The 57,671-nt window shown below is 64.2% G+C and carries 48 protein-coding genes, 1 tRNA gene and 2 pseudogenes (1 of these 51 running past the window's edge); 23 read left to right on the top strand and 28 right to left on the bottom strand.

Annotation, left to right across the window (positions count from 1 at the left end; translation table 11 throughout):
* From AWC27_RS01760 to AWC27_RS01750, 3 genes are all read left to right on the top strand, one after another.
* A protein-coding gene (locus AWC27_RS01760) for a bifunctional nitrate reductase/sulfite reductase flavoprotein subunit alpha (protein ID WP_085668922.1) crosses the window boundary here: on the top strand, window positions 1-1,350 show its final stretch. 2,766 nt of this gene lie to the left of the window's left edge; only the last 1,350 of its 4,116 coding nucleotides appear in the window; its start codon lies off the left edge, out of view; the stop codon is at window positions 1,348-1,350.
* 103 nt (window positions 1,351-1,453) lie between these two features.
* Complete coding sequence (locus AWC27_RS01755; protein WP_372516898.1) at window positions 1,454-1,708, top strand: hypothetical protein; 255 nt, start codon at window positions 1,454-1,456, stop codon at window positions 1,706-1,708.
* Window positions 1,709-1,739: 31 nt separating this feature from the next.
* Window positions 1,740-3,386 (top strand): NAD-dependent malic enzyme, encoded by a 1,647-nt coding sequence (locus AWC27_RS01750; RefSeq protein WP_085668910.1) that lies wholly within the window; start codon window positions 1,740-1,742, stop codon window positions 3,384-3,386.
* A 115-nt stretch (window positions 3,387-3,501) separates the two neighbouring features.
* Here the strand turns inward: AWC27_RS01750 and AWC27_RS01745 are convergent, their stop codons facing one another.
* Both AWC27_RS01745 and AWC27_RS01740 read right to left on the bottom strand, forming a co-directional pair.
* On the bottom strand, window positions 3,502-5,394 hold the full coding sequence (locus AWC27_RS01745; RefSeq protein WP_085668909.1) for a family 2A encapsulin nanocompartment cargo protein cysteine desulfurase: 1,893 nt from the start codon (window positions 5,392-5,394) through the stop codon (window positions 3,502-3,504).
* Window positions 5,381-6,328: a family 2A encapsulin nanocompartment shell protein gene (locus AWC27_RS01740; protein ID WP_085668908.1), complete on the bottom strand. Its 948-nt coding sequence runs from the start codon at window positions 6,326-6,328 to the stop codon at window positions 5,381-5,383. The genes AWC27_RS01745 and AWC27_RS01740 overlap by 14 nt, the downstream gene beginning before the upstream one ends.
* Window positions 6,329-6,692: 364 nt before the next feature.
* On the opposite strand from AWC27_RS01740, the gene AWC27_RS01735 reads away from it, so the two are divergent.
* From AWC27_RS01735 to gntF, 9 genes are all read left to right on the top strand, one after another.
* A complete protein-coding gene (locus tag AWC27_RS01735; protein WP_085668907.1) occupies window positions 6,693-7,961 on the top strand; it encodes a TQXA domain-containing protein in 1,269 nt (422 codons plus the stop codon).
* Entirely contained in the window at window positions 7,958-8,890 is a 933-nt protein-coding gene (gene cysK / locus AWC27_RS01730) for a cysteine synthase A (protein ID WP_085668906.1), read from the top strand. The genes AWC27_RS01735 and cysK overlap by 4 nt, the downstream gene beginning before the upstream one ends.
* A 2-nt stretch (window positions 8,891-8,892) precedes the next feature.
* Entirely contained in the window at window positions 8,893-9,576 is a 684-nt protein-coding gene (gene cysE / locus AWC27_RS01725; protein ID WP_085668905.1) for a serine O-acetyltransferase, read from the top strand.
* An 18-nt stretch (window positions 9,577-9,594) separates the two neighbouring features.
* On the top strand, window positions 9,595-10,023 hold the full coding sequence (locus tag AWC27_RS01720; RefSeq protein ID WP_085668904.1) for a thioredoxin family protein: 429 nt from the start codon (window positions 9,595-9,597) through the stop codon (window positions 10,021-10,023).
* A 20-nt stretch (window positions 10,024-10,043) separates the two neighbouring features.
* On the top strand, window positions 10,044-10,538 hold the full coding sequence (locus AWC27_RS01715; protein ID WP_085668903.1) for a DUF4395 domain-containing protein: 495 nt from the start codon (window positions 10,044-10,046) through the stop codon (window positions 10,536-10,538).
* A gap of 257 nt (window positions 10,539-10,795) precedes the next feature.
* Window positions 10,796-11,077: an ANTAR domain-containing protein gene (locus tag AWC27_RS01710; RefSeq protein WP_085668902.1), complete on the top strand. Its 282-nt coding sequence runs from the start codon at window positions 10,796-10,798 to the stop codon at window positions 11,075-11,077.
* A gap of 216 nt (window positions 11,078-11,293) precedes the next feature.
* Window positions 11,294-12,931, top strand: coding sequence for an aminotransferase class I/II-fold pyridoxal phosphate-dependent enzyme (locus tag AWC27_RS32555; RefSeq protein ID WP_085668901.1), 1,638 nt, complete (start codon window positions 11,294-11,296; stop codon window positions 12,929-12,931).
* 8 nt (window positions 12,932-12,939) lie between these two features.
* On the top strand, window positions 12,940-13,767 hold the full coding sequence (locus tag AWC27_RS01700; protein ID WP_085668900.1) for a hypothetical protein: 828 nt from the start codon (window positions 12,940-12,942) through the stop codon (window positions 13,765-13,767).
* Between the two features lie 55 nt (window positions 13,768-13,822).
* The gene (gene gntF / locus AWC27_RS01695) at window positions 13,823-14,581 is read left to right on the top strand and encodes a guanitoxin biosynthesis pre-guanitoxin forming N-methyltransferase GntF (protein WP_169726689.1); all 759 of its coding nucleotides are present in this window, start codon (window positions 13,823-13,825) and stop codon (window positions 14,579-14,581) included.
* Window positions 14,582-14,614: 33 nt separating this feature from the next.
* On the opposite strand, the gene AWC27_RS01690 is transcribed toward gntF, so the two are convergent.
* Both AWC27_RS01690 and AWC27_RS30765 read right to left on the bottom strand, forming a co-directional pair.
* The gene (locus tag AWC27_RS01690; protein ID WP_085668898.1) at window positions 14,615-14,848 is read right to left on the bottom strand and encodes a hypothetical protein; all 234 of its coding nucleotides are present in this window, start codon (window positions 14,846-14,848) and stop codon (window positions 14,615-14,617) included.
* A 12-nt stretch (window positions 14,849-14,860) separates the two neighbouring features.
* Entirely contained in the window at window positions 14,861-15,022 is a 162-nt protein-coding gene (locus AWC27_RS30765; protein WP_169726688.1) for a hypothetical protein, read from the bottom strand.
* 459 nt (window positions 15,023-15,481) lie between these two features.
* Between AWC27_RS30765 and AWC27_RS01685 the strand changes: the two genes are divergently transcribed.
* Window positions 15,482-15,967, top strand: a complete 486-nt coding sequence (locus AWC27_RS01685) for a DUF5994 family protein (RefSeq protein WP_085668897.1) — start codon at window positions 15,482-15,484, stop codon at window positions 15,965-15,967.
* 20 nt (window positions 15,968-15,987) lie between these two features.
* Here the strand turns inward: AWC27_RS01685 and AWC27_RS01680 are convergent.
* Window positions 15,988-16,060, bottom strand: a tRNA-Asn gene (locus AWC27_RS01680).
* A gap of 171 nt (window positions 16,061-16,231) precedes the next feature.
* Between AWC27_RS01680 and AWC27_RS01675 the strand changes: the two genes are divergently transcribed.
* Window positions 16,232-16,501: a hypothetical protein gene (locus AWC27_RS01675; protein ID WP_085668896.1), complete on the top strand. Its 270-nt coding sequence runs from the start codon at window positions 16,232-16,234 to the stop codon at window positions 16,499-16,501.
* 4 nt (window positions 16,502-16,505) lie between these two features.
* On the opposite strand, the gene dnaG is transcribed toward AWC27_RS01675, so the two are convergent.
* Window positions 16,506-18,443, bottom strand: a complete 1,938-nt coding sequence (gene dnaG, locus AWC27_RS01670) for a DNA primase (protein WP_085668895.1) — start codon at window positions 18,441-18,443, stop codon at window positions 16,506-16,508.
* Window positions 18,444-18,459: 16 nt separating this feature from the next.
* Complete coding sequence (locus AWC27_RS01665; protein ID WP_085668894.1) at window positions 18,460-19,746, bottom strand: deoxyguanosinetriphosphate triphosphohydrolase; 1,287 nt, start codon at window positions 19,744-19,746, stop codon at window positions 18,460-18,462.
* Between the two features lie 62 nt (window positions 19,747-19,808).
* Between AWC27_RS01665 and AWC27_RS01660 the strand changes: the two genes are divergently transcribed.
* Entirely contained in the window at window positions 19,809-21,797 is a 1,989-nt protein-coding gene (locus AWC27_RS01660; RefSeq protein ID WP_085668893.1) for a TPM domain-containing protein, read from the top strand.
* A 161-nt stretch (window positions 21,798-21,958) separates the two neighbouring features.
* On the opposite strand, the gene AWC27_RS01655 is transcribed toward AWC27_RS01660, so the two are convergent.
* The 6 genes from AWC27_RS01655 to AWC27_RS01630 all read right to left on the bottom strand — a co-directional run bounded on the left by AWC27_RS01655 (window position 21,959) and on the right by AWC27_RS01630 (window position 28,310).
* Entirely contained in the window at window positions 21,959-22,243 is a 285-nt protein-coding gene (locus AWC27_RS01655; protein WP_083112432.1) for a WXG100 family type VII secretion target, read from the bottom strand.
* A 38-nt stretch (window positions 22,244-22,281) separates the two neighbouring features.
* On the bottom strand, window positions 22,282-22,578 hold the full coding sequence (locus AWC27_RS01650; RefSeq protein ID WP_083114169.1) for a WXG100 family type VII secretion target: 297 nt from the start codon (window positions 22,576-22,578) through the stop codon (window positions 22,282-22,284).
* A 125-nt stretch (window positions 22,579-22,703) separates the two neighbouring features.
* The gene (locus AWC27_RS01645) at window positions 22,704-23,033 is read right to left on the bottom strand and encodes a hypothetical protein (RefSeq protein ID WP_372511112.1); all 330 of its coding nucleotides are present in this window, start codon (window positions 23,031-23,033) and stop codon (window positions 22,704-22,706) included.
* 330 nt (window positions 23,034-23,363) lie between these two features.
* Window positions 23,364-24,890 carry a phospholipase C gene (locus tag AWC27_RS01640; RefSeq protein ID WP_085668892.1) on the bottom strand — a complete coding sequence of 509 codons (1,527 nt, stop codon included), beginning with the start codon at window positions 24,888-24,890 and terminating at the stop codon, window positions 23,364-23,366.
* 153 nt (window positions 24,891-25,043) lie between these two features.
* On the bottom strand, window positions 25,044-26,582 hold the full coding sequence (locus tag AWC27_RS01635) for a phospholipase C (RefSeq protein ID WP_085668891.1): 1,539 nt from the start codon (window positions 26,580-26,582) through the stop codon (window positions 25,044-25,046).
* Window positions 26,583-26,771: 189 nt separating this feature from the next.
* Window positions 26,772-28,310: a phospholipase C gene (locus AWC27_RS01630; RefSeq protein WP_085668920.1), complete on the bottom strand. Its 1,539-nt coding sequence runs from the start codon at window positions 28,308-28,310 to the stop codon at window positions 26,772-26,774.
* Window positions 28,311-28,777: 467 nt separating this feature from the next.
* Between AWC27_RS01630 and AWC27_RS01625 the strand changes: the two genes are divergently transcribed.
* Window positions 28,778-29,506: a GAP family protein gene (locus AWC27_RS01625; protein ID WP_085668890.1), complete on the top strand. Its 729-nt coding sequence runs from the start codon at window positions 28,778-28,780 to the stop codon at window positions 29,504-29,506.
* An 89-nt stretch (window positions 29,507-29,595) separates the two neighbouring features.
* Here the strand turns inward: AWC27_RS01625 and AWC27_RS01620 are convergent, their stop codons facing one another.
* The 7 genes from AWC27_RS01620 to AWC27_RS01585 form a co-directional block, all read right to left on the bottom strand.
* The gene (locus AWC27_RS01620; RefSeq protein ID WP_085668889.1) at window positions 29,596-30,786 is read right to left on the bottom strand and encodes a PPE family protein; all 1,191 of its coding nucleotides are present in this window, start codon (window positions 30,784-30,786) and stop codon (window positions 29,596-29,598) included.
* A gap of 221 nt (window positions 30,787-31,007) precedes the next feature.
* Complete coding sequence (locus AWC27_RS01615; protein WP_083112432.1) at window positions 31,008-31,292, bottom strand: WXG100 family type VII secretion target; 285 nt, start codon at window positions 31,290-31,292, stop codon at window positions 31,008-31,010.
* Window positions 31,293-31,320: 28 nt separating this feature from the next.
* Window positions 31,321-31,617, bottom strand: coding sequence for a WXG100 family type VII secretion target (locus AWC27_RS01610; protein WP_083114169.1), 297 nt, complete (start codon window positions 31,615-31,617; stop codon window positions 31,321-31,323).
* A gap of 83 nt (window positions 31,618-31,700) precedes the next feature.
* Complete coding sequence (locus AWC27_RS01605) at window positions 31,701-32,885, bottom strand: PPE family protein (RefSeq protein ID WP_085668888.1); 1,185 nt, start codon at window positions 32,883-32,885, stop codon at window positions 31,701-31,703.
* A 389-nt stretch (window positions 32,886-33,274) separates the two neighbouring features.
* Window positions 33,275-35,074 carry a PPE family protein gene (locus AWC27_RS01595; protein ID WP_085668886.1) on the bottom strand — a complete coding sequence of 600 codons (1,800 nt, stop codon included), beginning with the start codon at window positions 35,072-35,074 and terminating at the stop codon, window positions 33,275-33,277.
* A 168-nt stretch (window positions 35,075-35,242) separates the two neighbouring features.
* Window positions 35,243-37,099: a PPE family protein gene (locus AWC27_RS01590; RefSeq protein WP_085668884.1), complete on the bottom strand. Its 1,857-nt coding sequence runs from the start codon at window positions 37,097-37,099 to the stop codon at window positions 35,243-35,245.
* A gap of 85 nt (window positions 37,100-37,184) precedes the next feature.
* Window positions 37,185-38,597, bottom strand: a complete 1,413-nt coding sequence (locus tag AWC27_RS01585) for a glycine--tRNA ligase (protein ID WP_211281532.1) — start codon at window positions 38,595-38,597, stop codon at window positions 37,185-37,187.
* Between the two features lie 151 nt (window positions 38,598-38,748).
* On the opposite strand from AWC27_RS01585, the gene AWC27_RS01580 reads away from it, so the two are divergent.
* A complete protein-coding gene (locus AWC27_RS01580) occupies window positions 38,749-39,141 on the top strand; it encodes an ArsR/SmtB family transcription factor (protein WP_085668879.1) in 393 nt (130 codons plus the stop codon).
* Entirely contained in the window at window positions 39,138-39,530 is a 393-nt protein-coding gene (locus tag AWC27_RS01575) for a Fur family transcriptional regulator (RefSeq protein ID WP_085668877.1), read from the top strand. Before AWC27_RS01580 ends, AWC27_RS01575 begins: the two co-directional genes overlap by 4 nt.
* 53 nt (window positions 39,531-39,583) lie before the next feature.
* On the opposite strand, the gene AWC27_RS01570 is transcribed toward AWC27_RS01575, so the two are convergent.
* The 3 genes from AWC27_RS01570 to recO are packed head-to-tail and all read right to left on the bottom strand — an operon-like array spanning window position 39,584 to window position 41,689.
* The gene (locus AWC27_RS01570) at window positions 39,584-40,009 is read right to left on the bottom strand and encodes a hypothetical protein (RefSeq protein WP_085668875.1); all 426 of its coding nucleotides are present in this window, start codon (window positions 40,007-40,009) and stop codon (window positions 39,584-39,586) included.
* Complete coding sequence (locus AWC27_RS01565; protein ID WP_085668872.1) at window positions 40,009-40,899, bottom strand: decaprenyl diphosphate synthase; 891 nt, start codon at window positions 40,897-40,899, stop codon at window positions 40,009-40,011. The genes AWC27_RS01570 and AWC27_RS01565 overlap by 1 nt, the downstream gene beginning before the upstream one ends.
* Window positions 40,892-41,689: a DNA repair protein RecO gene (gene recO / locus AWC27_RS01560; protein ID WP_083114183.1), complete on the bottom strand. Its 798-nt coding sequence runs from the start codon at window positions 41,687-41,689 to the stop codon at window positions 40,892-40,894. Before recO ends, AWC27_RS01565 begins: the two co-directional genes overlap by 8 nt.
* Window positions 41,690-41,750: 61 nt before the next feature.
* On the opposite strand from recO, the gene AWC27_RS01555 reads away from it, so the two are divergent.
* Window positions 41,751-43,253 (top strand): amidase, encoded by a 1,503-nt coding sequence (locus AWC27_RS01555; RefSeq protein ID WP_083114184.1) that lies wholly within the window; start codon window positions 41,751-41,753, stop codon window positions 43,251-43,253.
* Here the strand turns inward: AWC27_RS01555 and era are convergent.
* Genes era through AWC27_RS01530 form a run of 5 tightly spaced genes read right to left on the bottom strand, consistent with a single transcriptional unit; the run spans window position 43,250 to window position 47,383 of the window.
* A complete protein-coding gene (era, locus tag AWC27_RS01550) occupies window positions 43,250-44,149 on the bottom strand; it encodes a GTPase Era (protein ID WP_083114204.1) in 900 nt (299 codons plus the stop codon). The genes AWC27_RS01555 and era overlap by 4 nt on opposite strands.
* A 28-nt stretch (window positions 44,150-44,177) precedes the next feature.
* Complete coding sequence (locus tag AWC27_RS01545) at window positions 44,178-44,441, bottom strand: cytidine deaminase (protein ID WP_372516821.1); 264 nt, start codon at window positions 44,439-44,441, stop codon at window positions 44,178-44,180.
* Window positions 44,442-44,490: 49 nt separating this feature from the next.
* Window positions 44,491-45,795: a hemolysin family protein gene (locus AWC27_RS01540; protein WP_085668868.1), complete on the bottom strand. Its 1,305-nt coding sequence runs from the start codon at window positions 45,793-45,795 to the stop codon at window positions 44,491-44,493.
* Window positions 45,792-46,328: an rRNA maturation RNase YbeY gene (ybeY, locus tag AWC27_RS01535; RefSeq protein ID WP_085668866.1), complete on the bottom strand. Its 537-nt coding sequence runs from the start codon at window positions 46,326-46,328 to the stop codon at window positions 45,792-45,794. Before ybeY ends, AWC27_RS01540 begins: the two co-directional genes overlap by 4 nt.
* Window positions 46,325-47,383 (bottom strand): PhoH family protein, encoded by a 1,059-nt coding sequence (locus tag AWC27_RS01530; RefSeq protein ID WP_085668864.1) that lies wholly within the window; start codon window positions 47,381-47,383, stop codon window positions 46,325-46,327. Before AWC27_RS01530 ends, ybeY begins: the two co-directional genes overlap by 4 nt.
* Before the next feature lie 215 nt (window positions 47,384-47,598).
* Between AWC27_RS01530 and AWC27_RS01525 the strand changes: the two genes are divergently transcribed.
* From AWC27_RS01525 to AWC27_RS01510, 4 genes and pseudogenes are all read left to right on the top strand, one after another.
* Window positions 47,599-48,777 carry an aromatic ring-hydroxylating oxygenase subunit alpha gene (locus AWC27_RS01525; RefSeq protein ID WP_085668862.1) on the top strand — a complete coding sequence of 393 codons (1,179 nt, stop codon included), beginning with the start codon at window positions 47,599-47,601 and terminating at the stop codon, window positions 48,775-48,777.
* A 554-nt stretch (window positions 48,778-49,331) separates the two neighbouring features.
* Complete coding sequence (locus AWC27_RS01520; RefSeq protein ID WP_085668859.1) at window positions 49,332-49,964, top strand: chorismate pyruvate-lyase family protein; 633 nt, start codon at window positions 49,332-49,334, stop codon at window positions 49,962-49,964.
* Window positions 49,965-50,009: 45 nt separating this feature from the next.
* Window positions 50,010-51,392: pseudogene (locus AWC27_RS33090) on the top strand (AMP-binding protein); the annotation flags it as partial.
* A gap of 279 nt (window positions 51,393-51,671) precedes the next feature.
* Window positions 51,672-57,671 (top strand): annotated as a pseudogene (locus AWC27_RS01510) (SDR family NAD(P)-dependent oxidoreductase); the annotation flags it as partial.

The raw sequence follows: 57,671 nt of genomic DNA, 5'->3' as shown, positions 1-57,671 counted from the left end.
CTTGGCGATTCGAACTACAACGACTTCTGCGGACACGGACGCAAGCTCGACCAGCGCCTGGCCGAGCTGGGCGCCACCCGCATCATCGCCCGCGCCGATTGCGAACCCGATTACGCGGACACCGCCGCGCAATGGCTCGACGATGTCCGGTGCGCGCTGACCCACCCGGTCGCGCCGCAGCCCACCGCGCTCGTCGCCCCGAGCCGGCCCTCGATCGCCACCTACACCAAGAAGCGGCCCCTGGTGACCAACCTGGTCCGCAACACCACGCTGAGCCGCCCCCGGTCGGCAAAAGACGTGCGACAGCTGGTGTTTCACGTTCCCGAGGGCACAGTGAGCTATGAGGCCGGTGACTCGCTGGGGGTGTGGCCGCGCAACAACGACGGGTTCGTCGAGGAATGGCTGGCGGCGACCGGACTGGATGGACACGCCGAGGTGGAGATCGCCGGCTTCGGTTCCATGCCGTTACACGCCGCACTCACTGACCGCTTCGAAATCGCCCACATCAGCCCCGATCTGCTGCGGTTCGTGCGGCAACGCACCCACCACGCGGGTGCCGCCGCTGAGCTTGCCGAGCTGATGAAGCCGGAAAACAAAGCGGCCCTGGCCGATTGGTCGTGGGGCCGCCAATCGGTCGACCTGCTCGGTATGGCACCGGTCGCGGCGTCCGTCGACGAATGGCTGGACGTGCTCAAACCGCTTCAGCCGCGGTTGTATTCGATTTCGTCCAGCCCCAAGGAGAACCCCGGCGAAGTGCACCTGACCGTATCGCCGGTGCGGTACAACTTTCAGGGTGTGCCGCGGCGCGGGGTGTGCTCGACATACTTGGCCGACCGCTCCCCCAGCGATGAGATCGCGGTCTATGTAAGGACGTCCAAGAACTTCCGGGTGCCCAGCGACCCGCACACCCCGATGATCATGATCGGACCGGGAACCGGGATCGCCCCCTTCCGCGGCTTCCTGCAGGAACGGCGCGCGCTCGGCCACACCGCACCCAACTGGCTGTTCTTCGGCGAGCAGCACGCGGCCACCGACTTCTACTACCGCGAAGAGATCGAGGCGATGCACGCTGACGGCTTGCTCACCGAACTGGATCTCGCATTCTCCCGGGATCAGCACCACAAGGTGTACGTACAGCACCTGATGCGCCAACGCGGGGCCCGGCTGTGGCAATGGTTGCAAGAAGGGGCCCAGCTCTACGTCTGCGGCAACGCCGATCCGATGGCCAAGGACGTCGATCGCGCGCTCTGCGAAATCGTGGCCGAACACGGTCACCTCGACGCCGACGACGCCGCGGCGTACGTCCAATCGCTCAGCGCGGACAAGCGCTACCACCGTGACGTCTACTGACGCCTACTAGAGGCACCCGTAATAGACGGGAAACATCGCACGTCCGCACCTGAAACATCCGCGGCGCACTATTCACCCAAGAGATTGCGCACTCGATGGACGGATGTACGCCGTGACCGCTGTATGCCCCATACATTGCCGGGAGCGGGACGACGCGTCGGCACCCGACCTGGTGGATTGGGCGGGATTGCCGGTCAACCTTGATCTGGCGTTCTCGCCCGAGCAGCGCGACAAGGTCTACGCACAGCACATGAAGCGCAAGCGTGGGGCCCAGCTACGACGGTGGTCACGAGACCTGCCGCAGTCATGTGTTTGCGACGTTGCGGCCGCGCGTTCACCGGAATCGGCGCTACCGTGACTTGACATCCAAGTCACGGACGGAGTTTGTGATGAGCGACGCCTGCGTGCCCAGGTTCCCGGCCGCGCTGTCCACGCCAAGTCTCAACCGGGGGGTCGGGTTCACCCACGAGGAGCGGCGACGACTGGGCCTGGTTGGCCGGCTGCCGTCGGCGGTGCTCACCCTGGACCAGCAAGCCGACCGGGTCTGGCACCAATTGCAGAGCCTCGCTACGGATCTGGGCCGCAACCTGCTGCTCGAGCAGCTGCACTACCGGCACGAACTGCTGTATTTCAAGGTGCTGACCGACCACCTCCCGGAACTGATGCCGGTCGTGTACACACCCACCGTCGGCGAGGCGATCCAGCGCTTCTCCGATGAATACCGTGGCCAGCGCGGCCTGTTTCTGAGCATCGACGAACCCGACGACATCGCCGCGGCCTTCGAAACCCTCGGTCAGGGACCCGATGACATCGACCTGATCGTCTGCACCGACGCCGAAGCGATCCTGGGCATCGGAGACTGGGGCGTGGGCGGCATCCAGATCGCGGTCGGCAAACTGGCGCTCTACACCGCCGGCGGGGGCATCGATCCCCGCCGCACCCTGGCGGTGTCCCTGGACGTCGGCACCGATAACGAACAGTTGCTGCAGGACCCGTTCTATCTGGGCAATCGGCACGGGCGGCGCAGCGGCGCCGAATACGAAGACTTCATCAGGCGCTACATCGAGACCGCTCATCAGATGTTTCCGCGGGCGTTGCTGCATTTCGAGGACTTCGGCCCGGCCAATGCGCGGATGATCCTGCAGAAGTACGGCCAGCAGTACTGCGTGTTCAACGATGATGTGCAGGGCACCGGCGCAGTGGTGGTCGCCGCGGTCGACGGCGGGTCGGAGGCCACCGGGGTTCCGTTGCGCGACCAGCGCGTGATTGTGTTCGGAGCCGGGACCGCCGGCATCGGTGTCGCCGATCAGATCCGCGACGCCATGGTGGCCGACGGCGCGACCGCCGAGCAGGCCACCGCGCAGATCTGGGCGATAGACCGGCCGGGACTGCTGTTCGACGACATGCCAGACCTGCGCGACTTCCAGGTTCCCTACGCGAAGAACCGCGCCCGGCTGGGCGTGGCCGCTGAGCAGCGCGTGGGGCTGCTCGATGCCATCAAGCTCGCCTCACCCACCGTTCTGCTGGGCTGCTCAGCGGTGTCCGGCGCGTTCACCCAGGAAGTCGTCGAGGCGATGACGGCATCGTGTGAACGACCGATGATCTTCCCGCTGTCCAATCCGACGTCGCGGATGGAGGCCATGCCCACCGACGTGCTGTCCTGGTCGAAGGGCAAGGCGCTGCTTGCCACCGGCAGCCCCGTCGCTCCAGTCGACTACAACGAGACCACCTATACCATCGGCCAGGCCAACAACGTGCTGGTGTTTCCCGGCATCGGGCTGGGCGTCATCGTCGCGGGCGCCCGGTTGCTCACCCAGGGCATGTTGCAGGCAGCGGCCAAAGCCATTGCACTGCTTGCCAATCCGACGCGGCCCGGCGACTCCCTGTTACCGGATGTGCAGGACCTGCGTGCTGTCTCGAAGGCCGTCGCCGAGGCGGTCTACCGGGCCGCCGTCGCCGACGGGGTGGCGACCAGAACGCACGAAGACGTCGAGCAGGCCATCGTGGACACCATGTGGCTACCGGTGTACGACTAGCCCGTGTGCTCAAGGCTTTCAGTGGGTTACCAGGGCGGATAAATCGCCCAGATCCCGCCGCGAGTACACACTCAAATCCCTACGTGCACACTCGATTCAGTAAGCGCGCAGTCGATTACCCGACGTTGGTGCCACCCTCGGCGATGCGGCGCACCGCCCGCAGGAAGACGTCGATCTCGGCAAAGGTGTTATAGAACGCGAACGAGGGACGGACCGTGGCCTCCAGGCCGTATCGACGCAGAATCGGCTGGGCACAGTGGTGTCCGGCCCGCACCGCGATACCTTCGGCGTTGAGCGCCTTGCCCACCTCTAGCGGCTCGTGTCCGGCCAGCACGAATGACAGCACACTGGCCTTTTCGTCGGCCGTGCCCACCAGACGCACTCCGGGGATGTCGGCCAGTCGTGGCGTTGCGTAATCCAGTAGCGCGTGCTCGTAGGCGGCGATGCGTTCGATGCCCACCCGCTCGACATAGCGCAGCGCCTCGCCGAGTCCGACGGCGTCGGCGATGTTGCCGGTGCCCGCCTCGAACTTGTTGGGCAGCCCTTGATAAAGCGACCGCTCCAGGGTGACGTCGGCGATCATGTTGCCGCCCCCCTGCCAGGGTGGTGTCTCGGCCAAGGCCTCCTCAGACCCGTAGAGCACGCCGATTCCGGTGGGGCCGTATATCTTGTGCCCGGAGAACACAAAGAAATCAACGCCGAGTTCCGCGACGTTTATGGGCAGGTGCGGAATCGATTGGGCTCCGTCGATCAGCACTCGCGCGCCGTAGCGGTGTCCCAGTTCGACGATCTTGCCCACCGGCGTCACGGTACCCAGCGCATTCGAAACCTGTGTCGCGGCAACCAGTTTCGTCTTCGGCCCGAGCAGGTCCTCGAATTCGGAGAGCAGCAGGTTGCCCGCCTCGTCCACCGGCGCCACCTTGAGCACTGCGCCGGTCTGCTGCGAAATCAGCTGCCAGGGAACGATATTGGCGTGGTGTTCGAGATGGGTGATGACGATCTCGTCGCCCGGGCGCAGATGCTTGCCGCCCCATGCGTACGCCACGAGATTGATCGCCTCGGTGGTACCGCGCACGAAGATGTTCTGCTCGGCCTTCGACGCACCGATGAACCGCCGCACCGTTTCGCGGGCCTCTTCGTAGGCATCGGTAGCCCGGGCCGCCAATTCGTGTGCCGCGCGGTGGATGTTGGAGTTCTCGTGGGCATAGAAGTGGGCCAGCCGGTCGATCACCACCTGCGGCTTCTGCGTGGTGGCGGCGTTGTCGAACCAGATCAGTGGTTTGCCGTTGACCGTCTCCTGCAGGATCGGAAAGTCGGCCCGAATCGCGTTGACGTCGAAAACCTCATGATCGTCGCGCAACTGCGGCACCGGCTCAGGCTTGTTCAGGAAGTAGTAGTAGGCCTCGTCACCGTGCGGCGGCATCGCAGGCGCGTCAGACCAGCCGAGATCACCGACGGACGGCGCCCCAGGCAGCCAGCCTGGAGCCGAACCACGCGGCGCCACTGGAACCGTCGGCCCACCTGGCCCGGCCCCGGCCAGGACTCCCGGCGCCGTCGGCACGATGCCCGACGTCGGAACCGCGAAAGCGGTCAGATCACCGACACCCGGCGGCACGAAGGGATCGGCCACCGCGGCGGCTGCCGCGCCTGCCGACGGACCCGCCGTCGTGTCCGGCACGTTGCCCCGCGGCGCCACCGGCACCGTCTGCGGTGGCACAGGCTCGGGGCCCGGCGAGGTCGGCGCTGGCAGGTAGACGTCGGAATAGGCGATAGCCGGAACGCCGGCTGTGAGTGGGTCGGAGGTACCGGCCGCGGTCCGTCCAACCGATGTCGCGGCCGTCGTATCGGGCACGTTGCCCCGCGGCGCGACCGGTGCTGTCTGTGGCGGACTATCCAACCCCGGCCTGATGCTGGCCGCGTACAGCTGGCCGGCCAGCGCGGCCAGCTCCGCCGCGCTGACGGGCAGGTCGCTTTCGGCGTCTACCGACCGGTACTCACTTGTACTCATGGAACTGGTCCACAGCGACGTCGTCGAGCACGGCAAGCGCGTCGTCAGTGAGGACAGCCAAGGACGTGTACAGGGTGACGAGGTAGGTCGCGATCGCCGACTTGTTGATCCCGGTGAACCGCACCGACAACCCCGGTGCCTGTTCGCCGACGAGACCAGGCTGGAACAACCCCACCACGCCCTGTCGCTCCTCGCCGGTGCGCACCAGGATGAACTTCGTCTTGCCGTCCTCGACCGGAACCTTGTCCGACGGGATCAACGGAATGCCGCGCCAGGTGATGAATTGAGCGCCGAAGAGGTTGACCACTGGCGGCGGCACGCCGCGGTAAGTCGCCTCGCGGCCGAAAGCCGCGATGCCCAGCGGGTGCGTCAGGAAGAAACTGGGCGTCTTCCAGACCTTGGTGATCAACGCGTCGAGGTCGTCGGGTGTGGGCGCGCCGCCCAGCGTTTGAATGGTTTGCTCCGGCGTCGCCTGCGCCAGCAGCCCGTATTCGGGGCTGTTTACCAGTTCGGACTCCTGGCGCTCCTTGATCGTCTCGATGGTCAGCCGCAGCTGCTGGGTGATCTGGTCGTGCGGGCTGGAGTAGAGGTCAGAAACCCGGGTGTGCACGTCGAGCAGGGTCGAGATGGAACGCAGCGTGTACTCGCGCGGGCTGGTCTCGTAGTCGACGTAGGTCTCGGGCAGCGGTTCATCAGTGAGGGCACCCGCCTCGGCCTTGACCGCGACCTGTTCCGGATTGACCACGCGGTTCACCCGATAGATACCGGCCTCGACCGGCACCCAGCTGAGCAAATGCAGCAGGAACCGCGGGGTGATCGTCGACAGCTGCGGAACGGTCTTCGTCGCGTTGGCAAGCTGTCTGGCCGCGAGGTCGCCGAGTGCCTGTGACTCGTTTTGAGGCCCATTTTGAGGCCCATTTTGAGGCGAGGTCATCGAGGTCCTTCCATGCGTAATGAAGTCAATACCGAGTGGTAAGCGGGGTGTCGGGCAGAGCCATTGTGCAACAAGACCGGCAACACGGCGTCTGCCGACGCGCGCCGAGCGTATGCGACCCCTTACACCTGGGCAAATGGTTTAAATCAGCTATGAGCAAACCGGCAGATTGCGGTAATGCCCTATAGTTGGGTCCATGCAACAGGCCGTTCAGCCGCGCTACGTCCCCTCGCGCTGCCTCGCCGCGTTCTGTTGTTGTTGCTGTTGTTGATTTCCTGGCCCGTCTGACCTAGAAGTCCCCGCGCGCCTGTCGCTTCGCGACATCGAGCCGCGCGAACTCAATTCTCAGGAAGATCAACCACCCATGACTGTCCTTGCTGTACCCACTCATGCCCCGGCGCCGGTGGCGGCCCGCCACCGCGTCCATGTCCGGCCCGTCACCGAATTGGCTCGCATGACCCGCTACCGGGGCGGCACCTATTCCCACACCGTCGACAAGATCGTGTTCGCCGACGGCACTTGTGCGCGCACCGACCTGATCCGGCTGAACCCCAACCTGCAGGCCTACTCGCTGGATTTCACCGGGATCGCGCCATACCAGCCATCGCGCTACAACCTGGGCAGCTGGTCAGCGCTACCGCACCTGCTCACCCGCGGCAGCGAGGCCGAAGTGGCGTGGATCCTGCGCCACTCCTTCCCGATGCGTTCCCTTTCCGAGCTAAGCCGTCAGCTCCGCGAGGCCGGCTACCCCTTGGGACCGGCGAACATCAGCGAGCACGAGGCCATAGCCGGGACGCAGGCCGCGATCTGGTATCTGACCAACGGCATGGCCCTGGACACCCGGCCGCTCAACGCCCCTAGCGCGGTACGGCGCGGGCCCGCAGCGGTGCTGACCTTCGAGTTCGATGGCCAGCCGCAACTGGGCGGTTACTCGCTGTGGGCGGCCGCCGATACCGCGGTCACCATGAAGCTGCAGAAGTCCACGGATGGCCAGGTCTGGTCCGACGTCTCGGGCTCACAACTGACCACCGACGCCGGCAAAGGTCGCTATCAACGCACGCTCGGTGTCGGCAGCACCCTGTCGACCAGCAGCCATGGCCAGGGCGGACGCGGCTATCGCTACTACCGACTGATCAGCACCACCCCGGGAGCGGCCCCCGCCATCGACCACGTCGACTTCTGGCTCACCAGCACCCGCCACTACCGCAACGCCGACCGCGTCGTGCACCTCTACAACTATTTGCTGGCCGGCGCCCACCGAGCGGTCCGCAATACCGAGGAACCCCAGCTCATCGCGACGGACGCGACCGCCGATTCCGATCTCGTCGGTCCCTTCCAGGTGCGGGTGCCATTGAATCTCACCGTGGGCGAAGATCATGCGCTCGTCGACGCCGACGGCTTCGTCATCAACGACACAGTGCATCCGGGTACCGAGTTTTACCTGCGACGCGCCCCGGGTACAACGGCAATAACATTGACCGCAACCACTCCACACACCATTGTCGGAAGAGTTTTGACCGGGGTGGCGTTGGACGGGGCGCCACAGCGGTTCACACCGGTGGCGCTGGCCGTGCCGACAGACGTGACCATCGAATTCGAGATCAGCTGGACTTTGGCGAAAGAAGGCAGATGACTATCGCGGAGAACATCACCCAACTGATCGGGAACACGCCGCTGGTCCGGCTGCGCCGGGTTACCGACGGCGCGGTGGCCGACGTGGTTGCCAAGCTGGAATCCTTCAATCCCGCCGGCAGTGTGAAAGACCGCATCGGCGTGGCGATGATCGACGCCGGCGAGAAAGCCGGCCTGATCAAGCCGGACACCATCATCCTCGAGCCGACGAGCGGGAACACGGGGATTGCGCTGGCGATGGTGGCCGCCGCGCGCGGCTACAAGTGCGTGTTGACCATGCCGGAAACGATGAGCATCGAGCGACGAATGTTGTTGCGCGCCTACGGCGCCGAGGTCATCCTGACGCCCGGTACTGACGGCATGGCGGGCGCCATCGCCAAGGCCGAAGAACTGGCTAAGACCGACGACCGGTATTTCATCCCCCAGCAATTCGAGAACCTGGCCAACCCGGCCGTGCACGCCCTCACAACGGCGGAAGAGGTGTGGAAAGACACCGACGGCAAGATCGACATCTTCGTGTCCGGCATCGGCACGGGCGGCACCATCACCGGCGTCGCCCAGGTGATCAAGGAGCGCAAGCCGTCGGTGCAGTTCGTCGCCGTTGAGCCCGCCGCGTCGCCGGTGCTGTCCGGCGGTCAGAAGGGACCGCACCCGATCCAGGGCATCGGCGCCGGCTTCATTCCGCCGGTGCTGGACCTGGGTTTGGTCGACGAGGTCATCACCGTCGGAAACGAAGAGGCGCTCGAGCTGGCCCGGCGGCTGGCCCGTGAGGAGGGCCTACTGGTGGGCATCTCCTCGGGTGCGGCTGTGTCGGCAGCGCTGCAGCTCGCGCGCCGGCCGGAGAACGCCGGAAAGCTGATCGTGGTCGTGCTCCCTGACTTCGGCGAGCGATACCTGAGCACGATGTTGTTCGCTGACTTGAGCGATTAGCCATGTTGACCGAGATACGACGCGACATACGGGTGGCACGGGAACGAGATCCCGCGCGGCCCACCGCGCTGGAAGTGATCTTCTGCTATCCCGGCGTGCACGCGGTGTGGGGCCACCGGATCAGCCACTGGCTCTGGCTGCGTGGCGCGAGGCTGGCCGCACGGCTAGTGACCGAGTTCACCCGGATAGTGACGGGAGTGGAGATCCACCCCGGCGCCGAGCTCGGCTCCGGCCTGTTCATCGATCACGCGACCGGCGTGGTAATCGGCGAAACCGCCGAAGTGGGTGACGACGTAACGCTTTTTCACGGCGTCACCCTCGGCGGCACCGGGCGGGAACGCGGCAAGCGCCACCCCACCGTCGGGGACCGGGTCGTTATCGGCGCTGGAGCCAAAGTCTTGGGCCCGATCAAGATCGGCGACGACAGCCGGATCGGCGCCAACGCCGTCGTGGTCAAGGAGGTTCCGTCCAGCGCGGTGGTCGTCGGGGTGCCGGGGCAGGTCGTGAGCCGACCGGCGCCCACCCGCGACGACGACTCGACGCTGCCCGACCTCGTGGGTGCCAGCTTGCAGTCCCTGCTCACCAGGGTGACCAGGCTGGAGTCACATAATGGCGGCCCCCGTGCTGAGCGCGTCATACGCCCGCCGGAATCCGGCGTCTGGCACGGCGAGGACTTTTCCATCTAGCCCTATGTTGGAGCACCTGTGAGCACCCTCGTGGTCGTCCTCATCGCGACCATCGCCGCACTGGCTGGAGCCACCGGGATCGGCGTTGCCGTCAACCGGCGCTCGGGCGTTTTGCGGGAATCCGACCCGGCAGCGCAACCCGATATGTCGGAGCTTGGGTTGTCCGACACCGGGCCGACGGTGCTGCATTTCAGCGCGCAATGGTGCGGTCCGTGCGCCACGGTGCGCCGGGTGGTGGACCAGGTTTGCGCCGACCTGCCCGACGTAGCGCATGTGGAGCTGGACATCGACGCCAATCCGGCCGCAGCCAAGCGACTGCAAGTGCTGTCGCTGCCCACTACGTTCATCTTCGACGCAGACGGGCGCCAGCGATACCGCACGGCCGGGGTGCCCAAGGCCGCTGACTTGCGCACGGCGCTGCTCTCACTCAGTCCCAGCGGCCAGTGACCAAACAAAGGAGCCATGTCATGTCCACGGAACTGCAAACTGATCAGGTAGACGTACGCGGTCCCCGATTCGCCGCGTGGATCACCACCTCGGTTCTGGTGGTGACCTTGATTGTCTCGGTGTTCAGCATTCCCGCGGCGGCGGTGATCCTGGGCGCACAAGCGATCGTCTTCGGGATCAGCGCGCTGCGCGGGCCGCGCAACAGTCCGTACGGCTTGCTGTTCGCCAAGCTGGTGGCCCCGCGCCTGGCGCCGACGAGCGAACGTGAACCGGTGCCGCCGTTGAAGTTCGCCCAATTGGTCGGGTTTGTTTTCGCAGTCATCGGAGTCGTTGGATTTGCGACGGGGGTGCCCCTGCTTGGCGTGATCGCAACGGCGTTCGCACTTTTCGCCGCGTTCCTCAATGCGGCATTCGGGATCTGCCTGGGCTGCCAGATGTATCCGCTAGTCGCCGGATTTCGCCGCACATCGCTAGCCCAGAGGCAGGCTGAGCCTGCGGGCTCTACGCGAAAGTAGGCCTGCGATAAAGATTTGAAGCTCATCAGAGTCGAACACGCGAATCCGATCGCGTTGAATTAGGGTGAGAACATGCAACAGGTTCTGCTCCCGGGTTTTATTGCGCGCCGCATCGCGGCGGGCTGTTGCTGTCGTTGATCCGCTTATGCCGCAATAATTTTCGCTCGTGAGCTACCAACTGCGCAGCGCTGCAGGGTGCCATCGTTGAGCGACAGCTGCCAGCTGGCCCAAGGCAATAGACAGAAGGACTGCGACGGATGATCGATCACGCCGAGAGTGACAACCAACTCAAACTTTTCCGCGAGGAAACCACACGTGCTCTGGACACCGCGGTTGGGATACTTGTCGGATGGCGCCGCTGCAGCACTGATGCCGCGTTCCGCGAGCTGCTCGTTGCCAGCGAACGACACCGAATCCCACTTTTCGCGCTGGCCGGCGCGTTGGTGAACCTGGCCAGCCGAGACGCTGAGAACCACGCGACCGGCACCGCTGCCCAGGTGGCAGCCATGCGGGAATGGGGGACCCGCCACTTGTTGTAGCGACTACTGAGAGGTTTGCTCCTGACCAGCGCTGGTTCGGAGAAATGGCAGTCGCTCGATCTGATCGAGGCCCTGTAGGCGCGCGTTTTTCTCAGCACCGTGCACATGAAATCTTGCGAACTTTGTGCATGGCGCCCATTCACATCGCAAATTTTCAGCGCCTACGTTGACCGCACCTGCCGCACAGGTCGCCGTCTCAATGAGAGAAAACTGTCAATGACGCAAATTGAGGACAAGTTCGTCGATGGCACCCGGTCGGGCAGCTCCCAACAGAGCCTGAACGTAGCTTCGCAGCTGTTCGCGCCAGGGCCGAGTCCCATTGCCCCGCAAGATGATACAGCCACGCAGGGATCTGACCATCCGGTCGGTCATGGGCCGGAGGCTTCCAATGGGGTAGACGCCTCGCAGTGGGCGATGCCGTATTGCGCTGCGATCCAGGCGTATTCGGAGGTCGACTATCTCCGGCTCGTCGTCCCCGGACACGGAGGATCGATTTTGGCGCAGCCAGAGCTTGCCGACTTGCTTGGCGAGCAGGTGCTGGAATTAGATGTGGCACCACTGGTCCACGGCATCGACCAAGGCCCGACACCGACCGCACTGCAGCAGTCTGTCCAGCTGGCGGCCCAGGCATGGGGAGCCAGGCGAACGTGGTTCCTCACCAACGGCGCGTCAAAGGGCAACCTCGTAGCCTGCTTAGCCCTGCGCCATCTCGGCGAACATGTCGTGGTCGAAAGAACCGTACATTCAAGCGTGATAGACGGCATGATGCTGGGCGGTCTGAGCCCCCACTACATCCATCCGGAGGTGGACGCGGAAGTCGGTGCCGCCCACGGACTTCGACCAGAGGCGCTGGCCGCGACGTTGGACACGCACCCGGAGGCGGTGGCGGTCTACGTGGTAACCCCAAGCTACTTCGGGGCTGTTGCCGATGTGGCGGCGTTGGCCGAGGTGGCCTCTGCGCACAATGTGCCGCTAGTCGTGGACCAAGCTTGGGGCCCACACTTCGGATTCCACCCCGCGTTACCGGCCAATGCCCTATCGGCGGGAGCCGACCTGGTCATTTCCAGCACACATAAGCTGGGCGGGAGCCTGACCCAGACGGCGATGCTGCACCTGGGCCACGGCCGCTTTGCCGAGCAGCTGGAACCTGTGGTGAACCGCGCATTTCGGTCGATGCAGTCCACCAGCGCCAGTTCTTTGTTGATGATGAGCCTCGACGCCACCCGTCACGCCTTGGCAGTCCACGGCCGCGAGCGTATCCAGCGATCGCTGGACGCGGTCACCGAACTACGCGCCGGAATCGCCGCACACGGCCGCTTCGTCGACTTGTCCGAGCGATTCCTGCGCAGTCCCGCAGTGGTCGCCATCGATCCACTCAGAGTCACCATCGACACTCGTGCCGGCGGAATCAGCGGACACGCAGCCCGCCAACTCCTCTTCCACCAGCACCGGATCCACCTCGAGATGGCCACCGATTCCGCCGTAGTCGCCGTCGTCGGTGCCGGCGCCGCTCCTGACATCCCGCGCTTGCTCCAAGCCCTACACGACTTGCCCGATCAAGGCGCGGCCCACAGCGCCTCGATTACCCTCCCGGAGCCCGGCCCCATGGCCACCACCTTGCGTCATGCGTATTTCGCGCCCGACGAACTAGTCCCGGCCGAGCGGGCCGTCGGCCGCATTTCAGCCGATGCAGTCGCCGCTTACCCGCCCGGCATCCCCAATGTCCTACCCGGCGAGACCTTGACCCAGGAGGTGTTGGATTTCCTCCGCGACACCGCCGCATCACCATTCGGCCATATCCGCGGCGCCGCCGACCCGGCGATCAACCAATTTCGAGTCTTGGCGAATATGTGAGCCAAAGGATGTCAGCTGGCAAGTTGCAAAGACCCGAACGTCTGGCTGAGCTGCTGTATAGCACCCTGGAAGTACCCAATTGGGCGCCGTGGCAGAGGTGGGGCAGCGCGAAGGAGTTACAGCGACCCCACGAGATATTTCCGGAAGGCCAATTCGTAGCGTGGGATCTTGAGGGGGCACCCGCGGCCGCTCTTTGGACGAACCGGATCAATTGGCATGGCGATATTTCGTCCCTCGAGAGTTGGGACACCGTTGCCGGAAATGATTGGACTTTCGAGGATACTTACGAACCCGACGGCAACACCATCGTCTTGATGGCGATCAGCGTGCGGACCGATCAGCGGGGACAAAAGCTGCCGGCACGCCTGATCGCGTTACTCAGAGACTACGCCAAGCGATCCGGGCGGATACAACACATAATTAGCGATTTTCGGCCGTCAGACTTTTCTGATTATAAACAGACTACCGCTGAATACGATTTCAACAACTACGTTTACCACCGTCGGCGCGACGGTTTACCGTGGGATCGATGGCTGCGCAGCATTACCCGCCTCGGAATGGAACAACTCCGCGTCGACTATCGAGCTATGGTAATTCCGGCAACCACCGGACAGGTGGATGCCTACCGGGCGATCCATAAGCCAAGCCAATGGTATCGGGTTGCCGATACCGATGCCGTTAGAACTTTGATTTCCCAACATCAACCGGAGCAAGATATTCAACGAGTAGACGAAGTCTGGGAATGTGGCGAGACAGGCAGCTGGTACCTAAACACACAGACCGGTAGAGCAGTTTACGTCGAAAGCAATCTTTGGGGCCGGCTGCCGCTGGAGTGAGGCTGCTTCAGTATGCGAAATCCAGTATCACATCTCAAGTTTAGGAGTCCGGACGGTGAGCGTATTTGACGGCTTCTCACCCGAAGCTTATCTGGCTGAATACTATTCAGAAATCTCGAGCGAAAATGACGCATTGCTCAAATTCAGCGCCGAGAACGCCGAACTACTAGAGCCCTGCGGTAGCGCAGTGGAGATTGGCGGCGGACCGACCATTTACCAGCTCATCTCAACCGCCGCGGCATGTGATCGAATCACATTCTGCGACTACCTGCAAAGCAATCTTGACCAGGTGCGCGCCTGGGCCTTGAATAGTCCTGAGGGCTACGACTGGTCAGCGTTTATTGAAACGTCGCTCCGCTACGAACGCAAAAACTGCGGACCCGACGCCGTAACAGCACGCGCGAACGTCATTAAGCAGAAGCTCGCACGCTATCTTCGCTGCGATGCATTCCACTCGAATCCCATCGGGGACCGGTATCGCCACTCGTTCGATCTCGTGGGTTCGCATTTTGTCGCCGAGGGCATCACCAGTGACCGGCGGGATTGGGAACGCGTTATGGCGAATATTCTGACCTTGCTGAAGCCCGGTGGACATATCTTCATGTCATTCGTCTCCGGCGCGGATTATTGGCTGGTCTCAGGTAAAAAATACCCGGCATGCAAATTGTCGCAAGACGACATCTTCGATTATCTCCGCGCTCAAGGATTTTCAGTCTTGAGACATGCCGCCATCCCGGCCGTGGTGCCCGAACCTGATGCGGACGGATTTGAAGGTTATACGGGTCTCGTCTCTGTAATAGCTAAGCGGGCGTGAGCGAGAAACACACGCAGCGTTGACGCAGGCCCGTCAGGACGCCTTCACGTATCGGCGAACCAACTCATCTTCCCCGAACGTGCCGGTGTGCTGCCGCCCGACATCGTCGCGCCCGAAAAATGTCCACTGCCCTGGGCTCTTCTGCGGGCTGCTGATCATCCGGACCGTGTATCGCTCATCGGTCGGTCGCGTGGTGCCGATGATGTCACCAACCCGGATTTCCGACGGGCGAATCTGGGGTGCATCCCACCAGCTCTCTGCGGCCATATGTCCTGTCCTTCAATCGTTTTCGTCATTGCTCCGAACACCGCGGCCATTTTCAGCATGCTGGATGAGATCGGAACCGTGTGGTGACCATGCCCCGTCGACATACCCGCTGCGGAACGCGTTGGGCCTTCCCATCTTGACCGCCAACAGGCCAATCGTGATCAGCGACGACATGGCTTTGAACAGTCACGTGCGAGATACCGCCGATTGCTGCCACCCTACCCGGGTCCGCCGCAGTTGGGGGCCGCTAGGCCCAAAGTCGTGACGCGGGCAAGTTCAGAACCTTTCAGGGCCGCACGCCGACACCGGCTTGCCCTCCAAAGCTACTGTGGTGCTGCCATTTTCGCGCCCAGCGTGGGGCTAGCGCCGGCACCGCCTGAGAACAGGCCGCGTAATCAGACCGCCGAAACACCCCTGGTGGCGTAGCGTGAGGGTCGAGCCGTTTCGTTGTCAGCGGTGGTCCACCGCGATCGAAGCGGCTGACATCCACGGGCAATGTGATTCCTCCGTTGCCCCGCGCCCGCGGTGCAGTAGTTGCCAACCGGGAAGGAACCGCCCCGTGGCCCGTCCAGCCGTGACCATCGCGCGCCCGTCCGAGATCGAATGCCGTCGAAGCCGAAAGCGCTATGTCCCATGACGCGATCCATCGGAATCCGGCGCCGGACCGACCCCATTCGGCTTTCGGTGGCAAGTGAACTCGGCCGAGAAATCGACGGAGCCTGGTGGCCACGCGCCGACCGCATCACCAATGAACTTCCCGAACTCGTTGGGGTGCTGACTCCTTTGCTCGGCGACATCGACTCGATCAACGTCAATTGGCCGCCGCTGCAACGGCCACCCGACTTCAACGCACGAGGCTGGGAACACAAGCGTCAGCACATCATGACGCTCACCGGCCGGCAGGCTCGGGCGAACCTGCTCGTCGTCCCGTATGGGACCTACAGCGCGCTCGCCGTGATGGTGCTGCGGTGCGCCGCCCACCTTCCAGTGGACGCCGCAGACCGCGACAGACCCGCTTTTCTGACGGCCGGCTCGATCGTGCGGGCCGCCGAGCAACAGGCGTTATTGCTCGCCCAGACCGGATGCGATGGGGCCGGATGTAATGGGGAGATTGGGTGATGCCGATGCGCGAATACCTGCTCCCCCGGAAGGACTCGAACCTTCAACCCTTCGGTTAACAGCCGAATGCTCTGCCAGTTGAGCTACAGGGGACTGCTAGTCCATGCGAACGCTGACGCAGATCGCGGGACGACTCTAGCGTACTGGCACGGCCAGACCCAACTAGGCCCGGCCGGAAGCGACTCCAAGGCTGCCTGATCCTGCCCGACGGCGCCGCATGAGGCAGGATGGAGCCAACCGCACTGTTAGTCGGAGGGGACCGTTTTGATCGGGTATGTCGCCGTGCTTGGGCTGGGTTACGTGCTGGGGACAAAGGCCGGGCGTCGCCGCTACGAGCAGATCTCCGGCACGTACCGCGCTCTCACCAGCAGTCCGATAGCCAGATCGATGATCGAAGGCGGGCGTCGCAAGATCGCGAACCGGATTTCACCCGATGCGGGGTTTGTGACGCTAACCGAGATCGACGAACAGACGTCTGTAATCGAACGGCCAGTCGTGCACGCGGCCGAGCCGCAGGCCAACACCGCAAACTGAGGCCTCAGGCAGTCAGATCGTCGCCACTGGCCTGCTCTAACAGGCTGCGCCGATAGGCCTCCATGGCGACCAGATCACCGAACAGCGCGTGGTACTCGTCGCCCTGTTCGATCGGCGACATGCGCTGCAGCTTGGATTTCACCTCGGCGATCTGCCGGCCCATCCAGACCTCCTGCAGCCTGGCCAGCACCCCGGCGATGTAGCGCGGCAGTTTCTCGTCCTCGACCTGGACCGCCTCGACTCCCAACTCATTGATCAGGCCCGCGGTCAAAGCGGATTGGGTCTGCTGGCGCACCGCCTCGATCCACTCGGCGCCGGTGACACCGGTCGAGGTACCGCCCGCCGCTTCGATGGCCGCGCGCACCGCCGCATACCCCGGGTGGGTGAAGCTCTCCACGGTCAGGGTGTCGAACACCGGGCCGGCCAGCGCCGGGTATTGCAACGCCGATTTGAGCGCCTCTCGCTGCGGCCACAGCGTGAGATCTCTCGGATCCGGACGGGCGGGCCCGGGTTCGGCTCCGCGTTCGGCCCGGGCCCCCTGAGCGGCATCCTGCGCCGCACGCCGCGGCGCCTTCGATACCGGCCCGCCTCGGGGTTTCTTGGCCTCCCCGCGCACCCGGTCGATAACCTGGGCGACGTCGTCCCAACCCACCCAGCCGGCCAGCTGGCGCGCGTACTCGTCGCGCAGAGTCGGGTCCTTGATCTGGCCGACCATCGGTACACAGCGGCGCAGCGCGGCCACCCGGCCCTCGGCGCTGTCGAGGTCGATTTCGGCGAGCGCAGACCGAATGGCGAACTCGAACAACGGGGTTCGTCGTGCCACCAGGTCGCGCAGCGCGCCGTCGCCGGACCTCAGCCTGAGGTCGCAGGGATCCATGCCGTCGGGGGCCACCGCGACAAACGACTGGCCGGCCAGGTTCTGCTCGCCGTCAAAGGCCTTCAGCGCGGCGGCACGGCCGGCCGCGTCGCCGTCGAAAACGTAGATCAGTTCGCCGCGGAAGAAACTGTCGTCCATCATGAGCCGCCGCAGCATCGCCAGGTGCTCGTCGCCGAACGCGGTGCCGCATGACGCGACCGCGGTGGTGACCCCGGCCAGATGCATCGCCATCACGTCGGTGTAGCCCTCGACCACCACCGCTTGATGCCCCTTGGCGATGTCACGCTTGGCCAAATCGATGCCGAACATCACCGACGACTTCTTGTAGAGCAGCGTCTCTGGTGTATTGACGTACTTCGCTTCCATCGGATCGTCGTCGAACAGGCGCCGCGCCCCGAACCCGATCACCTCGCCGGCCGAGGTGCGGATCGGCCACAGCAGCCGCCGGTGAAACCTGTCCATCGGGCCGCGACGACCCTGCCGGGACAGGCCGGCGGCTTCCAATTCCTTGAACTCAAACCCTTTGCGCTGCAGGTGTTTTGTCAGTTTGTCCCAGCCGGAGGGAGCAAACCCGCAGCCGAACCGACGGGCGGCCTCGGCGTCGAAATTGCGCTCGGTCAAATACTTGCGGGCCGGTCCCGCCTCGTCGGACTCGAGCTCATCGGCGTAGAACGCCGCCGCGGCCGCGTTGGCGGCGATGAGCCGGCTGCGGCTACCGCGGTCACGCTGCACGCTGGTAGCCGAACCGGTGTAGCTGATGGTGTGGCCGATCCGGTCGGCCAATAATTCGACCGCCTCGACGAAGCTGACGTGCTCGATCTTCTGGATGAACGCATACACGTCGCCGCCTTCGCCGCAGCCGAAGCAGTGGAAGTGGCCGTGGTTGGGCCGCACGTGAAACGACGGCGACTTCTCGTTATGGAACGGGCAAAGGCCCTTGAGTGAGTCCGCCCCGGCGCGCCGCAATTGGACGTAGTCGCCGACGACATCCTCGATGCGGGCCCCTTCGCGGATGGCGGCGATGTCACGGTCGGAGATCCTCGACCTGCCCCCGGGACTCGACATCCGCCTAGTCTAGGGCTCAGTCTGAGCCGTTGACTTTGGTGGTTCCGGCGTCGATACGTTCCAGCCGCCCCTCGGTATACGAGGCGATCTGATCGACGACCACCCGCAACCGGGCGCGGTCGTCCGCGGCGGTGTTGAACGCCGCGGCAAAGACCGGGTCGAGCGTCTGCGGCGCCCCGGCCAGCAGCCACTGCGCCACCCGGTGGATGCATTCGCGCTGCCGGGACTGGGTTTCCAGATGCCGGGGGTCGGACATGATGAATTGCAGCGCCAGGATTTTGAGCACTGCGACCTCGGCCCGAACCAGATGGGGCACCTGCAGATCGGCCTGGTAACGCACCAGCGGCCCGGGGCCGGCCACCGCACGGGTCGTTGCGATCGCTGCCGACGCGAAGCGGCCGACCAGTTCGCTGGTCAGCCTTTTGAGCGCGACCGCGGCCGTCAGTGTGGCGTCGTATTTGCCGACCGCGGCTACCACCGGCAGCCCGGACAACCTTCGGGCGGCCTCCATGAAGTCGTCGGCACGCACCCGCGAGTACTCGCTCTCCCCCAGCTTGGCCAGCGAGACAACCTCGTCCTCGTCGGCCAGCACCCGCAGGTCGATGCGTTCGGATACGACGCCGTCCTCGATGTCGTGAACCGAATACGCGACATCGTCGGCCCAGTCCATCACCTGGGCTTCCAGGCACGCGCGATCAGCGGGCGCGTGCGAGCGGGCCCAGTCAGCCGCGGCCCGGTCCTCCTCGTAGAAGCCGAACTTGCGCCCCGTCCCCGGCCCGTTGCCACGTGTCCACGGGTACTTGGTGACCGCATCCAGGGCCGCCCGGGTCAGGTTGAGTCCCGCGCTACGTCCTTGCGGGTCAAGGACTTTGGGCTCAAGGCTGGTCAGGATGCGGAAGTTCTGCGCATTGCCCTCGAAACCGCCGAAGCCGGCCGCCACTTCATCGAGTGCCCGCTCGCCGTTGTGCCCGTAAGGCGGGTGTCCGATGTCGTGGGCCAAGCCCCCCAGCTCGACGAGGTCTCGGTCGCAGCCCAGTCCGATCGCCATTCCCCGCCCGATCTGGGCCACTTCCAGCGAATGAGTCAGCCGGGTACGCGGAGTGTCGCCCTCCCGCGGCCCGACGACCTGCGTCTTATCAGCCAGCCGGCGAAGCGCTGCGCTGTGCAGCACCCGGGCCCGGTCCCGGGCGAAGTCGGTGCGGTGCTGGCCTTCGGTGCCCGGCAGGCCCGCGGTCTTCGGCGCTTCGGGTACCCGTCGCTCACGGTCGAAGTCGTCGTAGGGGTCCTGCTGATTCGTGGTCACCGATCCACAGTCTGCCAGGGAGAGCACGGATCGGAGGTCTCGCGCACACTAAATTGGCTCCTATGCGCATTGCCCGCCTGCTCGGCGTTATTCTGACCATCCTCGCTACCGGGTTGCTGCTGGCGCCGCCCGCCGGGGCGCAACCACCGTTTCGGCTGTCCGGCTACATCACCGACAACGCGGGCGTGCTCAACGATTCCGGCCGGGCAGCGATCACGTCGGCCATCGACAAGCTCTACACCGACCGCCGGGTCCGGCTCTGGGTGGTCTACGTCGACAACTTCTCCGACCAGAGCGCGGTGAACTGGGCGCAACGGACAATGCGGACCAGCGATCTGGGTAACTACGACGCGCTGCTTGCGGTGGCCACCACCGATCGTGCCTATGCCTTCCTGGTATCCAATGGGGTGCAAGGCCTTAACGAGAGCCAGATCGACAACCTGCGGCACAACCAGATCGAGCCGGCGCTGCGCAACGGAGACTGGAGCGGTGCGGCCATTGCGGCGGCCAACGGCCTGAACAAGTCATCCAGTTCGTCGGCTCCGCTGGTGCTGCTGAGCCTGCTCGGCGTCATCGTTCTGGCCGTAATTGTCTTGCTGATCGTGATGCGCCGGCGCCGGCGGCGGCGGCGCGCCGACGCGTTGACCGCTGCGCGACGAGTCGATCCGACCGACGCGCGGGCACTGGCCGCGCTACCGCTGGATATCCTCGACGATCTGTCGCGATCGATGGTGGTGGACGTCGACAACGCGGTGCGCACCAGCACCAACGAGCTCGCACTGGCGATCGACGAGTTCGGAGACGAGCGGACCGCGCCTTTCACCCAATCGGTGAACAACGCCAAAGCTGCTCTTTCCCAAGCATTTACGGTTCGTCAGCAACTCGACGACAGCGTGCCCGAAACGCCGGAGCAGCGCCGCGACCTACTCACCCGGGTCATCGTGTCCGCGGCGCAGGCCGACCGCGCACTCGAGTCTCAGACCGAAGCGTTCGAGAAGCTGCGCGATCTGGTGATCAACGCCCCGTCCCGACTCGACCTGCTGACCCAGCAGTACGTCGAACTCACCACCCGGGTCGCCCCGACCGAACAGCATCTGGCCGGGTTGCGCACCGAATTCGGGTCCGCGGCACTAGCGTCGGTAGCCGGCAATGTCACGACCGCCAACGAGCGGCTGGCGTTCGCCGACCGCAACATCAGTGCGGCCCGGGAGCTGGCCGGCCAAGCGGTGGCCGGACAACAGGCCCAGCTGGTCGATGCGGTACGGGCCGCCGAATCCGCGCTCGGACAGGCCCGCGCGCTGCTCGATGCGGTCGACAGCGCGGCGGGCGACATCCGCCATGCCGTTGCCGCGCTGCCGTCGCTGGTTGCTGACATTTCGACGGGCATCAAGAACGCAAACGCGCAATTGCATCAGAGCAACGCCGCTGCGCATGCCGGTGAACTGGTCGCTGCGCGCGATGCGGCGGCCAGGGCCCTGGACCACTCGCGCGCTCCGGGCGGCTCCGCCGATCCCCTGAGCGCGTTTGCCGAGCTGACCAAGGCCGACGCGGACCTCAACCGGCTGCTGAGTGTATTGGCTCAAGAGAAGGCCGATGCCGATCGGCTGACCCGTTCATTCGAGCAGGCGTTGTTCACCGCACAGTCGCGGGTGCGCGCAGTGTCTGATTACATCGACACCCGCCGCGGCAGCGTCGGACCCGAAGCCCGCACCCGGCTCGCCGAGGCTAAGCGGCAGCTGCACGCGGCGGAAGAACGGAAATCGACGAACCTGACCGAAGCGATTGGCTATGCCAACGCGGCGTCGACGCTGGCCGCCAATGCGCAGTCACTGGCCAACGCCGACGTGCAAGCGGCTCAACAGACCTACACCAGCCGCGGGGGCGGAAACGACCTGGGCGCGATGCTCGGCGGGATCATCATCGGCGACCTGCTCAGCGGAGGCATGCGAGGCGGATTCGGCGGCTGGAGCCCTACCTCGTTCGGCGGTTCGTCCGGCGGTTCGTCCGGTGGTTCCGGCGGCGGCTTCATGGGTGGCGGCGGCCGCTTCTAAGTGGCTTTGGACATTGGTCTAGAAATTTGGTCCAGAAATGGGGACTGCGCACGCCTGCACACGGGAGCTATTGCTGCCCATGCGCAGGTCGTGCGCAGTCAACCGGTGCGGACGGGCGCACCACCGCTAGCAGAGCGGTGCGCCGCCGCTAACCGAACTTGTCAGGCCCAGCTGGAGCCGACGGCGCTGTCAGTTTGCGCCATGTTGCTGCCGGCGGACTGAACCTTCTGGCCGTGAGCGTTGGCCTGCTCGTAGATCACCTGGAAGTTGCGACCCAGCTGAGTGATGAACTCCTGGCACGCCACCGAACCGGCGCCACCCCAGAAGTCACCGGCAGCCAGCACATCGCGAACAATGGCCTGGTGCTCGGCCTCGAGCGACGCAGCCTGTGCGCGGATGAGAGCACCGTGAGCGTCGACATCGCCGAACTGGTAGTTGATTGTCATCGAACCTGTTCTCCTTAGCTTGTAAAGGTCTAGTGGCGTTAGCTGCTGAGGGTCTGCTGCGCAGCCTGCTCTTGCTGCTCGTAGTTGTTCGCGTCACGAACCAGGCCATCGCGCACACCGTGCAGCATGTTCACGATGTTGCGGAAAGCCGTGTTCATCTGGCCCATCGTGTCCAGCGAGGTGGCCTCGGCCAGACCACTCCAGCCAGCGCCGGAGATGTTCTGCGAGGACGCCCACATCCGGCGGGCCTCGTCTTCAACGGTCTGGGCGTGCATCTCAAAGCGACCCGCCATGTCCCGCATTGCGTGCGGGTCGGTCATAAAACGTGTTGCCATGTTGACTGTTCTCCTTATTTCTTGGACTTAATTACATCGTGCAGATTGGCTGTTGCGGTCAGCGGCCGAGGGACGTCCAGAGTCGTTGACCACCTGCAAAACAACGACGTCTCCCCCCTTCTCTCTTAACCGGCCGCCGGAGAATGCGGAACCACACCGCTGTTAGTACGTGGCATTTCGAACTGAGGTTCTGCGTTCTCGGCTTCCCACTCACGCCACGCAGCCCACTCATCCCACTCGCCCATGTCTTGTTCGACCGGTTCGGGATCAACCGCACCCGGTACAAGCTCGACATTGGTACCCTCTTCGGACTCCTTCGCCCAGTGGTCATAGTCGTCGGGTGGAACGGCAACGCCCCAACTGAGCGGTACCGACAACCCGCCGAGCATGCCCGACTCACCCCGTTTAGCCGCCACAGCGTCAGGCGGCAAGGGCGGACCCAGAGGCAAAAGCACGCTGTCCCCTTCCAGTGCCGATCTCGATAACCAACGCTCAATGGTCAACTACGCACCACCGAGCACTCCGCATCGTAAGGCAACACTTTGGACAATATCTCTAATTCCCGAATTTCTCTGCCCTTAGTACACACGCGATCAAAAAAGATGACCAGATCCTTAACCCATCCGACGCAGTCGCGCCGGTCCCTGCTGATGCAATACTGAGGCACCATCCCAACCAAGCGTTTGCTCGGCAAGGGCTCCGGCACCGGCCGGCGCCGGCGACACGCACCGGCAATCCGCCTGGAAACCGGTTGGGGCGCAATGTGTTCAAGAGCCGACGCGTGGTCAGCAGATGCCGCTCGGAATCCCGCGGACCGGGGCGGACTCCTGGGCGGGCATTATCTGGGGATAAGGCACCCGATACGGCAAGCCTTCATTCAAAAAGCCCAACACCACATTGGGCACACACTTAGCCACCTTGGGCAGTTGGCGCACCGGGTGGTCCAGATTGGGTCGCGACGGATCGGGCGGAACGGCGAAATTAAACGCTGACGTCAAATCCCCGGTCACGCTGGCCCGCCACGGGGTCAGGTTGGGAACCGGAACGCCGAACCGCTTACCGATGAATTGCAGCTGCGACGTGTGATCGAACTGGTCATGGGCCATCAGCCCGCCGCGACTGTAGGGCGAGATGATGAAGCAGGGCACGCGGTAGCCCAGCCCGATGGGCCCACGGATACCACCGGAGCCGTCGACTTTGTTGATGTCCACCGTGTCGGGAATCCATTCCCCCGGTGTCCCGATCGGCCCCGTGGGTGGTGTGACGTGGTCGAAAAAGCCGCCGTGTTCGTCATAGGCGATGATCAGCGCCGTTTTCTCCCACACCGCGGGGTTGCGCAGCAGCGCCTTGATCAGGTTCACGATCGTCCACGCTCCGACGGCTATCGGGAACGACGGATGTTCGGACTCGACCGTCAACGGGACCACCCAGGAGACCTGGGGCAGCCTGTTGTTGATGACGTCGCGGACGAAGTCGGCTGGATAGGTGGGAGCGATCCCGTAGCGAGCCAGCTCTGACCTCGGGTCGCCGGCTTGTTTGAAGCTGCCCACATACCCGTTGCGGCTCAGCGACGTGTCATTGAGGCCGCCGAGCAATTTGCTGTTGTAGACCTTCCAGCTGACGCCGGCGTCGCTGAGGTTCTCCGGCATCAGGCGCCAGGTGAACGTCAACTTCGGCTGGATCGTCGGCTCTACTATCTGCGGCCCGCCCTTATCCCCTTCCGGGTTGACCGTGGCGCTGATCCAGTAGAGCCGGTTGGGCATGGTCCCGCCGAGCAGGGACGCGTGGTAGTTATCGCAGATCGTGAAGGTGTCGGCCAGCAAATAGTGAATCGGTATGTCTGGGCGCGCGTAATAGCCCATCACCGCGGGGGTGTTGGCGACCGACCGAGTCTTGGCTTGCGCGGCGAGCCAGCCGTCGTTGCCGCCGTTGTTCCACGACAAGTGCGCGGCAATCCACTGGTGGTCCGGGTCGTTGATGCACTCGCCGACTCCGTTGGGTCCCCTGGTCGTATCGATGCGGTAAGGCAGGGTGATTCCGCCCGGGTCGAGCGCCTGCGTCTGCGGATTCCAGCCCTTCTGCTGAAACAGCGGCGTAGGGGTGTCGAAGCCGTTGACCTGCGACAGCGTGCCGAAGTAGTGGTCGAAGGATCTATTCTCCTGCAGGCACAGCACGACATGCTCGATATCGGACAGGTGCCCGGAGCAGGAGCCGGCTCCATAGGCTTTTTCGATCACCGGGCCGGCCCAGTCGGTGAGAAACGCGGCGGCACCGGCGCCGGTAGCCTTTGCCAGGAATTCTCGGCGTGACATTCCGGCGAATGGCCATGGGCTTTTCACCACCGTGCCTCCTCGCATATTTCGGCTCACCGTATAGTCACAAACACGATTTACGGCTAACCGCCAATCGGCGTGTCGCGCATGGGGTTCTTACCGGCAAATTGACGGCGAATGATAATTTTGAATTCAGCAGATACCGCTGGGCTTTCCGCGGGCGGGTGCGGTTTCCTGGTTGGGCATGATCTGAGGGTAGGGAACCCGGTACGGAATTGACGTCTTGGTGGTGGTGCCCAAAATCGCGTTGGGCACGCATTGCGGAAGCTTGGGAAGAGCCTTCAGCCTCGGGTGGTCCAAATTGGGTTTGGCCGGATTCGGCGGAGAGGCGAAATTGAACGTAGAGGTCATGTCGCCCACCGTCGCGTCGCGCCAGGCGCTGATGTTGGGCACGGGGACGCCGAACCGCTTGCTGATCAATTTCAGCGTCGAGGTGTGGTCGAAGGTGTCGCTGACCACCAATGGGCCGCGGCTGTAGGGCGAAACGACGATGCAGGGCACCCGGAAACCCAGACCGATCGGACCGCGGATACCGCCCGACCCCGGTACCGCGTTGATGTCAGGCACGGTGAGGTATTCGCCGGGAGTTCCGGGCGGCGGCGTGGGCGGTACGACGTGGTCGAAAAAGCCACCGTTTTCGTCGTAGTTGATGATCACCGCGGTCTTTTCCCACAGCGGGGGATTCGACAGCAGGATGCGCAGCACGTCCACGATCCCGACCGCGCCGATGGACACCGGGAATGCCGGGTGCTCCGAGAGCAGGAACCCCGGCAGCACCCAGGAGACCTTCGGCAGCCGGTTGGTTCGCACGTCGGTCGCGAAGTCCACCGGGTAGGTCGGTGCAATGCCGAACCGGGCCAGGTTCGACCGCGGATCGGCGGCCTGCTTGAAGTCGTTGACCAGTCCGTTGTAGCCGACCACTGTGTTGTTGAGCGGCCCGAGGAGCTTGTTCTGATAGACCTTCCAGCTGACGCCGGCGTCTTCGAGATTCTCCGGCATGATGCGCCAGCTGTATTTCTGCATCGGCTGGATGTTGGGCTCCAAGATCACCGGCCCGCCGTGGGTGCCATCGGGGTCGTTCCACGCGCTCATCCAGTAGCAACGGTTCGGGGTGGTTCCGCCCAGCAGCGAACAGAAATAGTTGTCGCACACCGTGAATGTGTCGGCCAGCATGTAGTGGATCGGGATGTCTTGACGGGTGTAGTAGCCCATCGTCACCGGCGTATTGCCCTGCAATGTACTGCTCGCGGCCTGCGCCGGCAGCCAGCCGTTGTTGGCGCCGTTGTTCCACGAATTGTGCATGGCGATCCAGCTGTGGTCTGGGTCGTTGACGCATTCGCCGGCTACCAGGGGCCCGCGGGTCGTGTCGAAGCGGAAGGGGATCGTGGAGGCGGCGGGGTCGTTGGTCTGTGTTTGCGGGTTCCAACCCGGTTGCGCGAATACCAATGGCGGGGTGGTGTCGTCAAAACCGCGGACCGCAGACATCGTGCCGAAGTAGTGATCGAAAGAACGGTTTTCTTGCATCAACAACACGATGTGTTCGATGTCGCTCAATTGGCCGCCGCAGGGCCCGGCTCCATAAGCTTTTTCAATAATCGGGCCGGCCAAGGACATGAAAGCCCCTGCGGTGGTGGCTGCGGCGGCTTTAGCCAAAAATTGCCGACGGGACATTCCGTCGACTGGGTGTTCGCTCCCCACACGCTCTCCTCGATGGCTTCCTTGCGCCGCTTCCAGATCACGGTATAGTTGTTGGGCCATTCAGCCGGGACACCGTGACCGGCGTGTCGTCTTCGAATCCCAGTTATTTGCCAGCCGGCATTCTCGTGTCGTTGTGGCGGTTTGCTCGCGAAATGCAGGAAATTAGCTGCAGAGCCCGCTGGGAATGCCACGAACCGGTGCGGTCTCCTGGCCGGGCATCACCTGCGGGAAAGGCACCCGGTAAGGAATGGCCGGCAGTACGCCGTCGGTAGTGCCCAGCACGACATTGGGGATGCACTGCGGCAGCCTGGGCACCGCGGCCAGCAACGGATGACTCAGGTTGGGTTTGGAACTGTTGGGCGGCGTTCCGAAGTTGAACGTCGATGTCATATCGCCGACCAAACCGTCGCGCCAGGCGGTCAGGTTGGGAACCGGGACGCCGAATCGGGCCCTGATCAATTTCAGCTGCGAGGTGTGGTCGAACGTGTCGTGGACCATCAGCGGTCCACGACTGTAGGGCGAGATGACCAAGCACGGAACTCGGAAGCCCAGGCCGATCGGACCGCGGATGCCACCGGAGCCCGTCACCGCATTGATGTCGGGCACGGTGACGTATTCACCGGGCGTGCCCGGCGGCGCTGTCGGCGGCACCACGTGGTCGAAGAAGCCCCCGTTTTCGTCGTAGCTGATGATCAGTGCCGTCTTCTCCCACACCGCGGGATTGGTCAGCAGAATCCGCAACGCGTTCACCATCGCCACGGCGCCGAGGGCCACTGGCAGTGCCGGGTGTTCGGATTGCAGGAACGGTGGCACCAACCAGGAAACCGAGGGCAGCGTGTTGTTTCTGACGTCGGCCGCGAAATCGCCCGGGTAGTTAGGTGAGATGCCGAACCGGGCCAGATTCGACCGCGGGTTTGCCGATTGTTTAAACGCCTGCACCAGTCCGTTGTTGCTGATCGGAGTATTGATGAAGCGGCCCGCATCCTTGCTTTGGTAGACCTTCCAGCTGATGCCGGCGTCTTCCAGGTTCTCCGGCATGATGCGCCAGCTGTATTGCTGTTCCGGCAGGAATCCCGGCTCCACCAGCTGCGGTCCGCCGTTGGTGCCGGCGGGGTCGATTTGGGCGCTCATCCAGTACAACCGGTTGGGTAGCGTGCCGCCCAACAACGAGCAGTGATAACCGTCGCACAGGGTGAACGTGTCGGCCAGCAGATGGTGGATCGGCAGATCTTGGCGGGTGTAATACCCCATCACCATGGGGACATACGGGCCCGTGCGGGTAGCCGACTGCGCCGGCAGCCAGTTGTCGTTGCCGCCGTTGTTCCACGAGTTGTGCATCGCGATCCAGGCATGGTCGGGGTCGTTGACGCACTCCCCATCCAGGATGGGACCGCGGGTGGTGTCGAGGCGGAACGGAATGGTTATGCCGGCGGGGTCGAGCGCCTGCGTTTGCGGGTTCCAGCCCGGTTGCTGAAACTTCGTCGACGGGTCGTTGAATCCGTGAGTGCTGGAAAGTGTGCCGAAGTAGTGGTCGAACGACCGGTTCTCCTGCATCAACAACACGATGTGCTCGATGTCGTTCAAGTGACCGGGGCAAGGCCCAGCGCCGTAAGCCTTTTCGATCACGGGGGCGGCGATGTCTGTGAGCAGCGCCGCGGCGCCGGCGCCGGTGAGTTTCGCGAAAAACTCCCGGCGCGACATTCCCCGGAGCGGGTTTTCGATCACCGAATCTGCCTCCCTGCAAACATTCCAGATCACGGTATAGTTACGGCGCTGGTCCATCGCGGCACGCCAACCGGCGTGTCGCAAGCGGATTTTCGCGCAAAAGCAAACGCCATCGCGGTCCGATCGCGACCGGCCAGCCGCCGCACCACCCAGACCAAAAACTCTTGCGGGTAAAGGCGCATCACCGAAAAATTTATCTAATCCCACATTCCTAATTGATCCCTCATAGAGCCATTTCGCGACGAGCTTCGGCACCAGCATCCGCGAGCATTGTCCGTGGTCAGCGACCGAATACCGGTTCTGGTCGAGATGCCTTCTGCCAGCTGCGTTCTTACTCTGGCGCCAGAAATTGGCCGGCGTTCAGGTTATGTGGCCGTGATCGGTAAACCGGTGTCCTGAAAGGGGTTTCGCTACCCTGCGGCGCCGATGTACCGTCCTCTGCCATGTGGGGCACGGTGCTGGTGTTAGCTCTTGTGGCGACGGCAGACCCGGTTCGGATCGGGATGAGTGTTCTGTTGTCGTCGCGGCCTCGTGCCGTGGGTGCGCTAATGGCGTTTTGGCTCGGCGGCATCGCGATGAGCGTTGCCCTGGCGGCAGGCGTACTTTTCGGTCTGCGCGACTTCTCACTTTCTGTCATGCACCGAATCGAGGTCGTCACCGCCAGCTCTACAGCCGGGCGTATTCAAATTGCGATGGGCGTGCTGGCATTGCTGATCGCCGCAGCGGCAGTGGGCGTCTCCCCCGGCCCATCCCCACGCCCGCGGACACGAGTGGGCATTCCCGGACTCACTACCGCGCACCTGGGGTCACCGCCGATAATCACGCGATTGTCGACGCGGGCCCAGGATGCGCTGCACGCTAAGCCGCTGCGGGTGGCCTTCATCCTCGGATTCGGGATGTTGGCGGACTTCAGGTACCTGGCAGCGCTGGCCGCCATCCTGGCCTCGGGAGCCGCTGTGCACACTCAGATCAGCGCTGTCAGCGTGTACACACTGGTGGCACTGGCCTTTATCGAGCTTCCGCTGGTCAGTCAGCTCGCCGCACCGGTATGGACCGGCCAGGCGATGTCAGCCGTACACGGCGTGGTGAAAGCCCATCGACAGCAGGCGTTCGCAGTGGTGATCACGGTCCTCGGCGTTTTTCTCATGACCCGCGGAATGGGCCGGATTTAAGAAAACAGGCCCAAAAAACGCGCCTGAAACCGCAAAAGGCACATCGGCTTCCGTAGCACGGTTAGCCGATGTGCCGAATGCGGTGTTGTTTATCCGACTCCGCTGCGCGGAATCACGCTGGGCCGTTGCTGCACCACGTGCGGGTTGGCACCGCCGCGGCCCATCATCCCGCCGGGCATACCGGCGCCGGCGCCGCCGGCACCCATGGGCATCGGCATCATCGGCATACCACCACCGGCGCCCGCGCCCTGAGCCGCCGCCGCCTCCAATGCCGCGGCATTGGCTCCCAAGCCCGACATCGCCGAGCTGGCCATGCCTTTGGGCATCGACCCTTCCCAGGTGGGTGGCACCGACATCGCCCCAACCAATCGGGCCTTACCCAGACCCGCGTCCATGCCGGCGCCTAAGCCGGCCGCTCCACCTAGGCCTTTCGCCGCAGGAGTGATGTCACCAACCATCTTCGGCATGTCCGCGGCGGTCATACCCGCCGAAGCCAGCCCGGCCGCGTTCGCGCCCGTGTTGCCCATCTGGGCCAGCTGCATCATCGGGCTGATCATCATGCTGGCCGGGTACATCGCGATCTGCGCGAACGACTGCAACTCGCCTATCGGCACCGCCGACGCCGCCGACTGCACCGCCGTCACCGCCCCCGCGGCGCCCGTCGACAGGCTCTGCAACGTCGGCGATAGCGCCCCGGTGGCACTCGTTGCCGCCGACGTCACCTGAGCGCCGATCTGGGCCAAGCCGGCCAAACTCACCGGCGGCACGCTGAACGGCGTCAGGGTCGAAGCCACCGATGTCGCACCGGTGTAGTACGTGACCATCGCGGCGACGTCCTGGGCCCACATCTCCACGTAGTCGAACTCGGTGGCGGCGATCGCCGGGGTGTTCTGGCCCAAGAAGTTCGTCGCGATCAACGACAACAACGACACCCGGTTCGCGTCCACCGCCGCGGGGTGCACCGTGGCCGCCAACGCCGTCTCAAACGCCGTAGCCGCCGCCCGCGCCTGCCCCGCCGACAAGTCGGCTTGCGCCGCCGCAGCGGACAGCCACGACACATATGGGGTCGCGGCGGCCGCCATCGACGCCGAGGCCGGCCCGGTCCACGGCCCGCCGGTCAGGTCGGCAAGTAGCGATTGGATCGAGTTCACCGACGCCTGCAGATCCGCCCCCAGTGCCTCCCAGGCCGCTGCGGCCGTGAACAGCGGCGAGGAACCAGCACCGGAGAAGATCCGCAGCGAGTTGATCTCCGGCGGCAACCACGAAAAGTCCAAAATCATCTACAACCCCAAACCGGCCAGCCGCGTCAGCGGCACTTGAAGGTCACACCCCCGAGAGTTATCCACGCTGATAACCCACGTAATCGTAGGATAATCGACACCAAGGTTCATAGGTTTCACTAATTTTCCGACATTCGGTGTTAATGGCGAACATGGCAAGAGCGCGGGTGACACCGTTCCCCCTGGTGTCGCCCGCGCCCTTGTCAGCTAGGTGTTGACCGCTAGGCCCAGCTAGAGCCCACTGCGGAGTCCGTTTGGGCCATGTTGCTGCCCGCCGACTGAACCTTCTGGCCGTGGGCGTTGGCCTGCTCGTAGATCACCTGAAAATTACGGCCCAGCTGGGTGATGAACTCCTGGCAGGCCACCGAACCGGCGCCACCCCAGAAGTCCCCGGCTGCCAGCACATCGCGCACGATCGCCTGGTGCTCAGCTTCCAACGATGCCGCCTGCGCGCGAATCAGCGCGCCGTGGGCGTCCACATCGCCGAATTGGTAATTAATCGTCATAGCCAATCCTTCCTAATGCTTGAGAGAGCTAGCTGCTCAGGGTCTGTTGTGCGGCCTGCTCTTGCTGCTCGTAGTTGTTCGCGTCCCGAACCAGTCCATCGCGCACACCGTGCAGCATGTTCACAATGTTGCGGAACGCCGTGTTCATCTGACCCATGGTGTCCAACGAGGTCGCTTCGGCCAGACCACTCCACCCCGCACCCGAAATGTTCTGCGACGACGCCCACATCCGGCGGGCCTCGTCCTCAACCGTCTGGGCATGCATTTCAAAACGACCCGCCATGTCCCGCATCGCGTGCGGATCGGTCATAAACCGAGTAGCCATCACACCCGTCCTTTCATAACGAAACAATCAATTACGATCACGTGCCGAATTGCAGCTGACAACCCCGACCGATCACCCCCGCCCTATCCCACGCCAGTTCGCGGCACCACACTGGGCCGCTGCTGAACGACGTGCGGATTAGCGCCTCCCCGGCCCATCATTCCGCCGGGCATACCGGCGCCAGCGCCGCCCATACCCATCGGCATCGGCATCATTCCCGGCATACCGCCCCCGGTTGCGCCCGCCGCCGCCATCTCGGCGGCCGTCGGCAGACCCATGCCCGCCATCGCAGAACTCGCCATCGCCTTGGGCATGGATCCCTGCCAATTCGGCGGCACGGACATCGCTCCCACCAAGTGCGCCTTGCCCAGGTCGGCCGCCATTCCGGCACCGCCCAATCCGCCACCCAAGCCCTTCATCGCCGGAGCGACGTCACCGACGAACTTGGGCATGTCAGCGGCGGCCATTCCCGCCGAGGCCAGGCCTGCCGCGTTCGCGCCCGTGTTGCCCATCTGGGCCAGCTGCATCATCGGGCTGATCAGCATGCTGGCCGGGTACATCGCGATCTGCGCGAACGACTGCAACTCGCCCAACGGCACCGCCGACGCCGCCGACTGCACCGCCGTCACCGCACCCGCCAGGCCCGTCGACGCGCTCTGCAGTGCCGGAGATATCGCCGCCGTGGCAGTCGTAGCCGCCGAAGTCACCTGCGCGCCGATCTGGGAGGCCAGCCCGGCCAGACTCACCGGCGGCATGCTGAACGGCGTCAGGGTCGACGCCACCGACGCCGCCCCGGTGAAGTAAGACACCATCGCCGCGACGTCCTGGGCCCACATCTCCACGTAGTCGAACTCGGTGGCCGCAATCGCCGGAGTGTTCTGCCCCAGGAAGTTCGTCGAGATCAACGACAGCAGCGACACCCGGTTGGCGTCCACCGCCGCCGGATGCACGGTGCCTGCCAACGCCGTCTCAAACGCCGTCGCCGCCGCCCGCGCCTGCCCGGCAGACAAGTCGGCCTGCGCCGCGGCAGCGGACAACCACGACACATACGGCGCCGCCGCGGCCGCCATCGACACCGACGCCGGGCCGGTCCACGGCCCACCGGTCAGGTCGGCAAGCACTTTTTGAATCGACGTCACCGACGCTTGCAGATCCGCACCCAGCCCCTCCCAGGCAGCGGCCGCCGTGAACAACGGGGACGAACCGGCACCGGAGAAGATCCGCAGCGAGTTGATCTCCGGTGGCAACCATGCAAAATCGAGAATCATCGCAACCCCAAACCAGCCAGCCGCAGCGCCGGCTCCGACATGCCAACCGCGATCGTGTACTCGCGACTGTCCACGGCCGGATCGTATGACAAACCGACACCAAAAGTCTGTACTTTCGCCAAATCTTTTTCGAAGAATTCACGATCCTGGGCATGCGGCAGGCCACACCGTGTGGACCCGGCCGGACGGGTGTCCAGACAAATGTCGATGGGTCCGACAAACTGCATCGCTTTTTGCAGGAAATAGCGGCCAAAGCGTACCGAAATTTATTGTCTCTTTAGAATGAGAGCTTACCCTGCTCACGGCACCAAACACGTCGCTGACCACGGGCGTTGCCGCACCTCAGGGGTCACAGCGGCCACGTCAGTAACGCGGCGATGGACCGCGGACTAGAAAAGATTCTGGAAGAAGCCCGAAACTCCATTCCCGGCGTTGAAAACACCAGAGCTACCTGTTCCAGAATTCAAAATGCCCGACGTCGTTACGCCGGCTAAGAAGATGCCTGCATTTTGCACCGCCGCGTTGTAAAAACCCGCGTTTCCATAACCGGTGTCTAAGATGCCGGAGTTGCCGCCGAACGTAGTCGTGGTGCTGGTATTGACGTAACCAGAGTTGCCGAAACCTGAGTTTTGGATGCCGGAGTTGCCGCTACCGGCCGGGTCGTTGTGGCCGAAGCCTGAGTTGCCGGTGCCGACATTGAAGAAGCCTGAATTGGGGCCGACCTGGTTCACCGAGCTGAAGAACCCGGTGTTGAGGTTTCCGCTGTTGAATCCGCCGGTGTTGATGTTGCCGTTGTTGGCGAATCCGGTGTTGGTGTCGCCGCCATTCGCGAAGCCGGAATTGACGTCGCCGGCGTTGAAGAAACCGGTGTTGAGGTTGCCTGCGTTGCCAAAGCTCGTGTTCGAGTTTCCGGCGTTGAAGCTGCCGGCGTTGAAGTTGCCGGAATCGAAGAAACCAAAGTTGCTGGCGCCGGCATTCAACGCGCCGGAGTTGACGCTGCCGCCATTCCAGAACCCGGTGTTGGTGTTGCCGCCGTTGCCAAAGCCGGTGTTCCCGACCCCGGAGTTACCAAAGCCCACGTTGCCGGTGCCGGAGTTGAAGAAGCCGATATTTCCGGTGCCGGAGTTGCCGAAGCCGATATTCCCGGTGCCGGAGTTGAGTGCGCCGATGCCGAACTGACCGTTACCGGTGAGCCCGAAGCCGATATTGCCGTTGCCGGTGTTCCCGAAGCCGAAATTGCCGCTACCGGTGTTGCCGAAGCCGACGTTGTTGCTACCGAAGTTGCCGCTGCCGAAGTTGGAGCCGCCGTTGTTGCCGTTGCCGAAGTTGGTATTGCCGATGTTTCCGCTGCCGACGTTGGTGTTGCCGATGTTGCCGCCGCCCAGGTTGCTGCTGCCGATATTGCCGCTGCCCAGGTTCTGGCTGCCGAAGTTACCGCTGCCCAGGTTCAGGTTGCCGTTGTTGCCGCTGCCCAGGTTCGTGCTGCCGATATTGCCGCTACCGATGTTGGTGTCACCGATGTTGCCGCTACCGAGATTGAGCGAGCCGATGTTGCCGAAGCCGAAATTGAGGCCCTGCAGCGGCGCCGGCACGGCTGCCCCGATCGCCTGCGCGGCCGCCGCCGGTACGCCCGCCAACCCCGACACACCGGGCAGGCCCGATAAGAAACTCTGTCCCCACGACGTCAACGAAGCCGCAGCCGCCGACGCCCCACCGTGATACCCCACCATCGCCGCCACATCCGCGGCCCACATCTCCTCATACACGCCCTCAGCAGCAGCAATAGCCGGCGCATTCTGCCCAAAAATGTTCGACAACACCAACTGCACAAACGCATTCCGATTCGCCGCCACCGCCACCGGATGCACCACCGCCGCCTGCGCCGCCTCAAACGCACTCACCACCGCATCAGCCCCAGCCGACGCCTGCGCAGCCCGCACCGAGGCCGCACTCAACCACCCCACATACGGAGCCGCCGCAGCCGCCATCGCCTCAGCCGCCGCACCCTGCCACGCCGCGCCCGACCCACCCGCCAAACCCGCAGTCACCGACGAAAAGAAATCCGCCGCCGACCCCAACTCCTGCGACAACCCCTGCCAGGCCGCCGCCGCCGCCAACATCGGCCCCGCACCCGCACCAGAGAACATCCGCAACGAATTGATCTCCGGCGGCAACACCGAAAAGTTCATTAACCGCCCCTCCTCTAACGGGATATTCTCAACCGCCGCCCCGCGCGTTACCCGAAACGACACGCGACACTTTGGATCTCGGCACCAACCATCCAGCAGCGACCGTGCTATGCCCGTGTTCGGCGCCGCGGACCGTGGTCCGCGGCGCGTTCAGGGATCCGATCGCGCTTACCTGAAGAAGCCCGAGAGTTGTGAGCCCGAGTTGAACCCACCGGAGTTGTCATTGCCGGAGTTAACCGCGCCAGAGCTGTCGTCGCCCGAGTTCGAGATGCCCGCGAGGTTATTACCCGCATTGGTAAATCCGGCATTGAAGGTGCCGATGTTCCCGAATCCGGAGTTGAAGCCGGTGAACGAAGTCGTGCCCGCGTTGGAGAAGCCCGAGTTGCCGGTGCCGGTGTTGAAGAAACCGGAGTTTCCGTGGCCCGAGGGATCGGCGTTGCCCCAGCCCGAGTTGCCCGTTCCCGCGTTTCCGAAGCCCGAATTGGGGCCGCTCTGTTGGAAGCTGCTGAAGAACCCTGTGTTGAGGTCCGCGCCGTTGAAGCCACCGGTGTTGATGCTGCCGGCATTGAAGAAACCGGTGTTGACGTTGCCGGAGTTGAAGAACCCGGTGTTGGAGTCGCCCGAATTCAGGAAGCCCGTGTTTCCGGCACCGGCATTCCCGAACCCAGTGTTCTGAAAACCGACATTGAAGCTGCCGGAATTTGAATTTCCGCCGTCGAAGATACCGAGATTTCCGTTGCCCGCACTGCCGAAGCCGGTGTTGGAATTGCCCGCGTTCCAGAAGCCGGTGTTGAAATTGCCGCCATTCCCGAAACCGGTGTTCCCGTCGCCGGAGTTGAAGAAACCGATGTTGTTGTTGCCGGAGTTGAAGAAGCCGATGTTGTTGTTGCCGGAGTTCCCGAAGCCGATATTTCCGCTGCCGGTATTCAGACTGCCGAAGCCGAACTGACCGTTGCCGGTGAGCCCGAAGCCGATGTTGCCGTTGCCCTTGTTGCCGAATCCGATATTGCCGGTACCGAGGTTTCCGAACCCGAGGTTGGTACCACCGTTGTTCCCGCTGCCGAAGCTGAAGTCGCCGATATTTCCGCTACCGATGGATAAGTCGGCGCGGTTTCCGCCGCCCAGGAGGTTGAGCGTGCCGAAGCTGCCGTTGGCCAGGTTGAGGCTGCCGATGTTGCCGCTGCCAATGTTTCCACTGCCGAAGTTTCCGCTGCCGAAGTTGAAATCACCGATGTTTCCGCTGCCGGTGTTGGCAGTGCCGATGTTTCCGCTGCCCCAGTTGTCGTCGCCGTAGTTTCCGCTGCCCAGGTTGTTATCGAACGTGTTGCCGAAGCCCAGGTTGAAGTTGCCGAAATTGCCACTGCCGATGTTGAAGTTTCCGACGTTGCCCAAACCAAGATTGAAGGCGATTTGCGTGACGGCTTGCGACGCGGCCGACGGCACGCTGGACGCGCCGCTCAGCAAGCCCGACAAACCGGACACACCGGGCAGGGCCGATAAGAAACTCTGTCCCCACGACGTCAACGAAGCCGCAGCCGCCGACGCCCCACCGTGATACCCCACCATCGCCGCCACATCCGCGGCCCACATCTCCTCATACACGCCCTCAGCAGCAGCAATAGCCGGCGCATTCTGCCCAAAAATGTTCGACAACACCAACTGCACAAACGCATTCCGATTCGCCGCCACCGCCACCGGATGCACCACCGCCGCCTGCGCCGCCTCAAACGCACTCACCACCGCATCAGCCCCAGCCGACGCCTGCGCAGCCCGCACCGAGGCCGCACTCAACCACCCCACATACGGAGCCGCCGCAGCCGCCATCGCCTCAGCCGCCGCACCCTGCCACGCCGCGCCCGACCCACCCGCCAAACCCGCAGTCACCGACGAAAAGAAATCCGCCGCCGACCCCAACTCCTGCGACAACCCCTGCCAGGCCGCCGCCGCCGCCAACATCGGCCCCGCACCCGCACCAGAGAACATCCGCAACGAATTGATCTCCGGCGGCAACACCGAAAAGTTCATTAACCGCCCCTCCTCTAACGGGATATTCTCAACCGCCGCCCCGCGCGTTACCCGAAACGACACGCGACCCGGCGAGATGCGGTTGCTAACTTCCCTTGAGACGGACCGCCAGATAGTCGGCGACTTTGTCGATCGCAACCCGTTCCTGCGTCATGGCATCCCGCTCACGCACTGTGACGGCGCCGTCCTCGAGCGAGTCGAAATCGACCGTCACACAGAAGGGGGTCCCGATCTCGTCCTGGCGCCGGTAGCGCCGGCCGATGGCGCCGGCGTCGTCGAAGTCGATGTTCCAGCATTTGCGCAATTCGGCCGCCAGGTCGCGCGCCTTCGGGCTGAGGTCCGCGTGCCGGGACAGCGGCAGCACCGCGGCCTTGACCGGCGCCAGCCGGGGATCGAGCCGCAGGACCGAACGCTTGTCCATGCCGCCCTTGGCGTTGGGGGCTTCGTCCTCGGTGTACGCGTCGATGAGGAAGGCCATGAAAGAGCGGGTAAGGCCGGCCGCCGGTTCGATGACGTACGGCGTGTACCGAGTGTCGCTCACCTGATCGTAGAAAGTCAGATCGGTTCCGGAATGCTTTGTGTGCGTGGATAAGTCGTAGTCGGTCCGGTTGGCGACGCCTTCCAGCTCGCCCCATGGGTTGCCTTGGAATCCGAATTTGTACTCGATATCGACGGTGCGGTCGGAGTAGTGCGAGAGCTTTTCTTTGGGGTGTTCGTAGAGCCGCAGGTTCTCCGGGTCGATACCGAGCTCGGTGTACCACCCCAGGCGGGTATCGATCCAGTATTGGTGCCATTCCCTGGCCGTCGACGGCTCGACGAAGAACTCCATCTCCATCTGTTCGAACTCGCGGGTGCGGAAGATGAAGTTGCCCGGGGTTATCTCGTTGCGGAAGCTCTTTCCGATCTGGCCGATGCCGAATGGCGGCTTTTTGCGGGAGGTAGTCACGACGTTGGCGAAGTTGACGAAGATGCCCTGTGCGGTTTCCGGCCGCAGGTAGTGCAGGCCCTCCTCGGTCTCGATGGGGCCGAGGTAGGTCTTGAGCATCATGTTGAATTCGCGCGGTTCCGTCCATTGACCGGGCTCTCCGGTTTCCGGGTCACGAATGTCGGCCAGTCCGTTAGGTGGCGGCTGACCGTGTTTGGCCTCGTAGGCCTCGATGAGGTGGTCGGCTCGGTAGCGCTTGTGCGTGATCAGTGACTCGACCAGCGGGTCATGGAAGACCTCGACGTGGCCGGATGCCACCCACACCTCGCGCGGCAGGATGATCGACGAATCGAGGCCGACGACGTCGTCGCGGCCGGTGACCACCGCTCGCCACCACTGCCGTTTGATGTTCTCTTTGAGCTCAACACCCAGCGGACCGTAGTCCCACGCCGACTTCGTGCCCCCGTAAATCTCGCCCGAGGGGAAAACGAAGCCGCGCCGTTTGGCCAGGTTGACTACGGTGTCGATGACGGACGCCACGGGGTGGTGCGCTCCCTTCGGGGACTTGGGCAAGCACGCGCAGGCGCATGCAAAACATCAGTCATGGTAGCGATCGGCCCGACGAGGCCGTATCCGTCTTTGACATGCATCATCACGCATGTGACAGTGGAGGTCGGCCGCAGGCCTTCCCAATACCGGCACTTCTCGAGGTGGTGACTCCGATATGGTGACGTCCCCCTCGACGCCGAGTGCCGCCGAGGAAGCGGCCGGTGACGGGGTTGCCGGCCACGAGCACGGCGCGAATCGATCCCCGGACTTCCCGATTCCGCCGCCACGCGAAATTCTCGACGCAGCGGGCGAATTGCTGCGCGCGCTGGCCGCACCGGTACGCATCGCGCTGGTGTTGCAATTGCAGGAATCGCAGCGCTGCGTGCACGAGTTGGTCGACGCGCTGGGCGTGCCGCAGCCGCTGGTCAGCCAGCATCTGAAGATTCTGAAGGCGGCGGGCGTCGTTACCGGAGAGCGGTCGGGCCGCGAGGTGCTGTACCGGCTGGCCGACCATCACTTGGCGCACATCGTCGTGGATGCGGTTGCGCACGCCGGCGAGGCTGTATGACCGGCGCCAGCGTCCGTTCCACCCGTCAGCGCGCGGCGATCTCGACTCTGCTGGAAACGCTTGACGAGTTCCGCTCGGCCCAGGAACTACACGACGAACTGCGCCGCCGCGGCGAGAACATCGGCCTGACGACCGTCTACCGCACCCTGCAGTCGATGGCCGCGGCCGGCCTGGTCGACACCTTGCGCACCGACACCGGCGAATCGGTCTACCGCAGGTGCTCGGAACACCATCACCATCATCTGGTGTGCCGCAGCTGCGGCTCCACCGTTGAGGTGGGCGACCACGAGGTAGAAGTATGGGCTGCGGAAATCGCCACCAAGCATGGCTTTTCCGACGTCAGCCACACCATCGAAATCTTCGGCACCTGCTCGGACTGCCGGTCCTAGGGCCCGCGCGCCACGCTCCGAGCGTGACGCTGTTGGCACGCTCGCGGCCGAACTTAGGCCGTCAGCACCCGACGTATCTCGGCACCGGTGTCCAGCACCAGCAGGACGAGGGTGCGCAAGGCGTCGTCGGTCAGGCCGGCGCCGGGAAAGTTGTAGCGCAGCATTACGTCCGCGGTCTTCGGCGTACCTTTGGCTGGCTTCTCGGTGCCCTTTTCAGTGCCCTTTTCAGTGAAAGTGACCGAGCCGAAGTTCAGATCGTGGGCCTGCCTGGCCAGTTGATCGCTGACCTTCTTGGTCAGCGGCAAGTCCCACGCCAGAATCTGCGTCAGCGACACCAGGTCGAGATCCGCGGCAATATTCACTACCCGCAACGATGCGAACGTATCGCCGTGGCGGACCGTCAGCCCGCCGTCGGGTTCCTCGTCGACGGGCAGCACGTCGCCGAGAATCGAGGCCAGCCGCTCCGGCAGAGATGGCACTAGGCGCTCCCAAACCGTCGGTTGCGGGCGGCGTACTCCTCGCATGCCGCCCACAAGTCGCGGCGGTCATAGTCGGGCCACAACTTGTCCTGGAAGACGTATTCGGCGTAGGCCGCCTGCCACAACATGAAATTGCTGGACCGGTGTTCGCCTGAGGTCCGCAGGAACAGGTCCACATCGGGGATGTCGGGGCGCTGCATGTGACGGGCGACGGTAGCCTCGCTGATCCGCTCCGGGTTCAGCCTGCCCGCGGCCACCTCACGAGCGATTTGCCTTGTCGCGTCGGTGATTTCGGTGCGGCCACCGTAGTTGACGCAGTAGTTGATGGTGATGACGTCGTTGTTCCTGGTCACCTGCTCAGCGATCGCCAATTCATTGATGACGCTGCGCCACAGACGCGGCCGCGACCCCACCCACCTGATCCGCACACCCATCAGGTTCAGGATCTCGCGACGCCGGCGCACCACGTCTCGATTGAAGCCCATCAGGAAGCGCACCTCCTCGGCCGAACGCTTCCAGTTCTCAGTGGAGAAGGCGTAGAGACTGAGCCACTTGATCCCGAGTTCGACTGCACCACAGGCGATATCGATGACCACCGCTTCGCCCATCTTGTGGCCCTCGGTGCGGGGCAGCCCACGTTGAGTAGCCCACCGTCCGTTGCCGTCCATCACGATGGCGACGTGGTTGGGCAACCGGTCGGCGGGAATTCGGGGGGCACTCGCCTTCGAGATGTGCTGCGGCGGCCGGCGTGGTCCACCGTCGGGCGACGGCGGGAGCTCGGGGAAAACGACCGGCCACGTCGACGTATCGGGAAAGGTCGGATAGTCGTCGGGCGCCGGAGGCAACTGGGGAAATTCAGCGGATTTCAGCTTGCGGGCGCTTTTAGCCACACTCGGTATCCTGCCCGATCAGCGCGGCGCGACGCTGGCCAATCGTGCGATCGGCCTGGTAGACCCGTTCCACCAGAGGCAACGTCTTGAGCTGCCGCTCCAAATGCCATTGCAGATGGGCGGCTACCAATCCACTGACGTACCCGCGGTGGGATTGCGGTGACTGCTCGGCAGCCTCCCAATCGCCGTCGTGCAGTGCGGACATCAGATCCAGCACGCCCTGCGGCGGTGTGGTCGAACCGGCCGGGCGGCAGTGCGCGCAGACGCTGCCGCCGGCGGCAATATGAAACGCGCGATGCGGACCGGGGGTGGCGCAGCGGGCGCACTCGGTCAGCGCCGGCGCCCACCCGGCAATGCCCATGGCACGCAGCAGATAGGCATCCAGCAACAGATCGCGGGGCCGACGCCCGTCAGCCACCGCGCGCAACGCGCCCACGGTAAGCCGGTGTAGCGCCGGGGCCGGCGCTCGCTCCTCACCGGCCAAACGTTCGGCGGTCTCCAGCATCGCGCACCCGCAGGTGTACCGGCCGTAGTCGCTGACGATGTCGGTGGCGAACGCGTCGATGGAGACGACCTGGGTGACGACGTCGAGATTGCGTCCGGGATGCAGTTGCGCGTCGATGTGCGCGAACGGCTCCAATCGGGCGCCGAATTTGCTGCGGGTGCGGCGGACTCCCTTGGCCACCGCACGGACCAGTCCGTGGTCGCGAGTCAACAGGGTCACGATCCGGTCGGCTTCGCCGAGCTTGTGCTGGCGCAGCACAACAGCTCGGTCTCGATACAGCCGCATCACAACAGTTTTGCACCCCGCCGCGACATCGCGGGTATCCGCGCCGATAGTCTCGTACCCCGTGGTTGGCGCTTCTGGGTCCGATTTCGGGTCCATTTCCGGATCCGGCAGCCAGCGCCTGCCCACCCTGACCGAACTGCTATATCAGCTGGCAACCGGCAAGGTCACCTCCGCTGAGCTGGTCCGACGGTCCCTGCACGCGATCGACGTGAGCCAGTCCACCTTGAACGCGTTCCGCGTGGTACTCACCGAGTCTGCGTTGGCCGATGCGGCCGCCGCCGATCGGCGCCGAGCAGCAGGTGACACCGCGCCGCTGCTGGGCATCCCGATCGCGATCAAAGATGACGTCGACGTTGCCGGAGTGCCGACGGCCTACGGGACCGAGGGGTACATCCGGCCCGCCGACCGTGACGCCGAGGTTGTTCGGCGCCTCAAGGCCGCCGGCGCGGTGATCGTCGGCAAGACCAACACCTGCGAACTTGGCCAGTGGCCGTTCACCAGCGGACCGGCCTTCGGGCACACCCGAAACCCCTGGTCACGCCGGCACACTCCGGGCGGGTCGTCGGGTGGCAGCGCGGCCGCGGTGGCCGCCGGCCTGGTTACCGCCGCGATCGGTTCCGACGGCGCCGGCAGCGTGCGAGTCCCGGCGGCCTGGACGCACCTGGTGGGCATCAAACCGCAACGCGGCCGCATCTCCACCTGGCCGTTGCCGGAGGCCTTCAACGGCATCACCGTCAACGGCGTGCTGGCGCGCACGGTCGAGGATGCGGCGCTGGTACTGGACGCCGCGTCGGGCAATGTCGAGGGAGACCTGCACAAGCCGCCGCCGCTGACGGCGTCGGACTACGTCGGCATCGCACCGGGCCCGCTGAAGATCGCACTGTCCACGCGGTTCCCGTACACGTTTTTCCGGGCGAAGCTGCACCCAGAGATTCTGGCCGCGACCCAGACCGTGGGCGAACAGTTGGAGCTGCTCGGCCATACCGTGGTGAAGGGCAATCCGGATTACGGCGTGCGTCTGTCGTGGGACTTTCTCGCCCGGTCCACCGCCGGTCTGCGGGAGTGGGAAGAACGGCTGGGCGACGAGGTCGCCTGGGACCCCCGCACGCTGACCAATTTCCGGACCGGCCACGTGCTGGGCCAGGCGATCCTGCGCAGCGCTCGCCGGCATGAAGCCGCCGACCAGCGTCGGGTGGGCTCGATCTTCGACATCGTCGACGTGGTGCTGGCGCCGACGACCGCGCAACCGCCGCCGCAGGCACGCGCATTCGACAAGTTGAGCGGCATCCAAACCGACCGCGCCATGATCGCGGCGTGCCCGGGCGCATGGCCGTGGAACGTGCTGGGCTGGCCGGCCATCAGCGTGCCGGCCGGCTTCACCTCCGACGGTCTGCCCATCGGCGTGCAGCTGATGGGACCGGCCAACAGTGAGGGAATGCTGATATCGCTGGCCGCCGAACTGGAAGCCCTCAGCGGCTGGGCGACCAAACAGCCGAAGGTGTGGTGGAACACCGGCAACAACACGCCCCCGATCCACACGGTGCCCTCTCCACCGCGACGTTAAAAGCCAAGCCGGCCAAGCTGTTTGGGGTCGCGTTGCCAGTTCTTGGCGACCTTGACGCGCAGGTCGAGGTAGACCTTGGTGCCGAGCAGTTTTTCGATTTGAGAACGCGCGGCAGTACCCACCTCCCGCAACCGGGCGCCACCTTTGCCGATCACGATGCCCTTCTGGCTGTCCCGCTCGACATACAGCACGGCGTGCACGTCGATCAGGTCGTCGCGGCCCTCCCGGGAATTGACCTCGTCGATGACGACGGCCAGCGAATGGGGCAGTTCGTCGTGCACGCCCTCCAGCGCGGCCTCACGGATGAGCTCGGCCATCAGCACTTCCTCGGGTTCATCGGTGAGCTCACCATCGGGGTAGTAAGCCGGGCCTGGCGGCAAGGCCTGGACTAGCACGTCGATCAAGACGTCTATCTGCTCACCGGACACGGCGGACACCGGGACGATATCGGCCGCGTCGCTGACCAGCTCGCTGACCGCGTGCAGCTGAGCCACCAGCTTGTCTTTCGGCACCTTGTCGACCTTGGTGACGATCGCAACGAGCTTGGTCTTGGGCGCTATGGCCCGGATCTGCTCGACGATCCAGCGGTCGCCGGGACCGATCGCCTCGTCCGCCGGGATGCACAGGCCGATGATGTCGACCTCGGCGTAGGTATCGCGGACAAGGTCGTTGAGCCGCTTGCCCAGTAGCGTGCGCGGCCGGTGCAGGCCGGGAGTGTCGACGAGAATGATCTGAAAATCGTCGCGGTGCACGATGCCGCGGATGGTGTGCCGGGTGGTCTGCGGCCGCATCGAGGTGATGGCGACTTTCGCGCCTACCAGCGCGTTGGTCAGAGTGGACTTGCCGGTGTTCGGCCGGCCGACCAAACACACGAAGCCGGAACGGAATTCGGTCATACCGTCGACTCTGAGTACACGATCGGCGTCATAGCGGGTTGCCCGCGCGGTCGGTGACGATGATGGCGGCCAAGGGTGCCAACTCCCTTACCGCGGCAAGGCCGGGGTCATCCTGTGAGCCTGCCACGAGTACCGCCGCTTCCAGGCCGGTCGCCCCACTGGACGCGGCCGCGGCCACCGCGGCTTGCAGGCCGGTGAGCTCGAGGGCCGAAAGGCTCACCGGGGCAGCCGCATACGTGCGTCCGTCGACATCGCGCACCGCGGCGGCACTGGCGGCCTCGGCGCGCGCCATCGCTGCCCGCGCCAGGACCACCAGCTTCGCGTCCTCGTCGGCCAACCGTTCAGTCACGATGAGCTGCCTCGCTCCCATTCGGGGAGTCGGCGACCGGACTCAACAGCACGGTGCCGATCCGTACCCGGCCCCGGTGGTCGGGGCCGCCCTCGGCGTGCATTCGCAGACCATGGGTCACTACCTCGGCGCCCGGCAGTGGCACGCGGCCCAGTTCCAGAGCCAGCAGTCCACCTACCGTGTCGACGTCGAGATCGTCATCGAATTCCATGCCGTACAGTTCGCCCACATCCTCAATCGGCAGTCGCGCGGATACCCGGAAACGGTTGTCGCCCAGATCTTCTACCGGCGCGGTCTCGGCTTGGTCGTATTCGTCGGCGATCTCGCCGACGATTTCTTCGAGCACGTCCTCGATACTTACCAGGCCGGCTATCGCGCCGTATTCGTCGACCAGCATGGCCATGTGGTTGCGGTCGCGCTGCATCTCACGCAGCAGCGCGTCCAGCGGCTTGGAGTCCGGCACGAACACCGCCGGGCGCATGACCTGCGCGACCGTGGTTTCCCGGCCGTTGCCACTGGAGCAGACCGTTTGTTGCACAAGATCTTTCAGATAGACCACGCCCAGGATGTCGTCGACGTTCTCGCCGATCACCGGGACGCGCGAATGTCCGCTGCGCACCGCAAGGTTCATGGCCTGGCTGGTTGATTTGTCACTTTCGATCCAGACCATCTCGGTACGCGGCACCATCACCTCGCGAGCGGGGGTGTCGCCGAGTTCGAAGACCGACTCGATCATCCGGCGCTCGTCGGCGGCGACGACGCCGCGCTGCTGGGCCAGGTCGACGACCTCGCGCAATTCGATCTCAGATGCGAACGGTCCGTTGCGGAAGCCGCGGCCCGGGGTGAGTGCGTTACCCAGCAGCACCAGCAATCGGCTGATCGGCATCAGCAGCCACGAGATCACCTGCAGCGGAAGGGCTGTCGCGAGCGCGATGGAGTAAGCGTTCTGGCGGCCGAGAGTCCGTGGCCCGACGCCGATGACCACGAAGCTGGTCACCACCATGACGGCCGCAGCAACGAACAAGCCCCAATTCAGCCCGAGGTTGTGCCGGAAAAAGACGACCAGCAGCGCGGTGGCGGTGATCTCACAAACGATGCGCAGCAGCACGACCAGATTGATGTAGCGGGGCCGATCGGTCATCACTTTGAGCAGCGGCTTGGCGCCGGGGCGCCCGTCGCGCACCAGTTCTTGCACCCGGGCCAGCGATACCGTGCTGAAGGCGGCGTCGACCGCTGCGAATATTCCGCCCAGACCGATCAACATGATCGTGCCGAGCAGCTGAGGCAGGCCGGTCACGGCTGGTCGAAATACCTTGACTTATCCAGCAGTCGACGGTCCCGCTCGTTCTGACGGTCGTGCTGGTAGGCCTCGACCTGGTCGGCTACCCACTCCTCCAGCAACCGGTCCTGCAGGGCGAACATCTCCTTCTCCTCGTCCTGCTCGCCGTGGTCGTAACCGAGCAGATGCAGCACGCCGTGGATGGTCAACAGCGCCAGCTCATGCCCGAGACTGTGCCCCGCCGCGGCCGCCTGTTCGGCCGCGAATTCCGGGCACAGCACGATATCGCCCAGCATGGCCGGTCCGGGTTCGGGTGCATCAGGACGACCGCCCGGCTCGAGCTCATCCATGGGAAAGCTCATCACGTCGGTCGGTCCGGGCAGATCCATCCAGCGCATGTGCAGATCGGCCATGGCCGCGGTGTCCAGCAACACCATCGACAGTTCGGCGCCCGGGTTGACGTCCATCTTGTTGATGACGAACCGTGCCACGCTGACGAGTTCGGCTTCTGAGACGTCGACGCCCGACTCGTTGGATACTTCGATGCTCATCGGCGACTCCGGGCGTTCGACGCCCGCCGCGCCGCCCGGTTCATCCCCGACCCCGGCTCCTCGTACCGTGCATAGGCGTCGACGATCTCCGAGACCAGGCGGTGACGGACCACGTCCGCACTGGTCAGCTCGGCGATGTGGATGTCGTCGATGTCCTCGAGGATGTCGACGGCCGCCCGCAGGCCCGACCGGGCGCCGCCGGGCAGGTCGACCTGGGTGACGTCGCCGGTGACGACGACTTTGGATCCGAAGCCAAGCCGGGTAAGGAACATCTTCATCTGTTCGGCCGTGGTGTTCTGCGCCTCGTCGAGGACGATAAACGCGTCATTGAGCGTCCGGCCGCGCATGTAGGCCAACGGGGCCACCTCAATTACCCCGGCCGACATCAGCTTTGGGATCAGCTCGGGGTCCATCATGTCGTACAGCGCGTCATACAGCGGCCGGAGGTACGGGTCGATCTTCTCGCTCAGCGTGCCGGGCAGAAAGCCAAGGCGCTCACCGGCTTCCACCGCGGGCCGGGTCAGGATGATCCGAGTGACCTGCTTGGTTTGCAAGGCGTTGACGGCCTTGGCCATTGCGAGGTAGGTCTTCCCGGTGCCGGCTGGACCGATCCCGAAAACGATGGTGTTGGCGTCGATCGCGTCGACGTAGCGCTTTTGGTTGAGCGTCTTGGGCCGAATCGTTTTGCCGCGGCGCGACAGGATGTCCAGGGTGAGCACTTCGGCCGGCGATTCGTTGCCGGTACCGACCAACATGGCCACGCTGTGGCGGACCACCTCAGGTGTGAGCGGCTGGCCGTTGGCCACGATCGCGACGAGTTCTGAGATAGCGCGTTCGGCGAGTGCGACATCGGCCGGCTCACCCGAGAGGGTGACGGCGTTGCCGCGCACGTGCAGAGTGGCGTTGAGGCTACGTTCCAGTGCCCGGAGATTTTCGTCGGCCGAGCCGAGCAACCCCACGACGAGGTCGGGCGGAACATCGATACTGCTGCGAACCTGAGGGTCGGCTTGCCGGACTACAGCGGTGTCAGCAGCGCGGGTCTCGCGGGGCGTCACGTGGGTTCTAATGCCTGCTTTCTGGCCTGTCGGAGGTTGGAAGTTTCAGTTTAGCGCCGGTCAGTAACGGCGTCCCAAAGATTCGATGCCGGTGAGCAGGATCTCGGGGCCGCCGACTGGGCCGGACGTCTCGCCTGTGTTCAACGGCGCTTTCGTCAGCTTTCGGGGATTTGCTGGCACGGCGAATGGCCAGGAAAAGTCGCTATGCTGCACCAATGACCTCGACGACGGACCCGCGGCTTGCCGATGACGTGGAGATCGTTCGTCGAGTTCTCGCCCATGTCGACGGCGGGACCACCGATGAAGGCGCTCCGTGGCGCGAGCCCGTTGAAAACTACTTGAACCCACACCGATTCACCCGGGAAATCGACCTACTGCGCGCGATGCCAAGCGTGTTCGTTCCGTCCGCCACTATTCCTAACCAGGGCGACCACGTCGAACGAGTGACCTTCGGGGTGCCGCTGTTCGCTGTGCGTGGGCACGATCAACGCGCTCGGGTATTTCGCAATGCATGCCGGCATCGTGGTTTCGCCCTGGTCGAGGACGCGGGGTGTTCCCATGCCCTGGTTTGTCGCTACCACGGCTGGACATATCGCCTCGACGGCTCGCTGGCACATGTCCCCCACGCTGACGCGTTCCCCGATTTGGATATGGCGGCGCGCGGGCTCGTCGAAGTCCCGAGCTATGAAGCCGACGGGCTCATCGTCATCGGTGCAATCTCTTCTGACGGCACGCGCATCCCGAAACCCGAAGCTGACGACGCGATGGCCTGGCTGACAAACGGGACAGCATGGCGAGACAAGCTGCTACCGATCGATCGGGTCCTGTCCGTCGAGTCCTATCACCTGGCGATCAACTGGAAGGTTCTTGTCGAGCAGTTCTTGGAGGGCTACCACATCCGCTGGACTCATAAGGAAACCCTTCCCCACCTGTACGACAACCTCACCGTGGTCGAGACGTTCGGCCCGAATTCCCGTGTTACGTTCCCGTACTGCGCAATTGAGCAGCTTCGGGACCGTCCAGAATCGACCTGGGTGGGACGTCTGCCCGCGACATTTGTCTATCATCTGTTCCCCAACGTCATAGTCGGGGCGTTTCCGCAACTAGCGCAGGTAGTCGTGATCGACCCGGTTGATGTAGGTCACAGCGAAGTTGTTTACTACACGATGACCAGAGCGGATCTGGCCAGCAGAATTCCGCTGGACGAGGAGTCGCCCGACCCTGCGGAGTTAGCCGATTACATAACCCGCGTTGTCGCGGAGGACAACGCGGTGTCGGCGGGCGTACAACGCGGATTTCGCGCGGATGCGAACAAATTCGTCGAGTTCGGCCGGCACGAGAGCGCTATCGGACACTTTCACACCAACCTTGGCGACCGGCTGGGTCAGTTTTAAACCCGCATTGCCCAAAAGAGATCTTTTCCGCACCCCTTATGGTCGAAATCTGATCCCGTTGTTCGCATTTCGACACCGCTTGCCGCCGTCCCGCGTCCCGGCCAGCCCCGGGCGATACAACAGCGCTGCACCTCGCCAGGGCCGGTCCGGTCATCCCCGCCCAAAATCGCAGGCCGAGCCACACTTCTCGCGACTGGACACAGAGCTTCGGAGGCGGACGCCGTGTCGATCGGCGTCGCCGCTCACACGTCTAACTCGGCCCTATTTTGAGTGACCGATCCGACATGTCACCAGCCGAAAGTCCGTATTCGCGACCCGCAAGTCCTGCTAGTATTAACGCCACGGTCGGGCGGCCGACCGGTTCTTGCGCCAGTTCCTACACCTCAACTTAGGACCGCACCGCATGGACATGCCGATCCGCAAAATCAATACTCTCGATGGTGCCAACTGGCTTTCGCCGCGGGGCTGCCACCGAAGAATCTCCCCAATTGTGGGCGTGTCGCTGACGACACAATGACATACACACTGGAGTAACGCCCAGGAAGGAATAAGAACTGTCTTCACGCTTCCTCACTGACGAAGAAATCCGAAAGTTCAGCCGTGACCTTCGGATACTCCTCGCAACCAATGGCACCCTCACTCGGACCCTCGGCATTGTCGTGAATGATGAAATCTTTACGGAGATTGTCGACCAGGATATTCATGCCTCTGCTACGGAAATAGGCAGTCCGCAGCATTTCGAAGGCCGAACGCTTCGCCGCAAAGTGTTACTCAGGGGCCGGTCCTCGGGAAAAGTATTTGTGGTCGCGGAGTCGATCATTGCCATTGATATCGTGCCACCAAAATTGGTCGACAACTTGATCGAGATGGACGGGCCGATTGGAGAGTCCATATTGGCCAACGGTATCGAGATATTCAAAGAGACTCCAAAATTCTGGATGGATACGTTGCCCGGCTGGTCAAACCTCGATGAGGACGTAAGCCAGGAAGTAATCACGCGTCAATATCGCATGACCATCCGCAGTCAGCCAGCCATCGTTATCACCGAATACTTCCCACAAAGCGCATTCATTGACACTGATGAGACGGCGACCATCACTGGCGAAAGCAATGGCGCTGAAGTTGACATGGATATTTGTGATTGTTCTTGCAAAGAGGCGGTACGACAGCAAATGGCGGGCCGCTAATCAGTATGATCCATCCGCTTTTATGTCACGAGCGGTAGCTGACTAATGCAAAGCGGAAACATAGCAAAACTCCTGGCCGAGCGGTCATTGGAAGCTGGATGGCACGACTCGCCTGCCTACTATGCTCCGACCCCTGTGAGTCATGGACAAATCCATGATGGTGCACTACGTCTCGCGGCAGTGCTCAGTCGCCGCGGGCTCTCCCGTGGCGATCGCATTCTGTTATGCCTCCCGGACTCGCTGGATCTAGTCCAACTATTGTTGGCAAGTTTGGCTCGCGGGATTTTAGTGTTTATCGCCAATCCCGAACTCCGTTCCGAAGACCACACATTTGTTGAGCGCGATACCGAGCCCGCGCTTGTCGTCACCTCTTCCGCCCTGCGCGGCCGATTCCAGCGGTCGACCGTTGTGGAGGCGGCAGAGCTGTTGTCGGATGCGACTCGAGTCGAGCCTGCGGACTACGAAGACCTCAGCGGCGACGCCGTTGCCTACGCTACTTATACCTCTGGTACGACGGGTTCACCCAAGGCCGCGATTCATCGACACGCCGACGTCTTGACGTATGTCGAGGCGATGTGTCGCACCGCATTGCGGCTCTCTCCCGACGACGTCGGACTGAGCAGCGCTCGCATGTATTTCGCGTATGGCTTGGGTAATTCGGTTTGGTTTCCGCTTGCGACAGGCAGTGCAGCGGTCATCAACTCCTCGCCGATCAGCCCGGAGGCAGCGGCCGAGCTCGGTGCGAGATTCAAACCGACGGTGCTCTATGGCGTACCCACTTTTTTTGCAAGAGTCATTGACGCATGCTCGCCCGGTTCATTCCGGTCGATCCGCTGCTTAGTATCCGCTGGCGAGGCACTTGAGCTGAGTCTGGCGGAGCGCCTTATGGAATTCTTCGGCGGCATTCCGATCCTTGACGGAATAGGCTCGACCGAGGTCGGACAAACATTTGTGTCGAATACGGTCGATGACTGGCGTCTTGGAACCTTAGGAAAGGTTCTTCCTCCCTATGAGATCCGCGTGGTGACGCCTGACGGCACCACTGCCGGACCCGGGGTCGAGGGGAATCTATGGGTTCAAGGGCCATCAATCGCAGCGGGCTATTGGAATCGACCGGACGACCCCCTCGCCTTAAATGGGAGTTGGCTCGACACAGGGGACCAGGTATTTATCGATCCCGACGGATGGGTTAGGTACAGTTGCCGCGCCGACGACATAGAAATTGTGGGCGGTATCAACATTAATCCAAACGAGGTCGAGCGGCTCATTCTTGATGATGAGAATGTGGCTGAGGCTGCGGTTGCCGGAGTAAGGGAATCCACGGGCGCGTCGGCGCTACAGGCGTTTCTCGTTCCTAAGGAGGGAGTATCCCTCGATGATGCGGCTATCGCCGAGATATACCGCCGATTGCGCAGCCAACTGTCTTCGTTCAAAGTCCCGCATAGATTCGCCGTTACACAGCAGCTCCCTCGAACCCCGACCGGGAAATTGATACGAAGCGATCTTCGCTCCGAAATCCCAGCAAAACCAATTTGGCAGGTTTCCTCTGTAACCCCTTCGCCAGACATAGCGGCGGACCTGGACACAACATCAGCTGGGAACATCGAGACTTCGGATATAGGCCGCCGAGGAATGAAGCTGCACGAGCAATTCAAAGCCTGGCAGCGACAGCGCTATCAACTTTTGGCGGACACCGTTGGCCTCGAAGTCGCATCGATGCTGGGCCAGCCCGATGCTCGGTCAGTAGATACCGAACTCGCCTTCTCAGAACTAGGTTTCAGTTCACAAATGACAGTCGAGCTTCGCAATCGGCTGGCAGCAGTGACTGGCCTGCAACTGGCTGACACGGTGGGGTGGGACTACGGCTCGGTGTCAGAGCTAGCTACCTATTTGGAAGCTGAGCTTTCTGGTCGTGCCACTCCGAGCGCGGCGCTGCCGGCTCCGGCCCGGGTGGACGAACCCATCGCGGTGGTGGGGATGGCGTGTCGGTTGCCGGGTGGGGTGGATTCGCCGGAGGCGTTGTGGGAGTTGGTCAGTGGTGGTGTGGATGCGGTGGGGGGTTTCCCGACGGATCGGGGTTGGGATTTGGCGGGGTTGTTTGATCCCGACCCGGATGCGGTGGGTAAGACCTATACCCGCTCGGGGGCGTTTTTGACCGACGCGGCCGGCTTTGACGCCGAGTTCTTCGGGATCTCCGCGCGTGAGGCCACCGCGATGGACCCGCAGCAGCGGCTGTTGTTAGAGGTGTGTTGGGAAGCCTTGGAAACCGTTGGGATCGACCCGGCGACTCTGGAAGGCACTAACACCGGCGTCTTCGCGGGAGCCTGGGCACAGGGTTACGGGGACAGCGGTGCTGGCATGGCTGAGGGTGCCGAGGGTTTTGGGTTGACGGGGTCGGCGACGAGTGTGGCCTCGGGTCGGGTGGCGTATGTGTTGGGGTTGCAGGGGCCGGCGATCACGGTGGATACGGCGTGTTCGTCGTCGCTGGTGGCCACGCATTTGGCGTGTCAGTCGTTGCGTAGCGGGGAGTCCAGTCTGGCTTTGGCTGGTGGGGTCGCGGTGATGTCGAGTCCGGGGCCGTTTGTGGAGTTCGCTCGTCAGCGGGGGCTGGCCCCTGATGGCCGGTGTAAGGCGTTCGCGGCGGCTGCTGATGGCACCGGGTGGGGTGAGGGCGCGGCGATCGTGGTGTTGGAACGCCTCGGTGAGGCCCACCGTCAGGGGCATCCGGTGCTGGCGGTGATCGCGGGATCGGCGGTCAACCAGGACGGTGCTTCTAATGGGTTGACCGCCCCGAATGGGCCGGCTCAGCAGCGGGTGATCATCCAGGCGGCGGCCAATGCCGGTATCGGCCTGGATGAGGTGGATGTGGTCGAGGCCCACGGCACGGGCACCACCCTGGGCGATCCGATCGAAGCCGGGGCGTTGTTGGCTACTTACGGCGCCGGGCGCGACCCCGAGCATCCGTTGTGGTTGGGGTCGGTCAAATCCAACATCGGCCATACCCAGGCCGCCGCCGGGGCGGCGGGGCTGATCAAAATGATCACCGCCCTCAACCAGGGCGTGTTGCCGCCGACCTTGCACGTGGATCAACCCAGCCCGCACATCGACTGGTCGGCCGGAACAGTGCAGCTGCTGACCGAGGCGCTGCCCTGGCCGGCGACCGAGCATCCCCGTACTGCGGGGGTGTCGTCGTTCGGGATCAGCGGCACCAACGCGCATCTGATCGTGCAGCAGGCTCCCAGCTCACCACCGGCCGATCCTGCCCCGACACCCAAAGGCCCGTCGCCGCTGCGGTTTTGGCCGCTCTCTGCGCGGACCCCGGCAGCGCTGCAGGCTGCAGGCGCCCGGCTGCATCAGCATCTGCTCGATCACCCCGATGTTGATTTGACCGATCTGGCCTACAGCCTGGCCACCACCCGCACCCACCACGCCCACCGCGCGGCAATCACCGTTGCGGCCGCCGCTGCTCGCGACGAGCTCTTGGATTGCCTGCATGCCTTGGCCCTCGACCAACCTCATCCCGGGGTGCGCGGCCACCACTATCAGGCCCACCAGCCCAACAAAACGGTGTTCGTGTTTCCCGGCCAGGGCGCCCAATACCCACAGATGGCCGCCGCACTGTATGCCGGTCATCGCGGTTTCGCTGAGGCCCTCGACGAGGTGTGCGCAGCCTTTGACCCCCACCTCGACGTTGCGCTGGCCCAGGTGATGTTCGCCGCACCCGACACCGCCGAAGCCGAGCTGCTCAATCAAACCGCCTACGCCCAGCCGGCGTTGTTCGCCGTCGGGGTGGCCCTATCCGCGGTGTTGACCCAGGCCGGGATCCACCCGGACTACCTGGTGGGTCATTCGGTAGGCGAACTGGCCGCAGCCCACGTGGCCGGAATGCTGTCACTGGCCGATGCCGCGGTACTGGTCAGCGCCCGGGGCCGGCTGATGCAGGCCTGCGCACCAGGGGCCATGCTGGCCATCGCCGCCCGCCCCGCCGACCTGGCCGCAGTCTTGGCCGACGACCCCCAGGTGGAGCTGGCCGCCGTCAACGGCCCCACCGCCCTAGTCGTCTCCGGACCCGCCGATCATGTGCACCGCCTGGACCAGCAGTGCGCCGCCGCGGGCTACAAAACCACCCCGCTACGCGTCAGCCACGCCTTCCACTCCGCCTCGATGGACCCCGCGCTGCCCGAATTCCACACCATCGCCGCCGCCCTGACCTGGGCCGCACCCAGCACTGCCATCATCTCCACCCTCACCGGCCAACCCGCCACCCCCGACCAACTCACCTCCCCCGACTACTGGACCCGCCAACTCCGCGAACCCGTGCGCTTCCACGACGCCATCACCACCCTGCTCACCCAAGGCCCCCACACCTTCATCGAACTCTCCCCCCACCCGGTACTTGCCCCCGCGCTGACCGACACGGTGGAGACCACCGACGCATCGACAGTGATCCCTACCTTGGTCCGTGACCAGCCCGATCTGGATACCCTGGCCGGCGCCTTGGCTCAGCTGCACACCCACGGCCACAGCCCGTCATGGACCAGCCTGTATCCCGGCGCCCACACCATCGCGCTACCCACCTACCCCTTCCAACACCGCTCTTACTGGCTGACCCCGGTCGCTGCTGGCGATGTCGGCGCTGCCGGGCTGGACAAGCCCGATCATCCGTTGTTGGGGGCGTTGACCGAGCTGGCCGATCAAGACCAGATCGTGTTGACCGGACGGCTCTCCACGGTCACCCACCCGTGGCTGGCTGGTCACCGTGTCGATGACACGGTGGTGTTCCCGGGAACCGGCTACATCGAGTTGTTGTTGCAGGCCGGTGAGTACGCCCAATGCCCAGTGATCGATGAGCTGGTGTTGCATACCCCGTTGACGCTGGAGGCCCACACTCCCACCGATGTCCAGATCACGGTGCAAGCCGAAGACGACACCGGGCGACGGCCTTTTACCGTGCACTCCCGTACCGGCGGCACCCATGGTCCGGCGGCCTGGTCGTTGCACGCCAGCGGCGCGTTAAGCACCACCACGGCTGTGGTGGCTGGGCCGCTGTCGGGGCCCTGGAATGTCGACCCCATCGATACCGACAGTTTCTATCGCGACCTGGCCGACCACGGCTTGCATTACCACTCCCCGTTCCAGTCGGTGCGCGGCATCGGACGCCACCCCAGCGCACCCGACACCGTCTCCGCCGAGGTGGTCTTACCCGCCGACACCGACATCAGCGGCTACGGAATCCACCCCGCCCTCCTAGATGCCGCCCTGCATCCGTTGGCCGCGGCGTTTTATGACACCGACCCCAGTAGTGATACGCCCACCCCGCGGCTGCCGTTCGCCTTCACCGGAGTCACGTTGCACGCGATCGGGGCCACCCGCCTGCACGTCCAACTCAGCGCCACAGCAGCCGACACCTTCACCCTGCACGCCACCGACCCCGCCGGCGCCCCGGTGGTCACGATCGACACCCTGACCCTGCGCGCCCGCCCCGACCACATCAACTCCCCCGCCCCCGCCGCGCTGCGCGACAGCCTGTTCGAACTGCACTGGCCAGCCTTGGCCGCCGACACCTTCGCGCTGCCCGCGTCCGCACCGGTGTGGGCGGTCCTCACCGATGCCCCCGACCGGCTACCCGCCAGCCTGCAGACCAGCCCCACCCACCACGAACTGGCCAACATCGATCTTGCCCATACCGACGTGGTGATCTGGCCCCTGCCCGATCCCGCCGAGGCTGATCCCCTGCAGCGCGTGCACACCCTGACCCGCGCCACAATCAGCGGGCTGCAGAACTGGCTGACCCACCCCGACACCCTGCACACCCCGCTGGTGATCCTGACCAGCCACGCGGTCAGCACCACCGTCTACGACCACCCACCGGATCTGGCGCACGCCGCGGTCTGGGCGTTGATCCACACCACCCAAAACGAACACCCCGACCGCATCACCGCACTCGACATCGACACCACCACGGCCACCGACCACACCCTGGTCAACGTCCTAGCCGCCCTGGCCGACCCCGCGCGGCGACCCACGATAGAGCCTCAACTGGCGCTACGCCACGGCAACGCCCACACCCCCCGACTGACCCCGTCGCTGGCCCTGACCCCACCATCGACTCCGTCCTGGCAACTACACACCACCGGCAAAGGCATAAACAGCCTGGCCCTGATCCCCACCGAACCCGCCACCGTGTTAGCCCCCGGACAAATCCGGGTCGCCATCCGCGCCGCCGGCCTGACCTTCCGCGATGCCCAGGCCGCCCTGGGAACCACCGCCGATACCAGGATCGGCCGCGAAGGCGCCGGCGTAGTCCTTGACACCGCCCCCGACGTCACCACCCTCACTGCCGGTGATGCCGTGATGGGCCTGTTCCCCCACAACGCTTTCGCCCCCACCGCCCTGACCGACCACCGCCTGGTCACCAAAATCCCCACCGGCTGGTCCTTCGCCGAGGCCGCCTCGGTGCCCGTGGCGTTTGTGACCGCCTACACCGCCCTGGTCGACCACGCCCACCTCAACGCCGGCCAACGCGTCCTCATCCACGCCGCCACCGGCGCAATAGGCCAAGCCGCCATCCAAATCGCCCAGCACCTCGGCGCGGAAATCTTTGCCACCGCCCACCCCCACAAACACCACGTCCTGACCGACCTGGGCATCCCCACCCACCACCTCGCCTCCTCCCGCACCCCCGACTTCGCCGACACCTTCACCCACGCCACCAACGGACACGGCATCGACGTCATCCTCAACAGCCTCACCGAATTCAGCGACGCCTCACGCCAACTACTGCACCCCAGCGGACACTTCCTCGACCTCACCGACCACCCCACCTACGACCTGACCACCACACCCCCCGACCACATCCAACGCACCTGGCACGCCCTCACCGACCTATTCACCACCGCCACCCTGCACCCCCTACCCACCACCAGCTACGGCCTCACCCAAGCCCCCCACGCCTTCACCGACATCAGCCAAGCACGACACACCGGAAAAATCGTGCTCACCCCACCCACCGTGCTCACCCCCGACGGCACCGTCCTGATCACCGGCGGCACCGGAATGCTGGGCCAACTATTCGCCGAACACCTCATCACCCACCACGGCGCCCGCCACCTCCTCCTCGCCTCACGCAGCGGCCCCCACGCCCCCGGCGCCACCGAACTGCACCACCACCTCACCAACCTCGGCGCCCACGTCACCATCACCGCCTGCGACACCAGCAACCCCACCGAACTCACCACCCTGCTCGCCAACATCCCCACCCAACACCCCCTGACCGCCATCATCCACACCGCCGGCGCCCTGCACGACGCCCTCACCACCGACATCACCCCCGATCAACTCCACACCGTCTTAACCGCCAAAGCCGACACCGCCTGGCACCTCCACCAACTCACCACCACGACAAACCTCGACACCTTCATCCTGTTCTCCTCCGTCGCGGCCACCCTGGGCGCCCCCGGCCAAGGCGCCTACGCCGCCGCCAACGCCGTCCTCGACGCCCTCGCCCAACAACGCCACCGCCACCACCACCCCACCACCAGCCTGGCCTGGGGCTACTGGCAAACCCCCAGCGGCATGACCGCCCACCTCACCCACCTCGACCACACCCGCATGACCCGCAACGGCCTCACCCCCATCCCCACCGACCAAGGCCTCACCCTGTTCGACACCGCCCTAACCCACCACCAACCCCACCTCATCCCCACC

Origin of the sequence: Mycobacterium szulgai (assembly GCF_002116635.1) — a bacterium.
Lineage (GTDB): Bacteria > Actinomycetota > Actinomycetes > Mycobacteriales > Mycobacteriaceae > Mycobacterium > Mycobacterium szulgai.
This window is presented reverse-complemented; position numbering and strand designations above follow the sequence as displayed.

Bases quoted from the DNA above. Each gene is read 5' to 3' on its own strand.
- AWC27_RS01700 (WP_085668900.1), top strand. From the start codon at position 12,940: ATGTCAGCTGGCAAGTTGCAAAGACCCGAACGTCTGGCTGAGCTGCTG.
- dnaG (WP_085668895.1), bottom strand. From the start codon at position 18,443: ATGTCGAGTCCCGGGGGCAGGTCGAGGATCTCCGACCGTGACATCGCC.
- AWC27_RS01640 (WP_085668892.1), bottom strand. From the start codon at position 24,890: ATGTCACGCCGAGAATTCCTGGCAAAGGCTACCGGCGCCGGTGCCGCC.
- AWC27_RS01580 (WP_085668879.1), top strand. From the start codon at position 38,749: ATGGTGACGTCCCCCTCGACGCCGAGTGCCGCCGAGGAAGCGGCCGGT.
- AWC27_RS01605 (WP_085668888.1), bottom strand. From the start codon at position 32,885: ATGATTCTCGATTTTGCATGGTTGCCACCGGAGATCAACTCGCTGCGG.
- AWC27_RS01525 (WP_085668862.1), top strand. From the start codon at position 47,599: ATGACCTCGACGACGGACCCGCGGCTTGCCGATGACGTGGAGATCGTT.
- AWC27_RS01660 (WP_085668893.1), top strand. From the start codon at position 19,809: ATGCGCATTGCCCGCCTGCTCGGCGTTATTCTGACCATCCTCGCTACC.
- AWC27_RS01755 (WP_372516898.1), top strand. From the start codon at position 1,454: ATGTACGCCGTGACCGCTGTATGCCCCATACATTGCCGGGAGCGGGAC.
- ybeY (WP_085668866.1), bottom strand. From the start codon at position 46,328: ATGAGCATCGAAGTATCCAACGAGTCGGGCGTCGACGTCTCAGAAGCC.
- AWC27_RS01590 (WP_085668884.1), bottom strand. From the start codon at position 37,099: ATGAACTTTTCGGTGTTGCCGCCGGAGATCAATTCGTTGCGGATGTTC.
- cysK (WP_085668906.1), top strand. From the start codon at position 7,958: ATGACTATCGCGGAGAACATCACCCAACTGATCGGGAACACGCCGCTG.
- AWC27_RS01630 (WP_085668920.1), bottom strand. From the start codon at position 28,310: ATGTCGCGCCGGGAGTTTTTCGCGAAACTCACCGGCGCCGGCGCCGCG.
- AWC27_RS01690 (WP_085668898.1), bottom strand. From the start codon at position 14,848: ATGGCCGCAGAGAGCTGGTGGGATGCACCCCAGATTCGCCCGTCGGAA.
- AWC27_RS30765 (WP_169726688.1), bottom strand. From the start codon at position 15,022: ATGTCGTCGCTGATCACGATTGGCCTGTTGGCGGTCAAGATGGGAAGG.
- AWC27_RS01685 (WP_085668897.1), top strand. From the start codon at position 15,482: ATGACGCGATCCATCGGAATCCGGCGCCGGACCGACCCCATTCGGCTT.
- cysE (WP_085668905.1), top strand. From the start codon at position 8,893: ATGTTGACCGAGATACGACGCGACATACGGGTGGCACGGGAACGAGAT.
- AWC27_RS01745 (WP_085668909.1), bottom strand. From the start codon at position 5,394: ATGAGTACAAGTGAGTACCGGTCGGTAGACGCCGAAAGCGACCTGCCC.
- AWC27_RS01750 (WP_085668910.1), top strand. From the start codon at position 1,740: ATGAGCGACGCCTGCGTGCCCAGGTTCCCGGCCGCGCTGTCCACGCCA.
- AWC27_RS01575 (WP_085668877.1), top strand. From the start codon at position 39,138: ATGACCGGCGCCAGCGTCCGTTCCACCCGTCAGCGCGCGGCGATCTCG.
- AWC27_RS01620 (WP_085668889.1), bottom strand. From the start codon at position 30,786: ATGATTTTGGACTTTTCGTGGTTGCCGCCGGAGATCAACTCGCTGCGG.
- AWC27_RS01625 (WP_085668890.1), top strand. From the start codon at position 28,778: ATGTGGGGCACGGTGCTGGTGTTAGCTCTTGTGGCGACGGCAGACCCG.
- AWC27_RS01655 (WP_083112432.1), bottom strand. From the start codon at position 22,243: ATGACAATCAACTACCAGTTCGGCGATGTCGACGCTCACGGTGCTCTC.
- AWC27_RS01740 (WP_085668908.1), bottom strand. From the start codon at position 6,328: ATGACCTCGCCTCAAAATGGGCCTCAAAATGGGCCTCAAAACGAGTCA.
- AWC27_RS01595 (WP_085668886.1), bottom strand. From the start codon at position 35,074: ATGAACTTTTCGGTGTTGCCGCCGGAGATCAATTCGTTGCGGATGTTC.
- era (WP_083114204.1), bottom strand. From the start codon at position 44,149: ATGACCGAATTCCGTTCCGGCTTCGTGTGTTTGGTCGGCCGGCCGAAC.
- AWC27_RS01545 (WP_372516821.1), bottom strand. From the start codon at position 44,441: ATGGCGCGCGCCGAGGCCGCCAGTGCCGCCGCGGTGCGCGATGTCGAC.
- AWC27_RS01710 (WP_085668902.1), top strand. From the start codon at position 10,796: ATGATCGATCACGCCGAGAGTGACAACCAACTCAAACTTTTCCGCGAG.
- AWC27_RS32555 (WP_085668901.1), top strand. From the start codon at position 11,294: ATGACGCAAATTGAGGACAAGTTCGTCGATGGCACCCGGTCGGGCAGC.
- recO (WP_083114183.1), bottom strand. From the start codon at position 41,689: ATGCGGCTGTATCGAGACCGAGCTGTTGTGCTGCGCCAGCACAAGCTC.
- AWC27_RS01635 (WP_085668891.1), bottom strand. From the start codon at position 26,582: ATGTCCCGTCGGCAATTTTTGGCTAAAGCCGCCGCAGCCACCACCGCA.
- AWC27_RS01610 (WP_083114169.1), bottom strand. From the start codon at position 31,617: ATGGCTACTCGGTTTATGACCGATCCGCACGCGATGCGGGACATGGCG.
- AWC27_RS01650 (WP_083114169.1), bottom strand. From the start codon at position 22,578: ATGGCAACACGTTTTATGACCGACCCGCACGCAATGCGGGACATGGCG.
- AWC27_RS01715 (WP_085668903.1), top strand. From the start codon at position 10,044: ATGTCCACGGAACTGCAAACTGATCAGGTAGACGTACGCGGTCCCCGA.
- AWC27_RS01615 (WP_083112432.1), bottom strand. From the start codon at position 31,292: ATGACGATTAATTACCAATTCGGCGATGTGGACGCCCACGGCGCGCTG.
- AWC27_RS01735 (WP_085668907.1), top strand. From the start codon at position 6,693: ATGACTGTCCTTGCTGTACCCACTCATGCCCCGGCGCCGGTGGCGGCC.